Below are 56568 nucleotides of genomic sequence, written 5' to 3'. Positions count from 1 at the left end.
CGATGGCGATGCCGAGCCCGAGCGCGGCCTCGTAGAGGATGATCGCCGACCCGGTGCCGCCCGAGGCGGCGCCGACGATCGTCGCGAGCGCGGTCGAGATGAACAGCGCGTTGCCGAGGCCCCAGCCGGCGCGGAAGCCGATGATCTCCTCGACGTTCTGCGAGAGCCCGGCCGCTGCGGCGAACACGACGATGATCGCGAGCCCGATGAGCAGCGTCTTCTTCGCGCCGATGCGGCTCGAGACCCAGCTCGTGCCGAGCATCGCCAGGCCGGTGACCAGCAGGTAGCTCGTGAAGAGCATCTCGGTCTCGGTCGGCGTTGCCTGCAGGCTCGCGGCGATCGCGGGCAGGATCGGGTCGACGAGCCCGATGCCCATGAACGCGATGACGCTGGCGAACGCGACGGCCCAGACGGCCTTCGGCTGCTTCAGGATCGAGCCGGTCGAGCCGTGACCGGAGCCGTGGGAGCCGTGGGAGCCGTGGCCCGAGCCGTGCGCGGCGACGGGTGCGACGGGGATGGAGGCGGTCTGCGCGCTCATGCCGACTTGCCCTCGCGGAGCGCCTCGCGGGCGCGCTCGAGGCGCGATCGCACGATCTCGACGGATGCCGCGAGCGTCGCGACCTCGTCGTCGGTGAGGTCGTCGAACGTGGGCTCGAGCGCCTCGGTGATCTCGTCGCGCCAGGCCGTGAGCGCCGCGATGCCGGAGGGGTCGGCCGAGATGAGCCAGGCCCTGGCGTCGCCCGAGTCGGCGATGCGCCGGATCCACCCGCGCTCGTCGAGCGTGTGCACGAGCTTGGTCATCGTGGGCTGGCTGACGCGGCTCACCAGGGCGAGCTCGCCGAGGCGCATCGGGCCGAGGTCGCGCAGCACGCTGATGGTGCGCCAGATCGCGGGCGACTCGGCATTGCCGCTGACGGATGCCGCGAGTCGCGTGAGGCGGTTGTTCACCGAGATGAGGTCGCCGAGCACGGCGCGGAGTTCTGAGGTCACGAACCGATTATACATAGCCAAGCTAAGTAATCTCGTGAAGCGCTTTCTCGGATTCGCATCTCCAGCGGGATGAGTTTCGGGAAAGCGCTTGCGGATGCCCGGATTCCTCGTGTAGAACTACTGGACGAAGGCGAGATAGCGCTTTCTGAGAAGTGATCGACGTCGATGACTGGAGACACCGTGGTTTCCCCCACCCGAGCCGATGTCCGCCATGCGGGCTGCGGCGCACCAGAGGCCCCCCGATGAGCGCGCTCGGCGAACTCCGCCGCGTGAAGGGCCAGCCCGTGGCGCGGCAGCGAAAGCAGAACAAGGTCGCGTTCCTGTTCCTCCTGCCGTGGTTCATCGGGCTCGCGCTCATCACCGTGGGGCCGATGATCGCGTCGTTCGCCCTCTCATTCACCAGGTACAACCTGCTGAGCCCGCCCCGCTTCAACGGCCTCGACAACTACGTGCGCATGCTCGAGGACGAGCGGCTGCACAAGGCCCTCGCCGTCACGTTCCAGTACGTGTTCGTCTCGGTCCCGCTGCAACTCGGACTCGCGCTCCTCCTCGCGATCGTGCTCGACCGCGGACTCCGCGGCCTCTCGCTGTACCGATCGGCGTTCTACCTGCCGTCGCTGCTCGGAGCGAGCGTCGCGATCGCGATCCTCTGGCGCCAGCTCTTCGGCGTCGACGGCCTCGTCAACATCGTGCTCGGCTGGTTCGGCATCGAGGGCCAGGGCTGGATCTCCAACCCCGAGACCGCCCTCGGCACCCTCATGATCCTCAACGTCTGGACCTTCGGCGCACCGATGGTGATCTTCCTCGCCGGGCTCCGGCAGATCCCCGTCATGTACTACGAGGCGGCATCCGTCGACGGCGCGAGCCGCCGGCAGCAGTTCCGGCACATCACGCTGCCGATGCTCACGCCGATCATCTTCTTCAACCTGATCCTGCAGCTCATCGGCGCGTTCCAGTCGTTCACCCAGGCGTTCGTCGTCTCGGGCGGAACGGGCGGCCCGGTCGACTCGACGCTGTTCTACACGCTGTACCTCTACCAGCAGGGCTTCGCGAACCTCAACATGGGGTACGCCTCGGCCATGGCCTGGCTGCTCCTGGTGATCGTCGCCGCGCTCACCGCCATCAATTTCTGGGCCTCGAAGTATTGGGTGTTCTACGATGACCAAGACTGACCCCTCGACCGACCACGCGCCGATGACCGAATCGGTCGTCACCGGGCTCCCGCCCGAGCTCGTGCGCGAACAGCGCCGCCGCCGGAACCCGTTCCGGAAGCCGGTCACGAGCATCCTGCGCCACGTGTTCCTCATCGCGGCGGCCGTGCTGATGCTCTACCCGGTGATCTGGATGGTCGTCAGCTCCTTCCGGCCCAACGAACTGATCTTCCGCGAGCCCGGCCTCGTCTTCGACAGCTTCGAGATCTCGAACTACGTCGACGGATGGAACGCCCTGACGTACCCGTTCAACGTGTACCTGACGAACTCGGCACTCGTGGTGGTCGGCTCGATCGTCGGCAACCTCGTCTCATGCTCGCTCGCGGCGTACGCGTTCGCGCGGCTCGAGTTCACGGGCAAGAAGTTCTGGTTCGCGATCATGCTGCTGAGCATCATGCTGCCGATCCACGTGATCATCGTGCCGCAGTACGTCCTGTTCTCGCAGCTCGGCTGGGTCAACACGTTCCTGCCGCTCATCGTGCCGAAACTGCTCGCGACCGACGCGTTCTTCATCTTCCTGATGGTGCAGTTCATCCGCGGCATCCCGCGGGAACTCGACGAGGCCGCACGCATCGACGGGGCGGGGCATCCGCGGATCTTCCTGCAGATCATCCTGCCGCTCATGGTCCCGGCCCTCGCGACGACCACGATCTTCACGTTCATCTGGACCTGGAACGACTTCTTCAGCCAGCTGATCTTCCTGACGAAGCCGAGCCTGTACACCGTGCCGCTCGCGCTCAACGCGTTCCAGGACGCGCAGAGCTCGACCGACTTCGGCGAGCTGTTCGCGATGAGCGTGGTCTCGCTCATCCCGATCTTCCTGATCTTCCTCTTCGGCCAGCGATTCCTCATCAAGGGCATCGCCACGACGGGGATCAAGTGACCGGCCCCTCCGGTCGCACCACCAGCACCAACGGCAACACCGGCAACACCAGTACGACGCTCATCTCCCGAGCAACCCAGACAGCACCAGGAAGGATCCGACCATGCGAGGCATCACACGACGCCGTGCCGGGTTCGTCGCAGCCATCGGCGCCGCGACGCTTCTCCTCACGGCGTGCGCCGGCAACGACGCCGGCGGCGAGGGCGCAGCCCCCGAACTCGAGCTCAGCGACGAGCCAGTGACCCTCTCGTTCACGTGGTGGGGCAACGACACCCGCCACGCCATCACCGCGGAACTCATCGCGGCGTTCGAGGACGAGCACCCGAACATCACCATCGAGCCGCAGTACACCGACTGGGACGGCTACTGGGACAAGCTCTCGACCTCGGTCGCCGCCGGCGACATCCCCGACATCATCCAGATGGACGAGAAGCAGCTCTCGACGTACGCGGCCAACGGCGTGCTCTCCGACCTCGGCGGACTCTCGTCGATCCTCTCGACCGAGGACTACCCGGCCGCGGTCCTCGGCACCGGAGCACTCGACGGCACCCAGTACGGCGTGCCCGTCGGCATCAACTCATACACGATCATCGCCAACAAGGACCTGCTCGACCAGTACGGCGTCGAGGTGCCCGACGACACGACCTGGACCTGGGACGACTTCATCGCGACGGCCGAGGAAGTGGCCAAGGCCTCCGGCGGCTCGACCGTCGGCACGCAGTCGTGGGGCTTCGAGGACGGCGGCCTGAACAACTGGCTGCGCCAGCAGGGCGAATCCCTCTACTCGACCGACGGCGAGGTCGCCGCGACCGAGGAGGGCCTCGCGAGCTGGTGGCAGTTCCTGCTCGACGCGACCGAGGCGGGCGCCACGCCCGACCCCGCCGCGACGATCGAACGCGAGTCCGGCGGCCTGGCCGAGTCCTTCACGGGCACCAACGCCTCGGCGTTCGGCCCGTGGTGGTCGAACCAGGTCCAGGCGCTGCGCGACGCGAGCGGACAGGACCTCGTCGCCCTGCGCGTGCCGACCGACGCGAACGCACCTGAGGGCTGGGCCTACTACAAGCCGTCGATGTTCTGGTCTGCGTCGGCCAAGACCGAGCACCCCGCAGAGGTCGCCACGTTCCTCGAGTTCCTCTCCAACAGCGAGGAGGCGGCGGACCTGCTGCTCGCCGAGCGCGGCGTGCCCGCGAACGAGAAGATCCGCGAGTACATCACGCCCAAGCTCGACGAGGTGAACCAGACCGTCGTCGGGTTCCTCGACGACCTCGCCCCCGAGGTCGGCGATGCCCCGCCGGCCACCCCGCCGGGCGGCGGCGCCATCGAGGCCATCATCGACCAGCACACCCAGAAGGTGCTCTTCGGCGAACTGACTCCCGAGGAGGCCGCGGCGAGCTTCCTCGTTGAGCTCCAGCGGGCCCTCGACGACGCCGCGGTCTGATCCGGCGGGCCACGCCCGCCCCTGATGTGGGCGGGTCGCGAGACGGAACTCCTCGCGACCCGCCCCACCCCGACGGCCCTCCCGGACCGTCAGTCCCCGAAAGGGAACGGATGCCGCGACCTGCCTGCCGCGGCATCCGCTCCACCGGAGGAGCGGTGATCCTCTTCACCGCTCCTCCACCCCTGCTCGAGACTCGCTCGATCAGGGAACGTCCCACCCGCGCCGTCGGGTGCAGGATCGAACCAACCACCGACGGAGGTCCACGTGCCGAACCCGCCCCACCGGCAGGTCACCATCGCCCAGGTGGCCGAGTACGCGGGCGTCTCGCAGGCCTCGGTGTCGCGAGTGCTGAATCGCAACCAGACGGTCGACCCGTCGATCTCGGCCAAGGTGCTCGATGCGATCGACAAGCTCAACTACTCCCCCAGCCAGATGGCCCGCAACCTCGTGCGCGGCCGCAGCAACACCGTCGCGCTCGTCGTGCCCGACCTCGAGAACCCGATGTTCCAGGGCGTGCTCAAGGGCCTCAGCCGCGAGGCGGCCCGCGACGGCTACCGCGTACTCGTCGCCGACACCGCCGAGCGGGTCGCCGACGAGGAGGAGATCGCGATCGAGGCGAGATCGCGCTGCGACGCGCTCGTGCTCGTCTCCCCGCGCATGCCCGCCGAACGCCTCGAGGCGCTGCTCGCCAGGTCGGGCCCGATCGTGGTGGTGAACCGCCCGGTGCGGAGCGACCCGGCCGCCGAGCTGTCGATCGACTACGCCGACGCCGCGCGCACCCTCTGCGAGCACCTGCTCTCGCTCGGGCACACCCGTCTCGCGTACGTCGCCGGGCCGCCGCAGTCCCACGCCGACGCGATGCGCCGGCGCGGCCTCTCCGAACTCCTCTCGCGCAACCCCGAACTCCACGTCGAGGACATCGCGGGCGGCTCCCAGATCGAGGACGGCTACCGCGCCGCCGAATCCGTGCTCTCGTCCGGAGCCACGGCGGTCGTGGGCTTCAACGACCTGATCGCCCTCGGGCTGCTCGCCCGCCTGCGCGAACTCGGCGTCGACGTGCCGGGCGAGCTCTCGGTCACCGGCATCGACGACGTGCCGCTCGCGAAGTTCTCCGCGCCTCCGCTCACCACGATGTCGGTGCCGCGCATCGAGCTCGGAGCGCAGTCGTGGCGTCGCCTGCGCGATGCCATGGCCGGCTCGCCGGCGACGCATCCGCTCTCGTACCGCACGATCCTCCAGGTGCGCGGCAGCACCGGACCGGCGCCGGAGGCCACCGGATGGCTCTCGCCCGGCCGCCCGATCCTCCGCATCGGCGACCGCGTGGTCGCCCGCTACGAGGAGGGACGCAGCATCGACTCCGTGCTCTCGCCCCGCCCGTTCCTGCACCCGGTCGAGACGCTCGGCGGAACCCGCGTCACCGACAGCCACCCCACCGACCACCTGCACCACTTCGGCATCGGCGTCGCCCTGCCCGACGTGAACGGCACGTCGTACTGGGGCGGGCGCACCTACGTGCAGGGCGTCGGCTCGATCATGCTCGAGAACCAGGGCATCCAGCGCCGCGACGACCTCGAGATCCGGGGCGACGCCCTCGTCGAGCGCCTCACGTGGATCGACGAACGCGAGATCGCCCAGCTGAGCGAGGTCCGCCGGCTCACCGGCCGCCAGGCCAAGGTGGGCGAGCGCGACGCGTGGATGCTCGGCTGGCGATCGACGCTCGCCGCGAACTTCGGCGCGCTCACGTTCGGCTCGCCGGCCACCAACGGCCGGGCCGGTGCCGGCTACGGCGGCGTGTTCTGGCGCTTCCCGAAGTGGGACGCGACGGTCGTCACGCGCGACGGCGTCGGCGAGGCCGTCGCCCACGGCTCCCGCTCGCCGTGGCTCGCCGTCGCGGACGCCCAGCGCAAGGTGACGGTGCTCCTCGCGCAGCCGGCCGACCGCGAACCGCTGCCCTGGTTCGCCCGGGTCGCCGAGTACCTCGGCATCGGCCCGGCGCTCGCGTGGGACGACCTCGTCGCGGTGCCGGAGGGCGGGCGCCTCGAGCTCGGCCTCGACGCGCTCATGATCGACCGGATCATCACCGATCCGGCCGAGCTCGAGCAGCTCGCGACCCGACTCGGCGCCGAGGCGAACGCGGACATCCCCGGCCTCGACCTCAAGCCGGCGCTCGCGAACCCGAACGGGATCCGCAAGCACGTCGACGACGTGGACGCATGACCGAGGCGCCGCTCAGGGTCGGCATCGCCGGCATCCACGGACACGGCGCGAGCCACGTCGCCGCGGCGCTCGACCTCGTGCGCGCCGGGAGCATCGAACTCGCCGCCGTCGCCGATCCCCGGCCACCGGAGGCCGACATCGACGGCGCGGCCGCCTACCGGGACGCCCTGGAGATGATCGGGCGCGAGTCGCTCGACATCGTCGTGCTGTCGACGCCCATGCACACGCACCTCCCCCTCGCCCACGCGGCGCTGCGGGCCGGAGCCCACGTGCTGCTCGAGAAGCCGCCGACGCCGACGCTCGCGGATTTCGAACGCCTCGTCGCGGCATCCGCGGAGACCCGAAGGGCGGTGCAGATCGGCTTCCAGAGCCTCGGCTCGTCGGCGATCGCGGCCGTGCGCGACCTGGTCGCTTCCGGTGCCGTCGGCGAGCCCCTCGGCTACGGCGCGCTCGGCACGTGGGCGCGCACCGAGCAGTACTGGCGGCGCGCGCCGTGGGCCGGGCGTCGCACGCTCGAGGGTCTTCCGGTCGTCGACGGCGCGGTGACGAATCCGCTCGCCCACGGGGTCGCCACCTCGTTGGCCGTCGCCGGCGCGACGTCGACGACGGATGTCTCGGACGTGCACCTCGATCTCCACCGCGCGAACGACATCGAGGCCGACGACACGTCGTCGCTCGTCATCGACCTCGCCGAGGGGCGGCGCGTGGCCGGAGCGTTGAGCCTGACGGCCGGCGCCCGCTCGGAGCCGTGCGTCATCGTGCGCGGCTCGGAGGCCACGCTCGTGCTCTGGTACACGCAGGACCTCGTGCAGCTGTTCCGGCCGGGATCCGCGGTGCCCGCGACGACGTCGCACGCCCGCACGGGCCTGCTCGAGAACCTCGTCGACCACGTGCGGCGCGGTGACCGGCTGCTGGTGCCCGTCGCGGCGACGGGCGCCTTCATGCGGGTGCTCGAGGCGGTGCGCACCGGCGCGCCGGCGCATCCGATCGATCCGCGCTTCTTCGACCGGGTGACGGATGCCGATGGCGACCGGCGCGTGGTGCGCGACCTCGAGGCGTGGTCGGAGCGGGTCGTGCTCGAGGGGAGGACGTTCCGCGAGCTCGGCGCACCGTGGGCCGTGGACGCAGCGCCGGCCGCGTAGCGTCTCGGGACCTGCTGGCGGCCCGGGCCGCCGAGTCGTAGGATCCGGATCTGCGGCCCCCTGTCGCATGCCCCGACGAAGGAGCAGATCATGACCACCGAAGCTGCCGCGACGATCTCGTCGACCGACGGCATCACCCTCCAGCGGCTCGCCAGGGCCGGCGGGTACGACGGTCCGAACGACGGCGCCCCTGGCCCGAACACGTGGAGGGCGCTCCAGCAGACCGGCAAGGGCTACGGGTACAGCGGCAGCATCGACGGCGCACCCGGACCGGCCACGTTCAGCGCCCTCCAGCGCCTCGCGGCCGAGGGCGGGTACACCGGCCCCGTCGACGGCGTCATGGGCACGGCGTCCTGGAAGGGCGTGCAGACCGTGCTCGCCGGCTTCGGGTACGCCGGGCCGGTCGACGGTGCGCCCGGACACGACACGAACGCGGCGCTGCAGGTGCTGGGCCGCATCGGCGGCTACTTCGGGCCGTACGACGGCGTGCTCGGACCGAACTCCTGGAAGGGCGTGCAGACCGTGCTCGCCGGTGCCGGCTACACCGGCCCCATCGACGGCACCGCCGGGCCGAACACCTGGAAGGCGCTGCAGCGCATCGCGAAGCGCGGCGGGTACGCGGGGCCGATCGACGGCGTGCCCGGACCGAACACGTACGCCGGGCTCGCCGAACTGCTCGTGCGCAGCGAACACGACTGAGCATCGCGAGGAACAGCACACCGAGAACGACGGATGCCCCGTGGCTCATGACGAGCCACGGGGCATCCGTTCGGTTCAGGTGACGCAGGTCACCTCAAGCCGCAACCCTCTCGCGAGGGCGGGAATTACTTGAGGGTGACGGTGGCGCCGGCGGCCTCGAGGGCCTCCTTCGCCTTCTCGGCGGCTTCCTTGTTCGCGCCCTCGAGCACGGCCTTGGGAGCGCCGTCGACGACGGCCTTGGCCTCGCCGAGGCCGAGCGAGGTGAGCTCGCGGACGGTCTTGATGACCTGGATCTTCTTGTCGCCTGCGGCCTCGAGGATGACGTCGAAGGAGTCCTTCTCCTCAACCTCTTCAGCAGCAGCGCCAGCGCCGCCGGCAACGGCGACGGGAGCGGCAGCGGTGACCTCGAACTTCTCCTCGAACGCCTTCACGAACTCGCTGAGCTCGACAAGCGTCAGGCCGGCAAACTGCTCGAGCAGCTCTTCGGTGGTGAGCTTCGCCATGATGTATCTCCTAATAGATGGGGTTTGTAGAACGAGATCGTCGGGCGCTTACGCGGCCTCGGCGGTCTCCAGCTTTTCGCGAAGCGCGTCGATGGTGGCGGCAGCCTTGCCCATCGTCGCCTTCATCATTCCCGCTGCCTTCGCAAGCAGAACCTCACGGCTCTCGAGCGAGGCGTACTTGTCGACCTCGTCGGCGTTGAGGGTCTTGCCCTCGAAGACGCCGCCCTTGATCACAAGATTCGGGTTTGCCTTGGCGAAGTCACGAACGGCCTTGGCGGTGGCGACGAAGTCGCCGTGCACGAAGGCGACGGCGGACGGACCGGTGAGGTCGTCGTCCAGCGTCGAGATACCCGCGTTGTTCGCGGCGATCTTGGTCAGCGTGTTCTTCACCACGGCGTAGCTCGCGTCCTGACGGATGCTGTTGCGCAGCTGCTTGAGCTGTGCAACCGTCAGGCCGCGGTATTCGGTCAGCAGAACGGCTGCGGAGCTCTCGAACAGGTTCGTGAGTTCGGCAACCGAGGCTTCCTTGTTCGCCATGGCCACTCCTTGTGTACTCAACGTGCATCACTGTTGCGATGCACGGCTTCGGATCACGGCTGGCGACGAGGTCTCGCGGACAAACAAAAAGGCTCCGGCGCAGTTGCGCGGAGCCTGGCCCGATTCGCATCGGAAAGTCTTCGTCACACCTGCGCGGGCCCTTGCTTTCGCAAGACTTCGGTCGGCTCTTCGGGTGTGGAACCCGAGCGGCGCGACAACCAGCGGTCTTCGGCTTCGGACAACATTACCGGATGTCGCGTGCTCGGCCAAATCGACGCCGGTCGGGTCGTCTCCGGGGAGCCCGGCGCCCTATGGGGCGTCCGGCGCCGTCGGCGGTTGCAGGCACACCGCACGAACGAGGTCGCGATCGCCCCATGGCGCGGCGATCATGCGCGAAGAGTCGTCGCCGACGACGTCGAAGACGTACGGATCGCCGGCGACTGGCGTCGCCACGGCCTGAGACGCGGTGAGCTCCGTCCGGCCGGCGAGTTCGGCATCGGTGTAATAGTCGAGCATGTCGACCCGCGTGCTCCAGACGATCGCCCACGGGAAGGTCGTCGCCACGTGGATCGACACGCAGGACTGGACGCCGAGTGGCGCCCTCGAGACCTCGACCTCGTAGAGGGCTGGATCGTCTGGCAGTTGCGGCCCACTGGTCGTCGTGCAGTACCCGATGCCTCCGATACTGGCCCCCGGCTGCACGATCTGCGTGTCCGCCTCGATTCCGCCGATCCGCCAGACGCCTGTTCCCGCATCGAACGAGATCGTGCGGATACGGTCGAACGAGAACGCACCCGGCACCGTCGGGTCGAGTCCCCACAGCGGCGGGAGGTCGACGTCGAACTCCACCCACCACTCGAGCGGCTCCGCGGTGGTGTTCGTCACGGACATCCGCTGCACGCAGACGTCCGCGTCGTTCGGCGCCTGCGTCGGCTGCTGCAGCACCGAGAACTCGAGGCCAGGCGACATCGCGATCGGGTCGTGCGAGGTCTCGGCCGCGGGCGTGAACGTCTCGAGCGAACTCGCCTCGGCGTGGAACGTCGTGCGGTCGACCCACGCCGCCGTCGTCGTCGAGATCGACGCGGCGCCGCCGACCATCGCCGCCATCGCCGCGAACGCGGCGAGCGCCCGCCACCGACGTACCCGGGCGCTCATGCGCCGCCCCCGCTCACCGATGGCGCATGCTCGACGGATGCCGCGGCATCCGTCGGGGAGTCCGCACCGTCATCCGCCTCGTCGTCGCGCGGCCGCCCAGACGGCAGCATCGCGAGCCCCACGAGCGCGGCGAGGGCGATCAGCAGCGGGATCGCCACGGGCGGTCGGCTGATGGTCTCCACGACGAAGCCGCCGCCCGGGACGACGAACAGGGGTGTCGGCACTCGGGAACCCGCCGGGACCGCGTATGCCTCGGCATCCGCTGCGTCGTTCGCGTCGCCCTTCATCGTGACCGCGAACCCGCCGGCGCTCGGCTCGATCGCGACCACCCGGTGCGTCACGAGCTTCCGCGTCTGCGTGCTCGTCAGGGTGATCACGTCGCCGGGCGTCACCTCCTCGATCGCTCGAGGCACGCCGACGACGAGGTCGCCCGTTCGGATGCCGGGCTGCATCGAGCCCGAGACGACGATGAGCGGGTGCAGGAGGCCGAGCGCACTCGCGCCCCACATCAGCCCCGACAGCACGCCGAGTCCCGCGAGCACCCAGAGCATGGTGCTCCCGATCGCGCGCAGCACCCTCATGGCGTCCCCTCCGAGGCGCGCGCGCGACCTCTGGCGGCTGCGACACCGGCCAGCAGCGCGCCGGTCGCGAGCAGCGCGACCCCCCAGACGAACGCGGCGAGCGAGGCACCGGTCGGGGCGAGCCCGTCGTCGTCGGCGACGAACGTGAGCCGTCCGAGCGCCGTGCCGTCGTCGTCGGGCGATACGTCCGCAGCGGCGACGACCGTCACCGACACGTCGAGCGCACCTGCCGACATGGGCGTCTCGACGAAGCCGGCGAGCGCGGTGCACACGTCGTCGCGGCAGACCGTGACGTCGAGCGAGCCGTCGGCCAGCAGGCCCGTGCGCTCCACCCATGCGATCGAGGTGAGGGTCGCGTCGCGCTCGAGGGTGGCGACGGCGGACTCGGTGCGGGTCTCGCCCGGCGAGAGGTCGTCGAACACGAGGGTGAACTCCACCGGCTCGACGGCGCGAGAGGTGGTTGCGGCTCCGACGGCGAGCAGGAGGGCACCGGCGAGCACGGCGAGCATCGCGGCGGCCCACGTGAGGGCCCCGCGACGCACGTGCGTGCTCGTGCTCGACATGCGAACTCGTCTCAGCCTGCCGCGGCATCCGTCACCGGATGCGCGGGAAGGATTCCGCCCTGCTACGGGGTGGGAACCGTCGAACCGATGAACTGCAGCGGCACAGCGGGTGACGTGACGTCCTGCATGGCATCGTCGGCGGGCGAGACCCAGTCGGGCGTCTGCACCACGACCCACAGGCCGAGCGTGTCACCCGCCGGGATGACCGTCGTCGTATAGGCGGTCGTCCCGGCCTCGTCCGTGAACACGCCGATCGCCGCGGGCGACGACGGAGTGGTCAGCGACGGGTCGAAGAGCGGGTTGCCGGTCAGGTCGAGGGTGGCCAGCTCCACGCTCAGGTCGACGGTCGAGTCGTTCCAGAGCCAGATCTGCACCGCACGGGTCTCCTCCGGCACGAGATCGGCGAACGACGCTGCAGGGATCACGACGGCCGTGCTCTCCTCGTCGGCCTCTTCCCATGCCGCGTCGCCGGGAGCGGGTTCGGTCTCGCCGACGGCGCCGAGCAACTCGATGGACGACGTGTTCGCGGTCGCGCTGAACCAGACGTTGTCGGTCCAGGCCGCGGTGGTGATCGCGGCCCCGACGCCGAGCACGGCGACGGCCGCGAGCGAGATTCCGGTGATGAGCCGACGCTTGCGCGCCTGCTCGGGAGTACGAGTTGACATGTCATTTCCCTTCGTCTGCGACCGCCAGGCCGAGGTTCGCGGCCGCCTCCCCCGGGTGGCCGCCTGTGGTTGTCGAGTTGTGGAGGTTTCGAGGTCGGTCAGTCGGTCGTCACGCCTTCGGTGGTCGCCTCGAGGACGAGGGCGAGCTGCCCGGCCCTGCCGGCGTTCTCCTGAGCCCAGTCCTCCGGCGTCGTCACGGTGACCGTGATCGTCAGCCAGTCGCCGCCGCGGAGCACCCACCCGTCGATCGACGGGACGACCGTGCCGTTCCGGTCGATCGCCGAGACCGCGACGGTCGGCGGATCGGGGAACAGGTTCGCCCCCGTCCAGGACACGTCGGCCGCGTCGGCCGCGTCGAAGAGCATGCCGAGCGGCAGCGAACCCGCGTTGCGGACCCAGATCGTCGCGCTCCTCGATTGCCCGGGGCCGAGGTTCTGGAAGTCGATGGCGGGCGGCACGAAGCGCTCGATCTCGCCGCTGTTCGCGGGGTCGGGCCCGGGGAACTGCTGCCAGTCGAGACCGTCGGGCACCGGTCCCGGGTTCGCGGGATCGAGGTAGTCGACCGCCCCCTGAAGGTCGATCGTGCCGGAGGAGACGGTGGTGGTGAAGAACGTGCTGTCGGTCCAGGCCGCCATGGTGGCCGCGGCGCCGGCGCCGGTGACGACGAGGGCGGCGAGCGCGAGTCGGATGAGCCGCAGGCGCCGACCGACGACCGGACTGCTGCGGTGCCGCACCGACTCATGTCCCGACATGCCGACCCACCCCCCCAGGCGTTCTGCGACGAGCCTAACGCCGGGTGCGACGTGCGCACCAGACCGGTCGGCAGCCTTCGGTGGCGGCCGAGCGGGCAGCGACCCGCGGCATCCGTGCATTCGACCGGTGCCGGAGGGAATAGTTGACCGAGGTCCAAAGTTGACTCAATGCAACCATTTATATATAGTTGTTGAATATCAACTATGTGGAACACGCAAGACGTAAGGAATCGCACGTGACTTCAGTGGCAGAACAGCCCACGACCGGCACCACGCCGGTCGTGCCGGACGCGCCGGCGCAACGCACCCCCCGCGAGGTGATCATCGCCATCTCCGGCCTGGTCGTGGCGATGTTCGTCGCGGTCATCTCCGGCACGGTCGTCTCGACCTCGATGCCGCTCATCATCGCCGACCTCGGCGGCGACCAGACCGCCTACACCTGGGTCATCACCGCGAGCCTGCTCGCCATGGCCGTCTCCACCCCGATCTGGGGCAAGCTCGCCGACCTGGTGAACCGCAAGGCGCTGCTCATGGCGGCGATCGGCCTGTTCGTCGTCGGCACCGCGATCGCGGGCTTCGCCCAGGACACCTCGACCCTCATCGCCGTGCGCGTGATCCAGGGCCTCGGCGCGGGCGGCCTCATGTCGCTCGTCATGATCCTCATCGCCGTCATCATCTCGCCGCGCGAGCGCGGCAAGTACATGGGCTTCGTCGGCGGCATCATGGCCGTCGCGACCATCGGCGGCCCGCTGCTCGGCGGCGTCATCACCGACGCCTGGGGCTGGCGCGCCAACTTCTTCCTGCCCGTGCCGCTCGCGATCATCGCGCTCATCGTCATCTCGCGCACCCTGCACCTGCCGCCCATGCCGAAGCGCGCCGTGAAGATCGACTACCTCGGCATCGTGCTGCTCGCCGTCGGCGTCTCGCTGCTGCTCGTCTGGGTGTCGCTCGGCGGCAGCGAGTTCGAGTGGGACTCGATGACGAGCTACGTGATGATCGGCGTCTCGGCGCTCGCGATCATCGGCTTCATCATCACCGAGTTCTTCGTTCCCGAGCCCATCGTGCCGATGACGCTCTTCAAGAACCGCACCTTCACGCTCGCCGTGATCGCCTCGGTCGCGATCGGCGTCTCGATGTTCGCCACGAGCGTGTTCCTCGCCCAGTACTTCCAGCTGGCGCGCGGCGCGACCCCCACCGAGTCGGGGCTCATGACGATCCCGATGATCGTCGGCCAGATGGGCGCCTCGATCGTCATCGGCGCACTCATCAGCAAGTTCGGCAAGTGGAAGCGCTTCATGCTCCTCGGTTCGGTGCTGGTCGTCGCCGGCTCCTACCTCATGACGACGCTCAGCTACGACACCGACTACCTCTGGGTCAGCGTCTACATGGTCGTGCTCGGCGCCGGCCTCGGCATGGTCATGCAGAACCTCACGCTCGTCGTGCAGAACGACACCCCCGCCTCGCAGCTGGGTGCCGCGAGCTCGAACGTGAACTTCTTCCGTACGATCGCCGGCACCATCGGCGTCACGATCATGGGCTCGCTGCTGGCCACGCAGGTCACGACGCACATCACGTCCGGCCTGAAGAGCTACACGCCCACCTCTCCTGAAGACGTCGACGCCCTGAAGGGCCTCGCCGGCGGCGGCATCCCCCACGTCTCCGAGCTGCCCGACGGCATCCGCGTCATCATCGAGAACGCCTACGGCAACGGCATCGCCGACGTGTTCTGGGTGGCCGTGCCGCTCGCGGTGCTCAGCGTGATCGCCATCGCCTTCCTGCCGAACAAGGCGCTCTCGACCAAGACCTCGGCCGAGCAGCTGAAGGAGGAGTTCGAGCAGGTCGCGATCGACCTGGCCGAAGCCGAGATCGGCTCGCCGGTGACCTCGTCGATCCAGCTCGTCGAGACGGATGCCGCGGCAGACGCCCCGACGAAGGCGACCGCCGGCGCGGGCAACCGCCCGACGACGCCCGGCTCCGACACGGCCGACACCACGACCGCCCGATAGCATGACGCTCGTGACCGAGGCATCCGACCACACCGCGAAGATCGAGTCGATCGAGCTGATCGACACGATCGACACGGAGGTCGACGAGGCCATGGCCGGCGCCGTCGCCGAGGTGGAAGACCAGTTGAGCATGCTGTTCAGCCGCATCCGAACGGTCTGGAAGGAGGCGGCGCTGCAGGTCCACCCCGATCTGCAGCCCGCCGGCTACAAGCTGCTCTCGGCGATCACGCGGCTCGGCACCACGAACGCGCATGTGCTCGCCGAGATGTTCGAGATGGACAAGTCGGTCGTGAGCCGGCAGATCCGCATGCTCGAGGAGCTGGGTCTCGTCGAGACCCGCGCCGACGAGCGCGACGGGCGCGTGCGCGTGCTGGTCGCGACGCCCGTGGCGATCGAGCGGGTGCAGCACGTGCGCGATGCCAACCAGCAGCGCCTGCGCGATGTGCTCGCGGGCCGGCCCGAGGCGGAGCTCCGCCGCTTCGCCGACCTGTTGCGGAGCATCGGCAACGCCTGACCCCGGTCACGGCGAACGTCAGAAGGCCCGCCCTCCGATCGGAGGGCGGGCCTTCTGCATGTCACGCGATGCCGCCGTCGCGGGCGGGGAGTCCCCGACCCGCGACGGCCGCCATGCGGCGACGATCACATGAGCGTGAGCGTCAGCACTCCCGCGTAGGTGCCCAGCCGGGTCGAACCCGGGATGCCGAGCACGAGGTCGGCGCCGCAGCTGAACGCGCCGGCGCTGTGACCGCGCGCGGCCGTGCAGAGCGCCGCGGACTCGCCGATGCCCGCTCCGGGCTCGGCCGAGGCTCCCGGCGTGACCACGCCCGCCTGTCCGTCGGGCGTCGGCAGTCCGCCCGTCGCGGCGGCCGCCTTCGGCGACCAGCCCAGGTTGTCGGCGATGATCGTGCCCGTGCCGCTCGTGAAGTCCGAGACCTGGGCGGTGAGGTCCCAGCCCGCCGCCGTGCCTCGGGAATCGAGGACCTCGACGTCGTGCAGGGCTCCGGTCGTGCGCTGGTCGACGCCCGTGAGGGCGACCGGCTCGAGCGCGACCGGCTCATCGCTCGAGATCGAGAGCGACAGCGCGCCGCCCGAGATCTGCGTCGTGATCACCTGGTGGTCGGTTCCGGGACCGCTCGCACCGAGCACCGAGACGAGCGTCGCCGCGCCGCCCACGATCGGCAGCGAGACCGACGACTTCGCCGGGTTCACCGTGAGGCGCGTTCCCGCAGCGGGGCGCACCGTGTACTCGTTGTCGGAGGACATGACCACGATGCCGAGCTTCGACCCGGCCGCGAAGACGTAGTCCTTCGGCTCGAACTCGAAGTCGAACGTCGCGAAGGCGCCGGGCTCGATCGGGTCGGTCACCGCGTCGGAGACGCGGTTCTCGACATCCATCCAGCCGCGCGAGACGATCGTCGCCGTGCCGTTCGACTTGTAGTCGACGAGCAGCGCCGTGAGGTTCGCCTTCTCGCGGTCGACCGCCAGCTCGAGCGAGACGCTCGGCGTGCCGGACAGGCGCACGGCCTCCGAGACGGCACGCGTCTGGTAGGCGAGGCGGTTCTCGGACTGCGCCGCCGTGGCGAGCGCGGCGGCCTTCTTCGAGGCGTCGTCGATCAGGAACTCGGTGCGGCCGGAACGGTCCGCGCCGAAGTCGAGCGCGCCGACGGTGTTGGCCGTCGTCGCCGAGCCGAGGTCGAGCGAGACATCCGCCGCAGCGGGGTCCGGCCACTCGGGGTACTCGGTGAGCACCTTGTTCTCGCGGACCACGTAGGCCTTCGGCAGGTCCTCGACGCCGTTGGCCACCTTGTAGAGGTACCGGGTGAACCAGCGGTTCAGCAGCGTGTCGGTCGGGTTGCCGCCGTGACCGCCCTGGTGCAGGTAGATCTGGTGCGGCACGCCGCGCTCCTTGAGCGCCTCGTAGAGGTCGGAGGCGTTCTTGGTCATGACGTTCCAGTCATTGAGACCGTGCGCCACGAGCGTCGCCGCGTGGATGTCGTCGGCGTTCGCGAGGTAGTCGCGCTCCTCCCAGAACTCGGTGCGGTCACCGGTCGCCCGGTCCTGCTCCGCACGAAGTTCGTCGATCACCGGCTGGCAGATCGCTTGGTCGGCCCGCGTGTACACGTAGTCGGCCAGGACGTCGAGGTCCTCGCCCTGGTACCCGCCCGGCGCACGCACCGCACCGTTGGCGCGGTAGTAGTTGTACCAGTCGGAGATCGCCGACACCGGGACGATCGCGTCGAGGCCCTCGACGCCCGTGCTCGCCACGCCGATCGGCAGCGTGCCGTTGTACGAGGTGCCGATCATGCCGACGCTTCCCGTCGTCCAGTCGGCCGAGACCTCCTGCGAGCGCGCGGTGCTCGTGTACGCCTTCGCGCGGCCGTTCAGCCAGTCGACGACCGCCTTGCCGCCGAGCGACTCGTTCGTGCCGCCCGAGGTCGGGCAGCCCTCCGAGAAGCCCGAGCCGAGGGACTCGGCGTGCACGACCGCGAAGCCGCGCGGCACCCAGGTCGACTCGAACGAGCTCGAGATCTTCGGGCTCGTGCGCGGGGCCGCCGGAGCCGGGAAGCCCGGCTTCGACGTCGGGGGCTCGCCGATCTCGTGGTCGACGTTCCAGTTGCCGACGCTGCTGCCGCCGGCGTAGTACGGGCTCATCTCCATGATGACCGGCACGTCGAGGCCGGCGTTGGTCTCCGGCGTGCGGGTCACGTCGATGTGCACGAGGTCGGGCTTGCCGTCGCGGTCGGAGTCGACCTCGCTCTCGACCCAGGCCTCCTGGCGGATCCAGGCGTTGCGATCGGTCGTGAAGACCGCCTGCGAGAGGCCGTCCTGGAAGGTGGGTTCGGCCGGCGACGGGGCCGCGACCGCGGGTGCCGCGGACGCGAGCAGCCCGCAGGCGATGATCGGGACGACGACGAGCGCCGTGGCGGCGCCGCGCCGCCTGCGCCTCGTCGTGTCGGGTTTCGTGGTGTGCATGGTCGTGATGTCCTCCTGCTTGGTTGGTGCGGTGGTCTGGAGGTGCGGGGCGACTCGCGTCGCCCCGCACGCCGCGCGTCCGACGGATCGGATCGCGGATCGGATCAGATGAGGGTGAGCGTCAGGACGCCGGCGTAGAAGCCGGCGGGCGTCGACCCGGGCACGCCGAGCCGGAGCCCGCCGCCGCACGAGAACGCGCCGGCGCTGTGACCGGACGGCGCCGAGCAGAGGCTCGCCGGCGAGCCGAGGCCGGTACCCGGCGTCTCGGGCGAGCCGGGCTTCACCTTCGGAGCCTGCCCATCCGTCGTCGGCAGCGAGCCGGTGACGGATTCCGCGTTCGGCTCCCACCCGAGGTTGTCGGCGAGGATCGAGCCCGATCCGCTCGTCAGGTCGGACACCTGCCCGGTGAGGTCCCAGCCCGCGGCGGTGCCGCGAGCGTCGACGACGCCGAACGGTGCGAGCACCCCGGAGGTCTCGTCGTCGACGCCCGAGAGCACGACGCGCTCGAGCTCGACGCCCTCGACATCCGGTGCTTGCAGCGTCAGGCCGCCAGCAACCTCCACCGGCGCGGTGATGATCTGCCGCGGATCGGCGTCGTCGCCGCCGAGCACGGTGACCGTGAACGCCTGGACGGGACCGATGTTGCCAGCGGCATCCGTCGCCCGGTACTCCACGCGGTGCGTGCCGTAGCCGGGTTCGCGCTCGACGAACGGCGAGAGCGACATGCCCTGCGGGCCGAGGTTGCCGTAGACGAGGTCGTCGATGTTCGTGCCGGTGGGCGTGAACAGGAACGGCGCGTCGGGGTCGGTCGGCCAACCGTAGTAGTTGTGCCAGCCGTCGCCGTCGAGCCGGAACTCGCTCACGAGGGCGCCCTCGTGATCGTCGGACGCCACGAGCTTCATCGAGAACGACTCGTTGACCAGGTAGTGCGGCTCGCCGTTCGCGCCGACGCTCGTCGAGACCGGGGCCGAGACGGTCGCCTCGACGGTCGGTCCGCCGTTGTCGACGGTCCAGCCGACCGTCGCCGCGGGTGCTCCGGCGTCGCCCGGGTCGGTGACCTTCGCCTCGACGGTGTGCGAACCGGCGGCCAGGTCGAGTCGGCCGAGATCGAGGGCGGCCTTGCCGTAGGGGTCGGCGACGGGCTGGCCGTCGACGGTCCACGACACGGCGAACTCGCGGTCCGCGCGGTGGGTCGTGTTGACGTAGAGCACGTCGTCCGAGCCGGCGGCGCGATCGGTCGGGCTCGACTCGGTGACCGCGGGAGCGACCTCGACGGTGCTCGCCGCTGCGTCGCCCACCGTCCAGGTGCGCTCCTGCGTCATCGACGACTTCGCGCGCAGCGCCGGGTCGCGCACGAAGTCGGTGTTGTCGACGACGGTCGCGGTGACCTTGTCACCGGGCTTCGCACCCTGCGCGGCGAGGTCGAGCGTGCGCAGGTTGCCCGGGTTGGCGAGCTGGGCGCCGTTGATCGCCCAGGTCACGTCGACCTCGTGGTAGACGGGGTGGGCCGTCTCGAGCCAGAGCACCTGATCGGCGGCCACGGCGGCCGTCGTCGGTGTCGAGTCGGGCACCAGGGGCGCACGGGATGCCACGCGCTCGGTCACGATCTCACGGCCGACCTGGTCGTACTGGTAGCCGAGCGTCTTCATCATCGAGTGGCGGCTCGGCCGGAAGATGCCGGTCGAGTAGTACTGACCGCCCTCGTAGGCGCCGATGGTGCCGCCTGACTCGCTCGGCTCCCCGAGCCAGCGCCACCACTTCGACTTCGTGGCGGCCATCTGCTCGGTCGTCATGATCGTGTGGTGCTTCGAGCTCGGCTCGCCGCCCGTGTAGTCGCCGGTCGTGACGCCTCGCGAGTAGTAGTCGTACTCGTCCTGCAGTGAACCGAGCGAGTGCCCGATCTCGTGGGGCGAGATGAGCGCCGAGAGCGCGTTGCCGCCGCTCGCCGTCGCGTAGCTTCCGCCCGCGCCGCCGTAGGTGTCGCTGTTGGCGAGTGCGAGGATCTGGTCGACCTTGGGAGCCTTCGCGGCGAACTGGCGGGCGAGGGTGTTGTTGACCGTGAGCAGGCGTTCGACGCTGTTCGCGTTGCAGCCTCCCCAGAAGGCCATCTTCAGGGGCGTGTTGCGACGCGGGGCGTCGAGGGTGCGATCGCAGCTCACACCGGACTCGCCGGAGACGATGCCGATCGCGTAGACGTTGAAGTTGTTGCGGTAGCTCTTGTAGGGCTCGATGCTCCACATGGTCTCGAGGTGCGTCTCGACCTGGTCGTAGAACTTGTCCTGCTCGGCGGCGGTGTAGCCGTCGCCGAGGATGACGAGCGAGAAGCGCTCCTGCGGGTCGCCCGTGACCTGCATGGGCACGAGCGTCGAGCTGCCGACCTCGTCGGCCGCGTGCGCCGGCGCGCTCGTCACGACGGCCAACGAGACCGCCATCAGTGGGACCACGAGCGCTGCCGCTGCTCTTCGCGCTCGAAGACGCGCGTGCATTCGGGATGCTGCCATTCTCTCTTCCTTCCGGTTCGGTGCTTCTGGGGCTCCGGACGGTGCGGACGCATGGCGAAGCATCCTCGAGCCGTCAGGTCGTCGCCCGAGGCGACGACCGACGCGGGCGGGGAGAATCGGGAGTTCGGGTGGTGCGGGTCGCCGGGGCGAGCGGCCTGGCGGTCAGCTGGTTCCGACGCCGGCCGGCTCGCGCGGGCTCTCGGATGCCTCGTCGGCCCGGTTCGCGGCACCCGCGGCACCCGCGGCACCCGCGACGGCCGCGGCGGCCACGGCGGCCTCGGCCTCGCGGAGGCGACGGCGCAGGCGGCGTCCCCGACGCACGAGGAGCACGATGACGGCGATGACCACGAGGAGCCCTGCGACGATCAGCCACGGAACGGCCCATGCGGTTCCGCTGGCGTGGTGCACACCCGCGACATCCCCTTCGCGGCCCTCGCGCTGGCGCGGTTCGACGTCGACCGAACCGGTCAGCAGCATGGCGGGCGGGACCTCGGCGAACTCCTGCGAGAGCCGCACCTCGCCGCCGGGGATGAGCTCGGGCAGCTCCTGCGGTTCCGCCGACGAGAGCAGCCATCCGAACGGCCCGGACATGTCGACGCGCACGTCGCCGCCGAGGCGCTGGTTGCCGGGGTTGGACACCGTGTAGCTGACGACCACCGGGCCGCCCGTGACGCCGAGCCCGCCCCGGTAGTCGACCTCGACGTCGGAGACCACGAGCTGCGGCGCCGCCTCTCCGGGCACGTCGACGTAGACGCGCACGCCGACGCGGCGGTCGACGGCGACCTGCTGGCCACCCTCGCCCGCGGGGGCGAGCTCGGCCAGCGAGGCGACGATGCCGCCCGCGTGATCGCCGGGTTCCGCGTTCGGCGGCAGGGTGAGGCGGAACGGGATGTCGGTGCGGGTTCCGGGCTCGATCGTGAAGACCCCGTCGCCGTCGATGCCGACCCAGGTTCCGACGTCCTCGGAGGCGGTGCCGGCCGGTGGAAGGGAGAATGCGCCGTCGGCGGTCATCAGCGCGTCCATCGCGTAGACGCGCACCGTGACGGGCTCGGCGCCGAGGTTGGACACCCCGACGTAGTCGGTGGTCGTCTCACCCGGGCCGAGGGAGTACTGCAGCGCGTCGCGGCCGTCGGGCCCGTTCGCCGATGAGGGCTGCACCGCCCAGGTGATCTGCACGTCGTCCGCCGGTTCCTCGGCGAACGCGGCTCCGGCGTCGACGGTCAGGCCGAGCGCCGCGAGCGTGAGCCCGAGCGACAGGAGAGCCCCTCCGGATCGCCTGGCGATCCGCCCCCTGACCGCCATCTGCGCCTCCCGGTCTGCGGCGAGTCGACCTCCGCCGCGTTGATTGGTCACAGCCTATGGAGCAGCTGTGAACAGGCGCATCGCGCGGTTGTCGCATCGTTCGTCGCACCCGTGCGACGTTCGTCGAACGACGGTTCAGCGATCGAGCGCGGTCGGCGGGGGTCCGTCGAGCTTGGCGAGCAGGATGCCGAGATGCAGGCCGAGCCGTTGCACGCCGTCCTGGAGGTCGAGGTCGAGGATGCGCTCGACCCTGGCGAGTCGATGGTAGAGCGAGCTGCGGTGCACGCTGAGGAGCGCCGCCGCCTCTTGCGCACGCCCGCCCACCCGCAGGTAGACCTCGAGCGTCTCGACCAGCACGGGTCCGTCGCGCTCTTCGAGGAGGCGATCGAGGTCCATGCGGAAGTCGGCCGCGCGCAGGCCGCGGGCGGCGGCCGCGTGCAGGCCCCGATAGGCGCGGAGGTCGTCCCAGCGCTGCACCCCGGGCTCGAGGCCGAAGGCGCCCGCGATCTGCACCGCCCGTCGTGCCTGCCCGTAGCTGCCGCGCGCCTCATGGAGTCCGGCGCCCGCGCCGCCGACCCCGACGTCGACGCGCAGCACGCCGGGGACCCGGCCGAGGGAGCTCGTCGCCTCCTCGAACAGGATCAGCGCAGCAGGGTCGACCCCGGCGGAGCGCACCGGGCCGTCGGCCGGCGCGACCAGCACGAGGTGGTCCTTGCGCACGAGCGCGAGACCGCTCTTGAAGCCGAGGTTCTTGGCCGCCTGCCGGCCGGTGCGTTCGAGCCCGTCGCGCACGAGCGTCGGATCCGGCGTCGTCGCGCCCGCGGTCGGTCGCACGATGAACGCGCGCACGCCGTCACCGGCGAAGAATCCCCCGCCGCCGACGATGCTCTCGGCGGCGCGGAACCTGCGCTTCTCGGTGCCGAGCAGGAGTTGGCGGGTGTGGTCGTTCGAGCGGGAGGCCTCGAGCTCGAGCAGTTGCTTCGCCCTCGCCCACTCCTCGGCGATGCGCTCGGCGAACTCGTCGGCCTGGGCGACCGCCTCGTCGTCGATCGTGTCGGGGGCCTCGATGAACCACAGGTGACCCATGGAGGCGTCGGCGCGCCGGATCGGCACGACGAGCCGAGGCAGCATGCCGAGCATGCGGTTGCCCGGCACGTGCACGGCGCGCTCGGCACGGTAGACCCCGGTGCGGTCGAGCCACGATCGCACGTCGGGATCGGCCAGGTGCCGCAGGATCGAATTGCGCCGGACCTCGTCGATGACGCCGTGCTGCGGACTGTACGCGACCATGCGACGACGACCGTCTTCGAGCAGGGCTGGACGCCCCACGATCTGCGCGACGTGGTTGACGAGCTGGGGGACGCTCATGGGACTCGCTCGGTCGGGAACACCGGGCAGCGGGTGCCTGCCCGGGCTTCCGATTGTATGACGTCAGCTCGTTCGGTGTCGGCGCCCTCCGGCGAATCCGGCAGGATCACCCCCGTTCGGGGGTACTCCCCTTCGCCGCCGGCAGTCGCACCGTGAACACCGTGGATCCGGGCTCGCTGGCCACGTCGACCTCGCCGTGGTGCGCCTCGACGACCGCGCGCACGATCGCGAGCCCGAGGCCGGTGCTGCCGGCGCGGCGCGAGCGCGAGGAGTCCCCACGGGCGAACCGCTCGAACAGCGAGCCGAGCAGCTCGGGCGGGAGGCCCGGGCCGTCGTCGCCGACGCGCAGCACCACGTCGTCGCCATCGCGGTCGAGCGAGGCCACCACGTGCGTGCCCTCCGGCGTGTGCACGCGGGCGTTCGCCAGCAGGTTCGTGACGACCTGGCGCAGGCGGGGTTCGTCGCCGACGACGGCCGTCGCGGCATCCGTCACCCGTACCTCCCAGTCGTGACCGGGGCCCGCGGCCTGCGCGTCGCCGACGGCCTCGCCGAGCATGCGCTCGAGGTCGACGGGCAGGGCCGCGAGCTCGCGCCCCTCGTCGAGCCGCGCGAGCAGCAGCAGGTCTTCGACGAGCTCGGTCATGCGCACCGACTCGGACTCGATGCGCGAGATCGCGTGCGTGACGTCGGGCGGCAGGTCGCCGCCGTGCAGGCGCGTCAACTCGGCGTAGCCGCGGATCGAGGCGAGCGGCGTGCGCAGCTCGTGCGAGGCGTCGGCGACGAAGCGACGCACCTTGCGCTCGCTGTGCTCGCGGGCGGTGAGGGCGGATGCCACGTGGCCGAGCATGCGGTTGAAGGCCGTTCCGAGACGGCCGACCTCGGTGCGCTCGTCGTCGACGGGCACGCGTTCGGCGAGGTCGACGTCGCCGCGGTCGAGCGGACGCTGCGACACGGCCTGCGCGGTCTCGGTGACCCGCTCGAGCGGGGCGAGGGCGCGACGCACGACGAGCCCGCCGATCACGAGCGCGACGGCCAGCCCGAGCAGCGCGACGACCGCGACCGTGATCGCGAGCTGGGCGGTCAGGGCGGTCACCTCGGCGAGTGGCAGGGCGAGCACGATGCGCACCTCGGGAGCCGTCTCGACGGCGAGCGCACGGTACTCGCCGAGCGCGCCGGCGGTGATGGTGTGCACGTCCCGGTCGGTCGGCACGGCCGAGAGAGCATCAAGCACGTCGGGGTCGGCGGGTACGAGCTCCCCGTCGGAGATGTACGCGGAATCCGACTGCTGGCCGACGAAGATGCCGCCGAGCGTGCCGTCGGGCTGGCCGGGAACGCTGAGGAAGTCGCGCACCGTCAGAGCGGGATTGCTCGGGATGCCGGGTCCGGTCGCGCCGTCGGCGCGTTCCGCGGTTGCGCGGAGGCTTGCGTCGAGCCGGTCGACGCTCGTCGCGTGGAAGAGGAAGACCGTCGAGACGCCGACCGCGGCGCACATGGCGACGAGCAGGCCGGCGACGAGCGTGAGCAGGCGACGGCGGAGGGTCCAGGGCGCACGGCCCCGTGGCGCGTGGTCGTCGGAGGCCGCCGCATCGGCCGTGCGTGGCGCCTGTTCGGCGTCGGCGCGCGCGGCGGCCGCGTGGCCGGGGTCGCCGGGCTTCGTCATCCGGCGGCCTTGATCATGTAGCCCGCACCGCGCACGGTGTGGATCATCGGCTCGCGCCCGGCGTCGATCTTCTTGCGCAGGTACGAGATGTAGAGCTCGACGACCGACTCCTTGCCGCCGAAGTCGTACGACCACACGCGGTCGAGGATCTGCGCCTTGCTGAGCACGCGCCGGGGGTTGCGCATGAGGAAGCGCAGCAGCTCGAACTCGGTCGCGGTCAGCTCGATCTGCGTTCCGTCGCGCTCGACCTCGTAGCTGTCCTCATCGAGGCTGAGGTCGCCGACGACGAGCACGGGGTCCTTCGCGTTCGCGAGGGTGAGTGACGAGCGGCGGATGAGCCCGCGCAGGCGCGCGACGACCTCCTCGAGGCTGAACGGCTTGGTCACGTAGTCGTCGCCGCCGGCGGTGAGCCCCGCGATGCGGTCGTCGAGCGAGTCCTTCGCGGTGAGGAACAGCACGGGCGTCTCGGTGCCGTCGGCGCGCACGCGCTGCAGCACCTCGAGTCCGTCGATGTCGGGCAGCATGATGTCGAGCACGATCGCGTCGGGGCGGAACTCGCGGGCGATCTTCACGGCACTGAGGCCGTCGGCCGCGGTGCGCACGTCCCAGCCCTCGTAGCGCAGGGCCATCTTCAGCAGGTCGGTGAGCGAGTGCTCGTCGTCGACCACGAGCACGCGGACCATGGATCCGTCGCCCTTGGCGATCTGGGGGGCGCGATGCGGGGTCGTGGTGGTCATGTCTCCAGTATCCGCTTCGATCTATGCGTTTCCTATGAACCTCTTGAGCGGATGCCGCGACCTCGCGCTCATGGCCGATCCATAGGGTGCGGCAAGGGCGGCCAAAGCACGCGTCCCTACCGTCGACGTCGGCGCCCCGCCCGGAGCGCTCCTCCCGACCCAGAGGATTGCCATGTTCTTCACGTATCTCCGGCGCGAGCTCGCCGGTCGCCGCAGACAGACGGCGATCATCGCCATCGGCATGGCGCTCGCGATCGCGCTCGTCATCATCGTCAACTCCGTCGCCTCGGGCGTGAAGGCCGCGCAGGCCTCGGTGCTCGAGTCCGTCTACGGCGTCGGCACCGACATCACGGTGTCGCAGTCGCCGACGCCGCCGGAGGAGGGCGAGGGCGGCGGGGGTCCGCGCTTCGAGTTCGATGCCGACGCCGGCACCACGACCGACGGCACCACCGAGCTCAGCCAGTCCCGCCTGATGGTCGGGTTCGGCGCGAGCACCTTCGACGCCGGCGCGCTCGACACGGTGCTCGGCGTCGACAACGTGGCCGCCGCATCCGCGACGCTGTCGCTGACGAACACCACGTTCAACGGCGAGATGCCGCAGATGCAGCAGAACAGCGACGGCACGGCGCAGGCCGGCCCCGGCACCGACGCGCAGGCGGCGCCGCCGCAGGGCGGACCGGACGGCGCCGGCGGAAGCGCGTTCGACGTCGACTCGTTCAGCGTGCTCGGCCTCGACCCGTCGGCCGACGCCATCGGTCCGCTCTCGGCCGTCACCCTCGCCGAGGGCCGCACGCTCGACGCCGACGACGCGGGCGCGAACGTCGCCGTGCTCGACGCCGACTACGCCACGGGCGCCGAACTCGCCGTGGGCGACACCATCGACCTCGGCGGCACCGACTTCGAGGTCGTCGGCACGGTGACCTCGAACGCGGCCGACTCGGCGAGCGCGTCGAACGTCTACATCCCCCTCGACGTCGCCCAGGCCCTCTCCGGCGAAGACGGCATGATCTCGAACATCTACGTCAAGGCCGCGTCGTCGACCGACATCTCGCAGGTGCAGGCCGACATCGAGGCCGCACTGCCCGACGCGACCGTGTCGACGCAGGAGGACCTCGCGTCGAGCGTCTCGGGCTCGCTGAGCACGGCCTCCGACCTCGTCTCGAACCTCGGCCTCTGGCTCTCGCTCGCCGTGCTCGTCGCCGCGTTCCTCATCGCGATCCTCTTCACCATCTCGGGCGTCACCCGACGCACCCGCGAGTTCGGCACGCTCAAGGCGATCGGCTGGTCGAACCGCCGCATCACCGGCCAGGTCGCGGGCGAGTCGCTCGTGACGGGCCTCATCGGCGGCGCGGCCGGCATCGCGATCGGCCTCATCGGCATCCTCGTGATCAACCTGATCGCCCCGACGCTCTCGGGCAGCGCCTCGAGCGGCGGCTTCGACCTGGCCGGCGGCCAGGGCGGACCCGGCGGCGCCTCCGGCGGCGACGCGAGCGGCGCTCAGGCGACGCGCAGCTTCGGCGGCCCCATGGGCCAGGCCGCGGCGGCCACGACCGAGGTGGCGCTGAACGCCCCCGTCACGGTCTCGGTCATCGCGATCGCCGTCGGCATCGCGATCCTCGGCGGCCTGCTCGCCGGCGCGATCGGCGGATGGCGCGCCTCGCGCCTTCGCCCCGCGGAAGCCCTGCGGAGTGTCGGCTGACGCCGGAGCACCGGCATCCGCTCGCGCTCGAATCGCCGTTCGCACTCGAATCGAAGGACACCATGTACACGCTCACGAACCTCACCAAGACGTACCGGCAGGGCAACCGCACGGTGCACGCGCTGAAGAACGTCGACCTCGCGATCGGCGCCGGCCAGCACGTCGCCATCCAGGGGCCGACGGGCGGCGGCAAGTCGACCCTGCTGCAGATGCTCGGCGGGCTCGACCGCCCGACGTCGGGCACGATCACCATCGGCGCCGAGGACATCTCGAACATGCCGGACGGCCGGCTCGCGAAGATCCGCGCGAAGGAGATCGGGTTCGTCTTCCAGAACTTCAACCTGATCCCGACGCTCACGGCGCAGGAGAACGTCGAGACCGCGCTCGAACCGCTCGGCGTCTCGGGCGAGGTGCGGGCCAAGCGGGCCGCCGAGGCGCTGGCCTCCGTCGGGCTCGCCGACCGCGCAGGCCACCTGCCGACCGAACTCTCCGGCGGCCAGCAGCAGCGCGTCGCGATCGCCCGCGCGCTCGTGAAGGAGCCCGACGTGCTGCTCGCCGACGAGCCGACGGGCGCCCTCGACGAGGAGACCCGCGACGAGATCCTCGACATCCTCGAGGGCCTCTGGCGCGACCGCGGACTCACGCTCATCGTCGTCACGCACGACTCCGCGGTCGCCAGGCGCGCCGAGCGCCGCCTGCACATCAAGGCCGGGACCGTCACCGAGCGCTGACCCCGCTCCCGCCGACGCCGGGCACCGCAGATCGGATGCCGCAGCCGCCACGTGCGGCTGCGGCATCCGTCGTCTCAGCGGCGATTCATGCCGGAACCCGGGCCGATCCACAGGATCCGCGCCTACCGTGGAGGAGATGTCCCACCCCGAAACGCCACCAGGGCCCAGCGCAGAATCCCAGCCCGCCGAGCTCGCGGGTGCCGAGGAGATGACGGATGCCGACCGCCGCCGCATGTTCCGCCGGCGCCGCACGCTCGCCGTCGCCGCCGTCGTGACCGTGCTCGCGGTCGGGTGCGGCTTCGTCGCCATCGGCTGGGCGTCGGCGACGCAGGGCGCCCCGGCGCCGACCGACACCGCGCGCGACTCCGTCGAGGTGCAGGAGGCGGCCGCGGCCGACGACGCCTCCGCAGCCCCCGACTCCGGGCTCGAACTCGACTGGGCTTCGCTGAGCCCCGGGGTCTCGGCGCAGATGGAGTACGTGCAGCAGCACTGGGACTCGACGTCGAGCGACGAGTTCGGCTTCCTCGACGAGAACGACTGCATGGCCTTCACGAGCCAGTCGCTGCTCGCGCGCGGCTGGGTCGAAGACGACGAGTGGTGGTACGCCGTGGGCGATCCGTACTCGAGCTCGCCGGCGTGGCGCAGCTCGACCGCGTTCATGGAGTACCTCGAGGCCCGCCCCGAGCTGGCGACCATGCTCACCGACGATCAGCGCGACCAGGTGAAGGTCGGTGACGTCGTGCAGTTCGACTGGGACGACTCGGGCGACCGCGACCACACCGGCATCGTCACCGCCGTCGTGGCGAACGACGACGGCACGATCGACATCCTCTACGCCGGGCACACGGATGCCACGTGGGACCGCTCGGTCGACTACTCGATCACCGAGATGCACCCCGGCGGCGTCGCGACGTACTGGAGCATCGCGGGCTGAGGCCGGCTGCGCCTCCGAGGTCTGCTGCGACTCCCGGGGTCTGCTGCGCGGGCTGCGGTCGGCAGGGCCGCCCGATCAGCGGGTCAGCGGATGGCGGCGAGCTCGCGCTCGAGCGCCTGCGAGAAGGTGTTCACGACGCTCGAACCACGGGCACCGAGCCAGATGACGATCTCCTCGCCGCCCTCGGGCCGCATCCACTCGTCGAGCCAGGCGTCGACGGCGGTGACGAGCGCCTCGCCGCGCGACACGACGGCACGCTGACGGCCTTGGCGGAACACCCAGTGCACGGCGATGCCGGTCGGCGCCTCGAGGTGCACGATCTGCATGGCGTTGTAGACCTCGACGAAGACGATGCCGGTCGCGTTCGCCGGGCATTCGGCCAGACGCGACCGGATCGCCGCGACATCACCGGCGTCGCCGGCGAAGAGCATGGCCGGACCGGGCTGGGCGCGGGGTCGCATGCGACTCACCATCGTGCCCTCCTCGTCGTGCAGACGGAGGCATCCGCGGTTCGCGGCGAGGGATGGGGAAGCAGCACGCGTTCAGTTTAGGTAAGGCTTACCTGAACGGCAAGCCCATCCAGCAGCATGCCAGGTTCACGCAGACGACCGGCTGGCGGATGTCGGTGGGCCGGCGTAGACCGGAGGCATGGAGATCACGCACCTCAATCCGGAATCGATGCACTCCAGCCCGGCCTTCAGCCAGGGAGTGCTCGTCAGCGGCCCGCACAGCACGCTCTACGTCGGCGGGCAGAACGGCCGCAACGCCGACGGCAGCGTCGTCGAGGGCGGCCTCGGCCCGCAGACCGTCAGGGCGCTCGAGAACGTACTCGCCGTGCTCGCCGAAGCCGGCGCCGACCAGACCAACGTCGTCTCGATGACCATCACCCTCGCGGGCGGTGCCGACGCGAACGAGGGGTTCGCGGCCTCGGCCGCCGTCTGGGGTCGGCATCGCACCGCCGTGCAGGTCAACCAGGTCGAGGGGCTCGCCAACCCCGAGTTCCTCGTCGAGGTGAGCGCGATCGCCGTCATTCCGGCCTGATCGAAGCTGCGCGGTGATCTCGCTCGTCTCGGCGCCGAGCAACCTCGGACTCCGGCCACCCGTCGCCGGCGGCGTGCCGGGCGCTGCGAAGGCGCCCGAGGCGCTGCGAGAGGCCGGCCTGTTCCGCCGCTTCGCACGCCTCGGAGCGGCCGACGCGGGCGTCGTCCTGCCGGGCCGATACGTCGACGACGACGCGACTCGTGCCGCAGACCGGGTCCGCAACGAGGCGGCACTGGTCTCGCATGCGCTCCGCCTGGCGGATCGCATCGGGGGCGTCCTCGACGACGGGGCGACTCCGCTGGTGCTCGGCGGCGACTGCAGCATCCTCCTCGGCGTCGGGGTCGCACTGGCACGACGGGGGCGCACCGGCCTCGTGCACGTCGACGGGCACACCGACTTCCGCCACCCCGGCAACAGCGACGACTGCGCGAGCGTCGCCGGCGAAGACCTCGCCGCCGCGGTGGGGCTGCATCGGCCGACCTTGACCGACCTCGACGGGCTCTCGCCGTACTTCGCGCCGAGCCGAACGGTGCACGTCGGGCACCGCGACGACGACGACGAAGCTGACGAGACCCGTCGGGTGCTCGGCCTCGTGCTCTCGGCTCGGCAGGCGATGGCCATGCGGCCCGCTGATGCGGCATCCGCCATCCGGTCGGTCGCCGGCAGCGCCGGCTACTGGTTGCAACTCGACGTCGACGTGCTCGATCCCGCCGTCATGCCGGCCGTCGACAGCCCCGATCCGGGCGGCTTCCCGATCGACGACCTGGCCGCACTGCTGTCGGAGCTCGCCCCCGGCGCCGTCGGCGCCTCGGTGACGGTCTTCGACCCCGACCTCGACCCCGACGGCCGATACGCACGCGTGATCGCCGACCTGCTCGTCGGCGCCTTCGAACGGCTGGGCGCAGGCGCCTGAGGCGAGCGGAGCCGATCCGCCTGCCCTCCCGCGACGACCGGTCTCCCAATCCGCGAGCGACCCCGCGTCGAACCACCTCCGACGGGCGATCGTGCCCGAACGATGGAGGCCGACATGGATCACCCCGCGCACCAGCCCGAGCGTCGGAGCCGAGCCCGGCTGCGCTGGTGGTCGCTCGCCGCGCTCGCCGGCGTGATCAGCGCGGGCGTGTTCCTCGCGGCGGCCGAGCTCGTCGCGTTCCTCGTCGCCCGCGACGGCAGCCCGATCCTCGCCGTCGGCGCGTTCGTCATCGACATCGTGCCGCAGTGGGCCAAGGAACTCGCGATCGAGCTCTTCGGGGCGAACGACAAGCTCGCCCTGCTCGGCGGCCTCGGGCTCGCCGTGCTCGTCGCGGCGTGCGTCTCGGGCATTCTGCAGTTCGTGCGCCCTCCCCTCGGCGCCGCGGCCCTCGGCCTGGCCGGCGCGCTCTCGCTCGCGGCGATCGTCACCCGCACCGGCGCGACCGCGTTCGCCTGGCTGCCGCCGCTCGTCGGCACCGCCGCCGGCATCGTGGTGCTGGTGCTCCTCGTGCGCCGGCTGCGGGCGTGGCACGACCACGCGACGGAGGTCGCCACGGCAGCGGCCACGGAGGTTCCCGCCGACCCCGGCGAGCGCGCGAAGGCCGGTGCGCCCGCGGCATCCGTCGATCGTCGCGGGTTCTTCGTGCTCGCGGGTATCGCCGCGGCATCCGCCTTGGTCGTCGGCGTCGGCTCGCGCGTGGCCGGTGCCGCGACGAGCTCGATCGCCGCGATCCGGAGGGCGCTGAAGCTGCCGGCGCCGAACTCGACGATCACGGTTCCGGATGGCGCCGAGCTCGACATCCCGGGCGTGACGCCGCTGTACACGCCGAATGCCGACTTCTACCGCGTCGACACCGCGCTGACCGTGCCCTCGGTCGACCCGTCGACCTGGCGCCTGGTCGTCGACGGCATGGTCGGCGAGCGGGTGGAGCTCACGTTCGACGACCTCCTGGCGATGGGCCTCGACGAGTACTCGATCACCCTGACGTGCGTGTCGAACGAGGTCGGCGGCGACCTGCTCGGCACCGCGAGGTGGCTCGGCGTGCCGGTGCGCGACGTGCTCGCGAAGGCGGCTCCGAACGGCGACGCCGACATGGTGCTCTCCCGCAGCATCGACGGCTTCACGGCGTCGACGCCGCTCGCCTCGCTCACCGACGACGGGCTCGACGCGATCCTCGCGGTCGCCATGAACGGCGAGCCGCTGCCGCTCGAACACGGGTTCCCCGTGCGCATGGTCGTGCCCGGGCTCTACGGCTACGTCTCGGCGACGAAGTGGCTGACCGAGCTCAAGGTCACCCGCTTCGACGCCGAGGAGGCGTACTGGACCCCGCGCGGCTACAGCGCGAAGGCGCCGATCAAGCTCTCGTCGCGCATCGACACCCCGCGCCTCGACAAGGCCGTCGAACCTGGCACGCGCATGATCGCCGGCGTCGCGTGGGCGCAGACCGTGGGCATCGACTCGGTCGAGGTCAAGATCGACGACGCCGACTGGCAGCGGGCGACCCTCTCGAACCCCGTCAACGCCGACACCTGGGTGCAGTGGTTCCTCGAGTGGGAGGCCACGAGCGGCAGCCACAACGTGACCGTGCGCGCCACCGACCGTGACGGCAACCGGCAGGTCGAGGAGCGCGCGCCCATCGCCCCCGACGGGTCGACCGGGTGGCAGCGGCGGCTCGTGCGCGTGAGTTGACGCCGCGGCGCGGGTCGCGGCATCCGCCCGCTCCTGACACCATCGGATGATGAGCAAGCGGATCCTCTTCATCGGCGGCAGCGGCGTGATCAGCTCGGCGTGCGTCGCCAGGGCGGTCGACCTCGGGCACGACGTGACCGTGCTGAATCGGGGCACCTCATCGGCCCTGCGACCGTTGCCGGCCGAGGTTCGCACGATCGCGGCCGACATCCGCGAACCGGACTCGGTGCGCGCCGCCCTCCGCCACGACACGGCGAACCCGCTGGAGTTCGACGTCGTGTGCGAGTTCCTCGCGTTCACGCCCGAGCACATCCGCACCGACCTCGACCTCTTCGAGGGCCGCATCGGCCAGTACGTGTTCATCAGCAGCGCCTCGGCGTACCAGACGCCGCCGAGCCGCCTGCCGGTGACCGAGTCGACGCCGCTCGTGAACCCCGAATGGCAGTACTCGCGCGACAAGATCGCGTGCGAGGACCTGCTCGTCGAGGCCGTGCGCGAGCGCGGCTTCCCGGCGACGATCGTGCGGCCCTCGCACACCTACGACCGCACGCTGCTGCCGACGATCGGCGGCTACACCGACATCGCCCGCATGCGCGCCGGCCGCCCGGTGCTCGTGCACGGCGACGGCACGAGCCTCTGGACCATCACCCACCACCGCGACTTCGCCGTCGCGTTCGCCGGCCTCCTCGGCAACCCGCTCGCGATCGGCGACGCGTTCCACATCACCGGCGACCACGCCCCGACCTGGAACCAGATCTACACCTGGCTCGCCGACGCGGCGGGAGTGCCGACGCCCGAACTCGTGCACGTGGCATCCGAGACCATCGCCGCACTCAACCCCGCGTGGGGCCCCGGCCTGCTCGGCGACAAGGCGCACTCGATGGTGTTCGACAACGCGAAGGTGAAGGCCCTCGTGCCCGAGTTCGCGACGACGATCACGTTCGATCGCGGCGCGCGGGAGATCATCGACTTCATCGACGCGACGCCCGAACTGCAGCGCATCGACCCCGAAGCGGATGCCGCGTTCGACCGCATCGTCGAACGCGCGTCGCGCTGACACACCGAACAGGCCGTTCGCAGGTGGGCGGCCCGCGATACCCTCTGGGTGTGCCCGACTCCCCCTTCGCGCTCTTCGATCTCACGCCAGACGGCGATCTGCGTGAGACCCGCGAACCCCGCGACTCCATCGCGCCTCCCGCGAAGCTGCCGCACGAGACCCGGGTCGTCGCCGACTCGACCGACCGCGTCGCCTGGCTGCGCGCCAGATCGCAGGGCATCACCGCGACCGACGCCGCGAAGCTCGCCACCCGCACCTCGGTGAAGTCGGCCGCCTGGGAGAAGCTCCACGGCGCCCCGCGCAGCTTCGGCGGCAGCCGCTACACCGACCACGGCCGCGAGCGCGAGCCCGTCATCGCGGCGTGGGCGGCACGCGCGCACGGCATGAGCCATTCGTCGCTGCTGTTCCACGCGGCATCCGATCGCCGCCACCTCGCGACACCTGACGGCCTGCGAGTGACCGAACGCGGCGTGCTCGAACTCTGCGAGATCAAGACCACGTCGAAGCCCTGGCGCGCGGTGCCGCGCCACTACCTTCGGCAGGTGTGGTGGCAGCAGTACGTGCTGGGCGCCGAGCGCACCCTCATCGTCTGGGAGCAGCACGAGGACTTCGTGCCGGTCGGCGCCGAACCCGAGTGCCGATGGATCGACCGCGACGACGACCAGATCGCGATCCTCGTGCAGCTGGCCGACGAGCTGTTGGAGGCGATCAGGCCGAAGCAGGCGCCCGCGCAGGAGGCGCGCGCCTACTACCGGCCGAGCGTGCTCGCATGACGGTGGTGCTGCTGCACGGCCTCGGAGCCGATCGCCGCCAACCGCTGACCCTGCTCGAGCCGATGGTGCACGAGATCCTCGGCGCCGACGAAGTCGTCATCGCGCCCGACGTGCGAGCCCACGGCGGATTCCTCGAGGTCGGCGGTGCGTCCGACTTCGCGATCGACCGGCTCGCGGCCGAGGTCGCCGAGGCGGTGCGCACCTCGTGCGCCGCGGGCTCGGTCACCGCCGCCTCCGGATCCGACGGCGGCATCCGCGTCGACCCCGACGAGCCGATCACGATCATGGGCATCTCGATGGGCGCAGCGATCGCGCTGCGCATCGCGCTCGACGGCCTCCTGCCGGTCGAACGCGCGGTGTTCATCCGGCCGTCGTTCGACGACCACCCCGTGCCGGAGAACCTCCGCCCGTTCCCCGTGATCGGACAGGTGCTCGCCGACGCCGGCGTCTCGGGCGCGGCCGAGTTCCAGGAGCGCGAGGTCTACCAGAAGGTCGCCGAGGTCTCCCCGTTCGGCGCACGTGCGCTGCTCGCCCAGTTCACCGCGCCGGATGCTGCTCGGCGGGCCATGCGCCTCGTCGAGATCCCGCGCAACCGGGCGTTCCGCGACGACGCCGAGCTCGCCGAGTTCGAGAGCCGCGGCATCCGCTCACTCGTCGTCGCCGCGCTGCGCGACCCGGTGCACCCGCTCTCGATCGCCGAGCGCTGGGCCGCCGGACTCGCCGGCCCCATGCTCGTGCTGCCCGCCCGCGACGACGGGCCCGCCGCACAGGCGCACGTGCTCACCGAGCAGGTCGGGCGCTGGTTGCGGGACTTCTAGCGACGATCGGCGTGTCGCCGGATTTCCCCGACGACTCGGCGCCCACCGCGGGAGGATGGTCGCATGACCGACACGATGCGCGCCCTGGTGATCGACCGCACCGGCGACGCCGACGAACTCCACCTCGCCGACGTCGACCGGCCGACCCGCATCAGCGACGAGGTGGTCGTGCGCGTGATCGCCGCCGGCGTCAACCCGATCGATGTGAAGACCCGGGCCGGACGCGGCACCTCCTCGGCCATCACCGGATACCCGGCGGTGCTCGGCAACGACTTCGCCGGCGTCGTCGAGCACGTGCCGTATGCGGCGCATCCGCTGCACGTCGGCGACCGGGTCTACGGCAGCGCACGCCCCCCGCGCACGCCGGGCAGCTTCGCCGAGTTCGTCACCGTGTCGTCGATGAGCGTGGCGCCGATGCCCGCCTCGCTCGGCTTCGTCGAGGCCGCCGCGCTGCCGATCGCGGCGCTCACCGCGTGGGGCGCGATCGTCGACGTCGCCCGAGTGCACGACGGGCAACGCGTGCTCGTGCACGCCGGCGCCGGCGGCGTCGGCCACCTCGCGGTGCAGCTCGCCGCCTACTTCGGCGCGCACGTCACGGCCACGTGCGGCACCGACAACGTCGGGTTCGTGCAGGGCCTCGGCGCCCAGCACGTCATCGACTACCGCACCGAGCGCTTCGAAGAGGTCGCCGGCGAGCAGGACGTCGTCATCGACCTCATCGGCAACGTGAAGGATGACACGGGCACCCGATCCCTCGACGTGATCCGCCACGGCGGGCTCATCGTCAACGTGCCCACCGGGTCGTGGCCGTCCATGCCCGACGAGGCGGCCGCCCGCGGCATCCGCGCCACCGGGTACTCGTGCTCCCCCGACGCCCGCACGCTCGCCGTGCTCACCCGCCTCGTCGACGACGGCGCCCTGCGCGTGCACGTCGACCGCGAGCTGCCGCTCGAACGCGGCGCCGAGGCGCACCGCCTCGTCGAAGGCGGGCACGTGCGCGGCAAGGTCGTGCTGCGCGTCGCGCCCGACCCCGAGTAGGGCTTCGGTTCGAGCGAGCGGATGCCGCGGCATCCGACGTGCGCTCCGGTTCACCTTTTCAGGACCACATCGGTCATGGCTGCATATTGCACGTATGACCGGTGTGGTCCTGAAAAGGGAAGGGTGGGTGGGTGTCGGTGGCGCTGCGTATGCTCGCCCTCGTGGCCACCCTCGACGACCTGCGCCGCACGGCCGAGACGCTCCCAGGCAGTGAGGAGCGCGCGACCACCGGCGGCGCCGCGTGGTTCGTGCGCAACAAGCTCTACGTGTGGGAGTGCCACCCCTGGCCGAGCATCCCCGACGACGTGCGCGCGATCGTCGCGGCCGAGCTCGTCGTCGGTGTCAAGGTCGCCGACCCGGTCGACGCGCTCGCGCTCGTGCAGATGGCGCCCGACGTGTTCCTGCGCACGACGACCCCGTGGGGCGAGCCGAAGATCGCGTTCCGCATGGCCGACGTCGACCTCGACCACCTCGCCGAACTCGTGACCGAGGGATGGCGCCTGCAGGCGCCGAAGTACCTGCGGCGCGAGTTCGACGAGCGCTAGCATCGCCGCATGCCCACGCGATTCGAAACGGTCGACGGGTTTCTCGCCGCCCAGTCGCCCGAGCGCCGAGCCGACATCGACGCGCTGCGGGCGCTCGTGCGCGAGGCTGAGCCCGGTCTCGTCGAGATCGTGAAGTGGAACTCGCCCAGCTACACGCTCGGCGGCATCGATCGGCTGACGATCAACGCCGCAGGCAGGGGCCCGGTTCGGCTGATCCTGCATTTCGGCACCGAGCGTGCAGAAGACAAGGGCGCCGTGTCGACCTTCGGGGGCGACCCGGCGGGGCTGCTGACCTGGCACTCCGACATCCGGGCCAGCCTCACGCTGCCGCCCGCCGACGAACTCGCCGGCGGGCGCGATGCGATCGTCACCGTCATCCGCGCCTGGTTGGCGGAGGGCGGCTCGAACCGATGAACGACGAGGAGTCAGCACGATGACGAAGTACCTGATCTCGTTCCCGAGCAGCGCCATGATCGTCTCCGCCGGCGAGCTGCCGGCTGTGGCGGACGCCGCGCACGCGGTCGTGCAGCACGCGAAGGACGCCGGCGTCTGGGTGTTCGGGGGCGCCATCGACGAGGGCGTTGCGCCGGTCATGGTCGACGGCGATGGAACGGTCACCGAGGGCACGTATCCGCAGACCAGGCAGTTCGACGGCGGCTTCACCGTGCTGGACCTCCCCACCCGCGAGGCCGCCCTCGAGTGGGCCGCCAGGATCGCGACCGCCTGCCGCTGCGCGCAGGAGGTGCGGGAGTTCATGTACGACCCCGAGAGCTGACGACCGCGCGGGTCGGCGCGGCCGATTCCACGACCTCCGGCGACGAGGTGTCGGGCAGGAGCATCGGCCCGACACCGGCCTCAGCCCGAGCGCGACTCGAGCAGGGCCGAGCCGAGTTCGCTGCGCAGGTAGAGCACGCTGCGGCCGTAGCGGGTGCTGACGAGCAGGCCCGCGTCGCGGAGCACGCGCAGGTGCTGGTTCACGGCAGAGGCGCTGACGCCGAAGCGCACGCCGAGCTCGGTGGATGACGCGGGGTCGCCGAGGGCGGCGAGCAGACTCGCGCGCGCCTCGCCGAGCACGGCGGCCACGGCTGCGGGATTGGCGACCGGCTCGGCCTCCCAGAGGGCGCCCTGTCCCCTGGCGGAGTAGAGGATCATCGGCGGGCCGTCTCCGACGGGCGCCGAGGCGCGGCGCGTGAACATCGTGGGCATGAGGGTGAGGCCGTTGCCGTCGATCGCGATCGTGCGGTCGTTCGGGTCGGCCAGCCGCACCGAGACCACGCCGTGGTCGTAGGCGATGCGCGGCGAGAGGCCGTTCAGCATGCTCGCGACGCCGGCCTGCGCGATCTGGCGCCCGCGGTAGACGACGTCGGCCTCGAGCACCGCCCGCATGCGCGGCCAGTACGGCTCGAAGCAGGTCTCCCAGAGCTGTCGCAGCGCGCGGATGATGCGGCGCAGCGCCTGGCTCGTCGACCCGGCGAGCACGTCGGGCACGAACCCGTGCACGGCGACGAGATCGCTGCGGAACACGTCGGGCGGCGTCGCGGCGAGCACGCGGAACTCGTCTTCGAGGCGGGTGAGCGGCGAGGCGGGGCGGGGGTTCAGGAAGTCGGGCGTCCACATGCGCTCGTCGATGAGCGCCCCGAGCACGCGCATGTCGAGCCGGTCGCGGGCCTCCTCGGTGCGGCGCAGCCAGCCGAGCTGCAACGGGAACCTCGCCGGCTCCCGGATGGCGCGCAACGACAGCCCGAGTTCGCACAGCGGCGACAGCGCGAAGCGCACGGCCCCGACGTCGTCCTCGTTCAGCACGTACCGCAACATGTAGCACTACGCTACATCGATTTCACGAGGCCACCGCAGTCTGCAGGATCGTTCCTGTGAGCCCTACCTCCAGTCCAGACACCTCGTCACTCCCTGTCATCGAACCCGACCTCGAGGCCGCCGCCACGAGCGTCGACGAGGCGGATGCCGCGGCGAAGGCGGGGCCGGCGGGGCGATCCGGCGGCACGGGCAAGCCGGGGCTCGCCACGCGCATCGCGGCATCCGTCTCCGACCCGGTGCTCGGGATCCTCGTGACGGCGACCCTCATCAGCCGCGTCGGACGCGGCATCTTCATCACCATCACGGTGCTCTACTTCACGCTCATCGTGGGGCTGCCCGCACACGAGATCGCGATCGTGCTCGGCGCGGCCAGCGCGGCCGGCATCGTCGCGTCGCTCGCGGGCGGATGGCTGGCCGACCGCATGAGCGCACGTCGCGTGCTGCTCGTGTTCACCACGCTCGAGGGCCTCGGACTGCTCTGCTACGCCGCGACCGGCGACTTCGTGTCGGCACTCGTGGTCGCGGTGGTCGTCGGGGCCTTCGGCCAGGGTGCGAACTCCACGCGCATGGCGATCCTCGCGCGGGCCTTCGAGCCCGAGCAGCGCGTGCACGCCCGGGCGGTGCTGCGCACGGTCACGAACGTGTCGATCGCCGTCGGCTCGGGGCTCGGGGCGCTGGCCCTCGCGATCGGCACAGCGGAGGCCTATCGGATCCTGCTCGTCGCCGCGGGCGCACTCTACCTGCTCGCCCTGGTGCGGCTCGTGAAGCTTCCCGCGAGCGTCGACGCGCCACGCGCTGCGCCGCCGGTCACCGGTGCCGTCGAAGCGGCGGCGACGGGCGACGGGGTCGGCGACGAGGGCGACGACGCCGAGGGCGACGGCGATGCTGCAGGTCGGGCGGATGCCGCGGACGGCCGCGGTTCGAACGCCGCCCGCCCGGCGGCATCCGCTCGCGCTGCTCGTCGTCGTGGCGGCCGCTTCGCGCACTCGCCGTGGCGCGACCCCCGGTACCTCGCCCTCACCGGACTCAGTGCGATCTTCGGCATGCAGTTCGGCGTCGCCGAGATCGGCGTGCCGTTGTGGATCGCGCACGAGACGGACGCCTCGGCCGTGCTCGTGTCTGCGGTGCTGATCATCAACACGACCATCGTCGTACTGTTCCAGGTGCCGCTCTCGCGCGGCACCCACGACCTGCGCCGGGCGGGACGCGTGTCGGCGATCGCCGCGTGGCTCATGGCGGCGACCTGCCTCGTCTACGCCGCGGCCGCGGGCCTCCCGGTGTGGTTCTCGGTCGTGTTCATCGTGCTCGCCTCGATCACGCACGCGTTCGCCGAGGTGCTCTCGCAGGCCGGCGGCTGGGGGCTCAGCTTCGAGCTCGCCGACCCCGTGCAGGCGGGCACCTACCAGGGCGTGTACTCGATGGGCTACTCGATCGGCGCGACGCTCGCGCCCGCCGTGGTCACGGCCACGGCGATCAACATGGGCCTGGCCGGGTGGGCGATCCTGGCGGTGGTCTTCCTCGCGTCGGGACTCGGCACCTGGGCGCTCGCGCGGTCGGCGGCGAGTCGGGCCGAACGTGTGACCGCCTGACCCGGGCGCCCGCTCGAGCAGACGGGATTCGGCGGTGCGGGCCGCGCACGCACGGCCGAATCCCGTCCTCTCGGCGCCGTGCGCAGGCGCGCCCGGTATCGTCGGGCGCATGCCCGCTGCCCCGACGATCGTGTGGTTCCGCGACGACCTGCGGGTCGGAGACCACCCGGCGCTCGCGGCGGCCGCCGAACGCGGCGCGCCCGTCGTCTGCGTGTTCGTGCTCGACGAGGAGTCCCCGGGCATCCGCCCGCTCGGCGGGGCCGCCCGGTGGTGGCTGCACGGCTCGCTCGAGGCCCTGCGCGCCGACCTCGACGCCCTCGACGCCACGCTCGTGCTGCGCCGCGGGCCGGCCGGCCGCGTCATCCGCTCGCTCGTCGACGAGACCGGCGCCGATGCCGTCTTCTGGAACCGCCGCTACGGCGGCCCCGAGCGCGAACTCGACACCGAGCTGAAGAGCGCCCTCACCGACGACGGACTCGAGGTGCGCAGCTTCAACGCGAACCTCCTGTTCGAGCCGTGGACGATCCGCACCGGGCAGGGCACGCCCTACTCGGTGTTCACCCCGTTCTGGCGCGCCTGCCTCGCGGCGCCCGAGCCGCGGCATCCGCTGCCCGCTCCTGAGCGCCTCGACGCCCGGGGCCGCGAAAGCGGAGGTCGCCAACGAGCGGATGTCGCGACCGACGACCTCGCGTCATGGCAGCTGTTGCCGACCGGCCCCGACTGGGCGGCGGGCCTCCGCGAGACCTGGACCCCGGGCTCGGCCGCCGCGCACGACCGGCTCGCGACGTTCCTCGACGAGCGGCTCGGCGACTACGACGACGATCGCGACCGCCCGGCGATCGATGCGACCTCTCGCCTCTCGCCGCACCTGCGCTGGGGCGAGATCAGCCCGTTCGAGGTCTGGAACGCGGTGCGCGAGCGCCGTTCCGCCGACCCTCGGGGCGAGGCGAGCAGCCGCGGGCGGTTCCTCGCCGAGCTCGGCTGGCGCGAGTTCGCCTGGCACGTGCTGTTCCACGCCCCCGACCTCGCGACCCGCAACTGGCGATCCGAGTTCGACGCGTTCCCGTGGCCGCGGCTGCACCCCTCGGCACTGCGGGCGTGGGAGCAGGGTCGCACGGGCGTGCCGCTCGTCGACGCGGGCATGCGCGAGCTCTGGCGCACCGGCAGCATGCACAACCGGGCGCGCATGGTCACGGCGTCGTTCCTCACGAAGAACCTGCTCATCGACTGGCGCAGGGGCGAGCAGTGGTTCTGGGACACGCTCGTCGACGCCGACGCCGCCTCGAACCCGTTCAACTGGCAGTGGGTCGCCGGTTCAGGGGCGGATGCCGCGCCCTACTTCCGCGTGTTCAATCCACTGCTGCAGGCGACGAAGTTCGACCGCGACGGGGCGTACGTGCGGCGGTGGGTGCCAGAGGTCGACTCCGAGGAGTACCCCGAGCCGATCGTGGATCTCGGCGAGTCCCGCGAGGCCGCCCTGGCGGCGTACCGGGTCGTGCGCGGTGCCCGCGCCGAGGGCTAGGCGGGGGTCGCGGCCGCCGGGCGCACGAGCACCCAGTCGTCCTCGTCGCGGTCGCCGAGCCGGAAGTGCTTGCGGCCCGACTTCACGAACCCGTGCTTCTCGTAGAAGCGGATCGCCCGCTCGTTCTCCTCGTTGACGCCCAGCCAGACGGCGGCGACACCGGTCGCCTCGGCGGCCTCGAGCGTGCCGGTCATGAGCGGCCCGGCGACCGAGCCCGTTCCGTGCAGCACCTTGCGTGTGTAGAACTTGCTGAGCTCGATGGTGGGCCGCGTCGTGACGGCGGCCGCGACATCCGCATCGGTCGGATCGCCCGCGATGAGCATCGTGTAGCCGACGAGTTCGCCCGTGCCCGAGTCGTCGTCGACGATGCCGGCCTCGGCGACGACGAGGATCCGGTCCGCGTCGGCCAGGTATTCAGTGAAGCGCTCGACCGTGAAGTTCGCGGCGATGAACTCGGCGATCGCCTCGGCGGTGGTCGAGGGCGGGCAGGCGAGCGGGAACGTCTCGGCTGCGAGCTCGGCGAGCGCCGCGGCATCCGTCGGCCTGGCCTGGCGAATCGTGGTTCGGGTCACGATTCGCCATTCTCGCAGGCGGCCGACGGATGTCGCCACGCTCGTGTGACGGCGCGGGGCTCTCCGAGCATCTCGCGCGATGCGCCGGTCAGCTGCAGACGTCGCCGATCGCCGAGAAGGCCTGGCCGATGGACTGCGCCTGCTCCTGCGCCACCCCCGCGACATCCGCGTTGAGCGGGTCGGCGATGATCGCGTCGAGGGCATCGGCGTACGAGTCCAGTGCGGCACTCGCGGTGGTGGCGACCGGTAGGACCTCGGGGTTCGTCACCTGATCCACGCTCGCCGAGAACGTGTCGGCGACGCCCCGGATCTTGGCGATCGTTCCCTGCGGATCCTGCGCCGCCTTCGCCGTCGCGTCCTGGCCGTCGGACGACATCTCCACGAAGGGCTGCACCCCCGTCGCGAGCAACGCGCACGCCTCCTCGACGCTCTGCTCGGTCGCGCCCTCCGCCGGCGCGGTCGCCGGCGCCTCGGCCGCCTCGGTCGGCTTCGGCGCGGGCTCGCCGGTCTCGGCCGCCGTCGTCGCCCCGGCGGCGCAACCCGACAGGAGGAGGACCGCGAGGACTGCGGGGGCGAAGGCGGTGGAACGCAGCGATGGCATGGGACTCCAGGGGTGTGGGGACGAGTAGCCGACGCTACCGCGGTCTGAGCGGGCGTCAGCATAACAGCCGGTTGCGACACGGCCGGAACCCGACTGAACCCGCCCCCTGACCGGTGCCGAGAGAGGGCCGCGCCGACCGTTGCACCTTCCGGGATCGCCGGATGCGGTCGACGCGGCCCATCGAGACTCGGGCTGCCGGTGTCAGAGGAACCTGGCGTACGCCCCCACCGTGAGGAACGTCGGGAACTCGGGCTCGAGCGCCACGGTGCGGAACACCGAGATCGCGTCGTCGAACCGGTCGCCCTCGAACCGCGGCAGGGCCGCGACGGCCTCGGCCATGAGGCGCACGATCGACGTCTGGTCGATGCGCGTGCCCTCGGCGGTGACGGTGTTGTTGTCGAGCCACTGCCAGATCTGCGAGCGCGAGATCTCTGCCGTCGCGGCATCCTCCATGAGGTTGTCGATGGCCGCGGCACCCGTGCCGCGCAGCCACGACTCGATGTAGCGGATGGCGATCGAGACGTTGTCGCGCACGCCGGCCTCGGTCACCTCTCCGCCGATCGAGGGGATGTCGAGCAGGTCGGCTGCCGTCACCTCGACGTCGTCGCGCAGGCGGTCGACCTGGTTCGGCCGGTCGCCGAGCACGGCGTCGAACTCCGCACGGGCGGTGGGGATCAGGTCGGGGTGCGCGACCCAGGTGCCGTCGAAGCCGTCGCCGGCCTCACGCCGCTTGTCGGCCGTCACGGCGGCGAGTGCCCGCTCGGTGACCTCGGGGTCGCGGCGGTTCGGGATGAACGCGCTCATGCCGCCGATCGCATGTGCCCCGCGCTTGTGGCACGTCTGCACGAGCAGTTCGGTGTAGGCCCGCATGAACGGCACCGTCATGGTGATCGCCTTGCGGTCGGGGAAGACCCAGCGGCGGCCGCGCGAGCGGAACGTTTTCACGATCGAGAAGATGTAGTCCCAGCGGCCGGCGTTGAGGCCCGCGCAGTGCTCGCGCAGCTCGTAGAGGATCTCGTCCATCTGGAACGCGGCCTGGATCGTCTCGATGAGCACGGTCGCGCGGATCGTGCCCTGCGGGATGCCGAGCTCGCGCTGCGCGAAGACGAAGATGTCGTTCCAGAGCTTCGCCTCGCGGTGCGACTCGAGCTTCGGCAGGTAGAAGTACGGCCCGCGACCGGCCGCGATGAGCGCCTGCGCGTTGTGGAAGAAGTACAGCCCGAAGTCCACGAGCGACCCCGACGCGGCCATGGCGCGCCCCGCCCGGTCGTGGAACGTCAGGTGCTTCTCGACGAGGTGCCAGCCGCGCGGGCGCATCACGATCGTCGGGGTCTGCTCGGCCGTGACCCGGTACGCCTTGCCCTCGGGGCTCGTGTACTCGAGGTCGCCGCGCAGGAAGTCGAACAGGGTCAGCTGGCCCTCGATGACGTTCGTCCAGGTGGGGCTCGTGGCATCCTCCTGGTCGGCGAGCCAGACCTTCGCGCCCGAGTTCAACGCGTTGATCGCCATCTTGCGATCGGTCGGGCCGGTGATCTCGACACGACGGTCCTCGAGGCCGGGGCCGGGGCCCGCGACGCGCCATGCCGAGTCGTCGCGGATCCATGCCGTCTCGGGCATGAAGCGCGGGTCGCGTCCGTTCGCGGCATCGACGCGGGTCTGCAGGCGCTCGGCGAGCAGCTCGTGACGCGTTCCGGCGAACCGATCGTGCAGCGCGGCGAGGAACGCGAGCGCCTCCGGCGTGAGGATCTCGCCGTAGCGGGCGACGAGCTCGCCGCCGGTCGCGCCGGCCGGCGCGACCTCGAGGCGGGGCTCGACGGTCTGGAAGCTGCCGGTCGCGGGCTTCGGTTCGGGGCGACGTGCGGATGCGGCATCCGCTCGCTCGCGCTCGAGGGTCATGGTCGGGGTCGTGTTCATGATGATGTCTCCTTCGGTTCGGCGGTCGAGTAGCGCGGAGCGCGTATCGAGACCCTGCGTGTGGTCTCGATACGGCGCGGGCGCCTACTCGACCGGCGAGAGGGTCAGTGAGCGAACTGGTCTTCCTCGGTCGATCCGACGAGGGCGAGCGTCGCGCTGTTGGGGTTCAGCGCCGTGGCGATCTGGTCGAAGTAGCCGGTGCCGACCTCGCGCTGGTGGCGCGTGGCGGTGTACCCGGATGCCTCCGAGGCGAATTCCGCCTCCTGGAGTTCGACGTATGCGCTCATGTGCCGCTCGTTGTAGTCCTTCGCGAGCGTGAACATGGAGTGGTTGAGGGCGTGGAAGCCCGCGAGGGTGATGAACTGGAACGCGTAGCCCATCGAGGCGAGCTCGCGCTGGAACTTCGCGATCTGGTCGTCGTCGAGGTGGCGTTTCCAGTTGAACGAGGGCGAGCAGTTGTAGCTCAGGCGCTTGCCCGGGAACTTCGCGTGCACGGCCTCGGCGAATCGACGCGCGAGGTCGAGGTCGGGCTCGGCCGACTCGACCCAGAGCAGGTCGGCGTACTCGGCGTACGCGAGGCCACGGGCGATGACCGGCTCGATGCCGTTCTGCACCTCGTAGAAGCCCTCCGCGGTGCGCTCACCCGTCACGAACGGCTTGTCGCGCTCGTCGTGGTCGCTCGTGAGCAGGGTCGCGGCGAGCGCGTCGGTGCGGGCGATGATGATCGACGGCACGCCCGCGACATCCGCCGCCAGACGGGCCGCGTTGATCGTGCGGATGTGCTGGCTCGTCGGGATCAGCACCTTGCCGCCCATGTGGCCGCACTTCTTCTCGCTGGCGAGCTGGTCCTCCCAGTGCACGCCCGCGGCGCCGGCCTCGATCATCTGGTGCATGAGCTCGTAGGCGTTCAGCGGGCCGCCGAAGCCGGCCTCGGCGTCGGCGACGATCGGCGCCATCCAGTCGGTGATGCCGGTCTGGGCCTCGGTGCCCTGCTCGATCTGGCCGGTGCGCAGCAGCGCGTTGTTGATGCGGCGCACGACGGCCGGCACCGAGTTCGCGGGGTAGAGCGACTGGTCGGGGTAGGTCTGGCCGCTGAGGTTCGCGTCGGCCGCGACCTGCCAGCCGCTCAGGTAGATCGCCTTGAGGCCGGCGCGCACCTGCTGCACGGCCTGGTTGCCGGTGAGGGCGCCGAGCGCGGCCGACCACTCGGGCTGCTCCATGGGTGCGAAGGCGGTGCCGGTGTTCTTCCGGATGTCGTCCCACAGGCGCTCGGCGCCGCGCTTGGCGAGCGTGCGCTCCTCGCGCACCGGGCCGCGCAGGGCGACGACGTCCTCGGCGGTGTAGTCGCGGCTGACGCCCTCCCAACGCGGGTTCGCGTCCCACTCGAGCTGCAGCTCGGCTGCGGTCTGGATCTGGTCGCCGGGTCGGTTGGTGCTCATCGTCGTGCTCCTTCGGTGCTGCTTCGGTGCGGCTCGGTACCGCTCGGTACCGCTTCGGTGAAGCGGGCGGATGTCTCGTGGTGCTCCGTTCGGCGTCTGCTTCGGCGCCGTCCGGGGTGGCTGTGCATCCACTCTGCGGTCGGTCGGGCCACCCCGACCGTCGATTCGGGGGGTGAACTTCCGCGGAAGTTCTGCGCCGCGGAATGTTCGCCGCCCGGTCGGGTGGCGATACCTCGCACTGCGAGGTATATTGCTGATCCAGATACCTTGAGCTGCAAGGTATGAAGCGAGATGAGTCACCCATGCGCATCGGCAAAGACCTCGTCGCGGCGGCCGCGACCCCGGTCGTGCTCGGCATCCTGGCCGAGGGCGAGTCGTACGGCTACGCGATCCTCCAACGCATCACCGCGCTCTCGGGCGGCGAGCTCGAATGGAGCGACGGCATGCTCTACCCCCTGCTGCACCGCCTCGAGCGGCTCGGCCATGTGCACGCCGAGTGGCGCCAGTCCGACACCGGCCGCCCCCGCAAGCACTACCGTCTGACCGAGCAGGGCGCCGGCGTGCTCACCGAGCAGCGCCGTCAGTGGTCGGTCGTCGGCGAGGTGCTGAGCAAGGTCTGGCCCGACGACGGCGGCCCGCGCATGCGCCTGGCCTTCGGGGAGGTCTGACATGGCGCCCGAGACCCCGCGCCCGGCGGCCCCGACTCCGGCCGGCGGCCACGGGCCAGGCGCCCCCGACGAGCTCGGCGCACTCGTCGCCTCCTGGCGCGCGTGGATGCAGCGTCACGACGCCGTGAACCGCGCCGACCTCGACGAGCTCGAGAGCCACCTGCTCGACCGCGTCGACGCGCTGCGCGAGGTCGGACTCCACGACGACGAGGCCTTCCTCGTTGCGGTGAAGCGCCTCGGCGCGGTCGACGAACTCTCGCACGAGTACGCCCGCGTGCACTCCGAACGGCTGTGGAAGCAGCTCGTGCTCGACGGCGAGGCCGAGCCCGGCGCAGCGGACCCCGGCGCGCGCGCGGCGACATCCGACGCCCTCGACCGAGCGGATGCCGCAGGCGGGCGCGCGCCGTTCTGGAAGCGCGCGAACGGGCTCGCCGTCGCGCTCGCGCTGGGCGTCGGTGCCGGCCTCGTCGTCACGTCGGCGACGCTCGTCGGAGCCGACCCCGCGTTCTTCCTGCGGAACGCCACGCTGCTCGTGCTGCCGTTCCTCGCCGCGTGGTTCGTGTGGCGTCACCGTCCGCCGATGGCCGCGGTGCTGGCCGTCGCGGGCACGTTCGTGCTCGTGGGCGTGGTGCTGAACGTCTTCCCGTGGGCCTCCCTGAGCGCTGTGCAGGCGTTCGGCGGCGCGGTCGCCGACACCGAACTGCTCGCGTCCCTCGGCGCCGCCGTCGCCCTCTGGCTCATGACGGGCGTGGTCTACTCGGCCGGCCGGTGGCGCAGCAGTGATGCCCGCATGGACTTCGTGCGGTTCAGCGGCGAGTGGCTCGTGTACTACGTGCTCATCGCCCTCGTCGGCGGGGCCCTGTCGGCGCTCACGATCGGCGTGTTCTCGACGATCGACGTCGACGTCGCGTGGTTCTTCGGCCAATGGGTGCTGCCGTGCGCGATCCCGGGGGCCGTGCTCGTCGCAGCCTGGCTCGTCGACGCCAAGCAGCGCGTGATCGAGAACATCGCGCCCGTGCTCACGAAGGTCTTCACCCCGCTCTTCACGATCATGCTGATCGCCCTCGTCGTGGCCGCGGTGCTGCAGTGGAACATCGTCGACGCCGACCGCGAGCTCCTCATCGCGTTCGACCTCGTGCTCGTCGTGGTGCTCGGGCTGCTCGTCTACTCGTACTCGTCGCGCGATCCGCTGCAACGGCCCGGATGGTTCGACCGCATCCAGCTCGTGATGCTCGTCGCGGCGCTCGTGGTCGACGTGTTCGTGCTCGTCGCGATGGTCGGGCGCACGGGTGAGTTCGGCTTCAGCCCGAACAAGACCGCATCGCTCGGGCTCAACCTGATCCTGCTCGTGAACCTCGCCTGGGCCGCCTGGCTGCAGCTCGGATTCCTTCGCGGGCGCGAGCCGTTCGACCGACTCGAGCGCTGGCAGACGGGGTACCTTCCGGTCTACCTCGCCTGGGCGGCCGTGCTGGTGCTGGTGTTCCCGCCCGTCTTCGACTTCGCCTGAGCGACGGCGTCACGCGGGAACCGCACGGCGACGCGGAGCCCGCCGTCCGCTCGGGGCACCAGGTGCAGGCCGGCCCCGTGGCGCTCGGCGATCGCCGCGACGATCGACAGGCCGAGACCCCGGCCTCGCTGGGCGGCGGCACTGGTGCGCCCGCGTCCGCGATGGAACGGCGCGGTGAGCTCGGCGACGGTCGCGGCATCGAGCTCGGCCCCGCTGTTCGCGACCTCGAGGATCGGCAGCGGCCCCGCGGCATCCGTCGTCACGGTCACGAAACCGCCCGGCTCGTTGTGGCGGATCGCGTTCTGCACGAGGTTCACGACGAGCTGGCGCAGCAGCACCTCATCGCCCTCGACGAGCACCGGCGCAGCCGACGCCGACGCCGTCAGGCGCACCCCCGCCTCCTCGGCCTCGACACGCGACTCATCGACGACGGAGGCCGCGAGCGCGGCGAGATCCACGGGGCCGAACACGCCGGCGTCGGTCGACTCGAGCTCCGAGAGGTCGAGCAGCGCCTCGACGGTCGCGATGCTGCGCTCGTTCATCTCCCGCAGCCGTTCGAGCAGTTGCACGTCGCCGGCGGCCTGCGAGCTCAAGGCCACGTCGAGCATCGTGCGCGTCGTGGCGAGCGGCGTTCGCAACTCGTGCGAGGCGTTCGCGGCGAAGCGGCGATCGGCGTTCGCCGAGCGCTCGAGCGAGTCGAGCATGCCGTCGAAGGTGTCGGCGAGGTCGGTGATCTCGTCACGCGGTCCGGCGAGCGCGATGCGGTGGTCGAGGTGGCCGCGCGCAGCTCGATGCGCTGCCTCGTTGACCTCCTGCAGCGGCCGGAGCATGCGACCGGCGACGAACCAGCCCGCCCATGCGCCGCCCGCGGCGAGCAGCACGAGCGCCCCGACGGACACCCAGAGCAGCAGCTGCAGGATGTCGGAACGCGAACTCACGACCACCGCCGCCTCGCTCGCCGTCGAGGCGAGCAGCCCGGGGTCGTAGGCGACCTCCGGCGAGTCGGACGGGGGCGTCGACTGGGCGGGGATCGCATCGGTGGGCGTCACCTCGGTCGCCGTCGTCGTCGTGGCGGCCGGTTCGGCGAACTCGTAGCTCGGCACGAGGCCGATGACGAACGCGACGATCGCGAGCAGCACGGCGCCGGCGACGGTCAGCAGCACCGCGTACGTCACCGCGAGACGCGCTCGCACGGTCAGCCGGTAGGTGCGGGGAACGGATGTCCCGGGCTCAGTCATCGGCAGCATCGATCGCGTAGCCCGCGCCCGGCACGGTGCGAATCATCCACGGCTCGCCGAGCTTGCGCCGGAGCGTCGAGATCGTCACCTTCACCGAGTTCGTGAACGGGTTGGCATTCTCGTCCCACGCCTTCTCGAGCAGCGTCTCGGCGCTCACGACTCCCCCGCCGGCGCGCATGAGCACCTCGAGCACCGAGAACTCCTTCCGGGTCAGGTGCACGAACCTCCCGTCGCGGAGGACCTCGCGGCGGAACGGATCGAGCACGACGCCGGCGGCCTCGAGCTGCGGCGGCAATGCGGTGAACCGGCGCCGGCCGAGCGCCCGCACGCGTGCCACGAGCTCGGGGAACTCGAACGGCTTCGCGAGGTAGTCGTCGGCACCGAGCTCGAAGCCGCCGACCTTGTCTCCGAGCCTGCGGGCGGCGGTGAGCATGAGGACGGCGGGCCGTTCCTCGCGGGCGGCGAGGATGCGGCAGACCTCGTCGCCGTGCATGCCCGGCAGGTCTCGGTCGAGCAGCACGACGTCGTAGTCGTTGACATCGATGCTGAAGAGGGCGGCTTCGCCGTCGGCGGCGACATCCGCTGCGATGGCCTCGAGTGCCAGCCCGGCGCGCACGGCCTCGGCGAGGTACGGCTCGTCCTCGACGATCAGCACGCGCATGTCCCACTCCGTTCGATTGCAGCATCCGAGTCTCCCAGTCAATCCCGTCGACCATAAGGAAATCGTCAAGTCTCCGCTTTACCCCGCGGCAACCGCGCCGGGAGTGAGCTGGGTCCTGCGCCCATCGCGGCGCGATCGAAAGGACTCACCCATGACCTCACGAACCTCCCGCGGCGCCCGCACCGGGCTCGCCATCGCCGGCATCGGCCTGCTCCTGGCACTGACCGCCTGCGCCCCGAACGGAGCGGACTCCGCCGAACTGAAGTCGGGCGACTCGGATGCCGCCTACGAGGAGTGGTCGGCCGAATTCACCTCCTGCATGAAGGACGAGGGCATCGACATCGGGATGGCGACCGGCGCCGACGGCTCCTCGAGCAGCGGCGGCACGAGCGACTCGAGCGACGCCGTCGACCCCGACGAGATCGACCTCGATGCGATGGCGGCAGCCGAGCGCACCTGCTTCGACAAGGTGGGCGATCCGCCCCCGGTGCCGGGCCAGCCCGACCAGGAGGCGATGAACGAGGCCTCGCTTCGCTTCTCCGCGTGCCTGCGCGAACGCGGCTACGACTTCGACGACCCGGAGATCTCGCCCGACGGCGCGGCCGGCATGACGGAGGCGATGTCGGCTGACGAGATCGATCCGGTCGACGCCGACGAGTGCGGCAAGCAGGCCGACTTCCCGACGATGGACGAGGAATGACCGAGCACTCGCCGACCGAGGACCAGATGACGGATGCCGCGGCGCCCCAGCCCGCCCGTCGGCGCCGCCGCACCCCGTGGCTGATCGCCGGCGCCTGCATCGCCGTGCTCGGCATCGCCGGCGCGGTGCTCGCGGTGACGCTGCCGGCATCCTCGAAGGACGACCGCGACGCGGCGAACGCGGCTGCAGACGTCGCGACGACCCCGGTCGCCCGCGGCGACCTCACCGAGCGGGTGCGCCTGAACGGGCGGCTCGGCTACGGTTCCCCGCAGGAGCTCGGCACGAGCCTCGGCGGCACGATCACCTGGCTGCCCGACACCGGCGCCGTGCTCGACCGCGGCGCGACGCTGTTCCGCGTCGACGACGACCCGGTGGTGCTCCTCATCGGTGCGCTGCCGATGTGGCGCGGGTTCGCCGAGGGCATGGACGACGGCCCCGACGTGCTGCAGCTCGAGCAGAACCTCGCCGCGCTCGGCTTCTTCGAACGAGAGCCCGACGAGGAGTTCGCCGGCTCGACGGCCTCCGCGATCGAGCGCTGGCAGGAATCGCTCGGCCTCGAGGAGACCGGCGCGATCGAGCCCGGCCGCATCGTGTTCGCTCCTGCCGCGGTGCGCGTCGCCCAGCACAAGGCGCAGATCGGCGGCGGTGCCGGGGCCTCCGTCATCGCGGTCTCGGACACGGTGAAGCGCGTGACCGCGTTCATCGCACCGAACCTCGAGCCGATCGCCCCGGTCGGCACGCCGGTGCAGCTGACGCTGCCCGGCGGCGCCACGGTGCCGGGAGAGGTGAGTGCCGTCGGAGCACCGGTCGAGCAGGACGACGATCAGGGCGGGAAGAAGCTGAAGCTCCCCCTCACGATCACGATCGACGACCCGGCAGCAGCCGATGGACTCGACGACGTCGCCGTGAACGGCGAGCTCACCGCCGTGCGTCGCGAGGACGCCCTGCTCGTTCCGGTCACCGCGCTGCTCGCACGCACGGGCGGCGGATTCGCCGTCGAGGTCGTGGCGAAGGGCGTCGTGGAGACCGTTCCGGTCGAGCTCGGCCTGTTCGCCGACGGACTCGTCGAGGTCACGGGCGGCGAGCTCGAGGCGGGCGACGAGGTCGTGGTGCCCGAATGAGCGCCCCGCTGATCCGGATGCGCGGAGTGTCGCGGACCTACGGCTCGCCGCCCACCGTCGCCCTCTCGCACGCCGACCTCGACGTCGACCGCGGCGAGATGCTCGCGATCGTCGGGCCGAGCGGCTCGGGCAAGTCGACGCTGTTGAACCTCATGGGCACGCTCGACCGGCCGAGCTCGGGCGAGATCGAGATCGACGGATACGACACCGGCACGATGGACGACGCCGAGCTCTCCGGACTCCGCGCGCACACCATCGGGTTCGTCTTCCAGCAGTACCACCTCGCCGAGGGCGTCACCGCGCTCGACAACGTCGCCACCGGTCTGCTGTACGCCGGGGTGCCGAAGGCGGAGCGCCGGGCGCGAGCGGCCGTCGCCCTCGAGCGCGTGGGCCTCGCCGCCCGCGCCCGCCACCGCCCGAACGAGCTGTCGGGCGGCGAGCGCCAGCGCGTCGCGATCGCACGTGCCGTCGTGGGCGAACCGGCGCTGCTCCTCGCCGACGAGCCGACGGGCGCGCTCGACACGCGCTCGGGCGAGGCGATCGTCTCGATCCTCGCCGAGCTCAACGCCGCGGGCACCACGGTCGTCGTGATCACCCACGACTCGCAGGTGGCCGAGCGGATGCCTCGGCGCGTCGGCATCCGCGACGGCGTGCTGTCGAGCGGGACCGGAGGCGCTTCGGGCGCCGCGTCCGGTGTCATGGCCGGAGCCCGCTCGTGAACGGCCTGCGCTCCCGTCTCCGCGCCACGGACCTGCTCGGGCTCGGCCTGCACGGGCTGCGCGCGAGGCCGATGCGGGCGGTGCTCTCGGCCCTCGGCATCGCGATCGGCATCGCCGCGATGATCGCCGTCGTCGGCATCTCGACGTCGAGCGAGGCGCTCGTCAAGCAGAGGCTCGCCGCGCTCGGCACGAACCTGCTCACCGCGTCGGCGGGCTCGGACTTCTTCGGCGCGGAATCGGAGCTGCCCGCCGATGCGATCGATCGCGTGCGGCGCATCGACGGCGTCGAGCAGGCGAGCTGGCACGCGACGCTCGCCGACGTGAACGTGTACCGCAACGCCCTCATCGATCCGGGCGCCACGGGCGGGCTGTCCGCCGTCGCGGCCGATCTCGACCTGCTGACCACGACGGGCACCGAGCTCGCCTCCGGCGTGTGGCTCAACGGCGCCACCGAGCGGTTCCCGGTCGTCGTGCTCGGCGACACGGCCGCCGAGCGGCTCGGCATCGTCACGATCGGCAGCACCGTCGAGATCGGCGGAACGCCGTTCACGGTCGCCGGGATCCTCGAGCGTTCGCCGCTCGCCCCCGAACTCGATTCCGTCGCCATGATGGGCGGGCCGATCGCCGCCGAGCTCTTCGGGTTCAACGGGTCGCCGACGGTGATCTACGAGCGCTCGGCCGACGACCTCGTCGGACAGGTGCGCGATCTCCTGCCGGCCACGATCAACCCGGAGTCGCCGAACCAGGTGAAGGTGAGCCGTCCGTCCGACGCGCTCGCGGCGAAGAACACGATCGACCAGGCGTTCACGGGCCTCCTCGTGGGCGTCGGCTCCATCGCCCTGCTCGTCGGCGGCATCGGCGTGGCGAACACGATGGTGATCACGGTGCTCGAGCGCCGGCAGGAGATCGGCCTGCGACGATCGCTCGGGGCGACCAGGGGCCACATCCGGTCGCAGTTCCTGATCGAGGCGATGCTGCTCGCGCTCTCGGGCGGGGTCGCCGGCACCGCGATCGGATACGCGATCACGGCGGTCATCGCCGCGGCCAACGGCTGGCTGGTCTCGGTGCCGGCCGGGGTGCTCGTCGCGGGCGTGGCCGCGACCGTCGTCGTCGGTGCGGTCGCGGGGGCCCTTCCTGCGGCGCGAGCCGCGCGCACCTCGCCGACGGCGGCGCTCAGCGCCTGAGGCCGCGGGGCGCCGGGGGTTCGGTCGCCGGGGGCCCGGTCGCCGCGGGATCGCTCCGCGGCGACCGAGCCCCGGCCCCCTGATCGACCCGACCGACCGACCGAACCGACCGACCAGACGGACTGTCGGGGCGCGGCATCCGCACCCGATGGAATGTCTCATTCCGTGCCGCAGCGTTGCACGGCGGCGACCGCGGAGATTGAATGGCCCTCCGGCGCGATGCTGCGCGGGTGAACAGGAGGCGTCATCAGATGACCACGGCAACCACGATCGAGGCCGGCGGCGGAACGGCTCCCGGCGTCGGAGCACCTCACGGCGAAGCACCCGGAACCGTCGTCATCGACTCGGTCACGAAACAGTACGGCGACGCCACCGCGGTCGACCGCCTCTCGCTCACGATCCAGCCGGGCGAGTTCATCTCGCTGCTCGGCCCCTCCGGCTGCGGCAAGACCACGACCCTGCGCATGATCGCGGGTTTCGAGCATCCGGATGCCGGTGACATCCGCGTCTCCGGTCGGTCGGTGCTCGGCGTTCCGCCGTATCGGCGCGATGTGAACACGGTGTTCCAGGCGTACGCGCTGTTCCCGCACCTGTCGGTCGCCGAGAACGTCGCGTACGGGCTGCAGCAGCGCCGAACGCCGAAGTCGGAGATCCGCCAGCGCGTCGTCGACGCCCTCGACCTCGCGCAGATGCGCGGCTTCGCCGACCGCAGGCCGACGCAGCTCTCCGGCGGCCAGCAGCAGCGCGTCGCGCTCGCACGGGCGCTGGTGAACCGCCCCTCGGTCCTGCTGCTCGACGAGCCCCTCGGCGCACTCGACCGGCAACTGCGCGAGGAGATGCAGCTCGAGCTGAAGCTGCTGCAGTCCCGCCTCGGCATCACGTTCGTGTTCGTCACCCACGACCAGGGCGAGGCGCTGTCGATGAGCGACCGCATCGCGATCATGCGCAGCGGGCGCATCGAGCAGCTCGCCGACGCCGACACGGTCTACGCACGGCCTGCCTCGGCCTACGTCGCCGCCTTCGTCGGCCAGCAGAACTTCTTCCGGGGCGAGGTCGTCGACGGCGGCTCGTCGATCGACGCGCCGCACGCCAAGGTGAGCGCCTCGACGGCCGCGCTGCCCGAAGGCGGTAGCGGGCAGGCGGCGGTGCGCCCGGAGTTCGTCGAGATCTCCGCAATCGACCCGGCCGCGGCATCCGGTGCCGTGAACACCGCTCGCGGCACCTTGATCGGCGTCTCGCACCAGGGCGAGACGATGCAGTACCTCGTGCAGCTCGGCGACGACCAGAGCCTGATCGTGCGCAGGCCATCGCCCGACGCGCCGCAGCTCTCGGTCGGCGACCCGGTGGAGTGCTCGTGGCGGGCCGAGAGCGTGCTGCTCTTCCCGTCCGACGATGCGGCGAGCGCGGGCGGCTACGTCGCGCCCCCGACGGCCTGAGCACGAGCAGGAGCAGGAGCACCGAATGGCACCCGAACCCGACATCCGCATCCTCGCGCCGGCCGGCGCGGCGAAGACGATCCGCCGCGAGCTCACGCGTCGCCGCTTCCTGAGCTTCGCCGCAGCGGCGGGCACGACCGCGGCCCTCGCCGCGTGCGCCCCGACCGGCTCGCCGACGACGACCCGCGCATCCGGCGCCCCACTCGAGGACCGCCTCTCGATCTACACGTGGGGCGACTACGACGCCCCCGACGTGCTCGACGCCTTCACGGCCGACCTCGGTCCGAAGGTGTCGCTCTCCGCGTTCAACTCGAACGAGGAGATGGTCGCCAAGCTCGTCGGCGCGCGCGGCACGAGCGGCTACGACATCGTCGTGCCCACCGGCACGTTCGTCGCGCAGATGGCCGAGCACGGACTCCTGTCCAAGCTCAATCGCGACCTGATCCCGAACATCGAGTACGTCGACCCCGCGTTCCTCGGCCGCGTATGGGACCCCGACAACGAGTACTCGATCTGCAAGGCGTGGGGCACGACCGGGTTCGTCTACGACGTGACCCTGATCGACCGCGAGCTGAAGGACTGGAACGACTTCATCGACGCGGCGCAGAACGAGGCGAGCGGCAAGACCTCGGTGCTCGACGACCCCGCCGTGCTCACGGGGCTGTACTTCTGGGCCAACGGCATTCCGTGGACCACGACCG

Annotated in this window: 54 protein-coding genes (2 of these 54 only partly in view); 31 read left to right on the top strand and 23 right to left on the bottom strand. The window is 71.2% G+C overall.

Translation table 11 applies throughout. The features are described 5' to 3' along the window. Together ASE68_RS19620 and ASE68_RS19615 are read right to left on the bottom strand one after the other, a co-directional pair. Positions 1 to 538: the start of an MFS transporter gene (locus ASE68_RS19620; RefSeq protein WP_082462549.1), read on the bottom strand. Its footprint begins 776 nt before the window's first position; the window shows 538 of its 1314 coding nt (coding positions 1-538); its start codon is at positions 536 to 538; its stop codon lies beyond the left edge, outside the window. Further along, positions 535 to 990, bottom strand: a complete 456-nt coding sequence (locus tag ASE68_RS19615; RefSeq protein WP_235481342.1) for a MarR family winged helix-turn-helix transcriptional regulator — start codon at positions 988 to 990, stop codon at positions 535 to 537. Before ASE68_RS19615 ends, ASE68_RS19620 begins: the two co-directional genes overlap by 4 nt. A gap of 242 nt (positions 991 to 1232) precedes the next feature. Between ASE68_RS19615 and ASE68_RS19610 the strand changes: the two genes are divergently transcribed. From ASE68_RS19610 to ASE68_RS19585, 6 genes are all read left to right on the top strand, one after another. After that, complete coding sequence (locus ASE68_RS19610) at positions 1233 to 2162, top strand: carbohydrate ABC transporter permease (protein ID WP_055863366.1); 930 nt, start codon at positions 1233 to 1235, stop codon at positions 2160 to 2162. Next, positions 2149 to 3084 carry a carbohydrate ABC transporter permease gene (locus ASE68_RS19605; protein ID WP_235481325.1) on the top strand — a complete coding sequence of 312 codons (936 nt, stop codon included), beginning with the start codon at positions 2149 to 2151 and terminating at the stop codon, positions 3082 to 3084. Before ASE68_RS19610 ends, ASE68_RS19605 begins: the two co-directional genes overlap by 14 nt. Before the next feature lie 103 nt (positions 3085 to 3187). Then, complete coding sequence (locus tag ASE68_RS19600) at positions 3188 to 4522, top strand: ABC transporter substrate-binding protein (protein WP_055863364.1); 1335 nt, start codon at positions 3188 to 3190, stop codon at positions 4520 to 4522. A gap of 264 nt (positions 4523 to 4786) precedes the next feature. Then, entirely contained in the window at positions 4787 to 6739 is a 1953-nt protein-coding gene (locus tag ASE68_RS20005; protein ID WP_082462548.1) for a DUF6807 family protein, read from the top strand. After that, positions 6736 to 7881, top strand: coding sequence for a Gfo/Idh/MocA family protein (locus ASE68_RS19590; protein WP_055863362.1), 1146 nt, complete (start codon positions 6736 to 6738; stop codon positions 7879 to 7881). The genes ASE68_RS20005 and ASE68_RS19590 overlap by 4 nt, the downstream gene beginning before the upstream one ends. A 90-nt stretch (positions 7882 to 7971) precedes the next feature. After that, a complete protein-coding gene (locus ASE68_RS19585) occupies positions 7972 to 8580 on the top strand; it encodes a peptidoglycan-binding domain-containing protein (protein ID WP_055863360.1) in 609 nt (202 codons plus the stop codon). Positions 8581 to 8705: 125 nt separating this feature from the next. On the opposite strand, the gene rplL is transcribed toward ASE68_RS19585, so the two are convergent. The 7 genes from rplL to ASE68_RS19550 all read right to left on the bottom strand — a co-directional run bounded on the left by rplL (position 8706) and on the right by ASE68_RS19550 (position 13336). Next, positions 8706 to 9083 carry a 50S ribosomal protein L7/L12 gene (gene rplL / locus ASE68_RS19580; RefSeq protein ID WP_055863358.1) on the bottom strand — a complete coding sequence of 126 codons (378 nt, stop codon included), beginning with the start codon at positions 9081 to 9083 and terminating at the stop codon, positions 8706 to 8708. A 48-nt stretch (positions 9084 to 9131) separates the two neighbouring features. Further along, a complete protein-coding gene (rplJ, locus tag ASE68_RS19575) occupies positions 9132 to 9620 on the bottom strand; it encodes a 50S ribosomal protein L10 (RefSeq protein WP_055863357.1) in 489 nt (162 codons plus the stop codon). 309 nt (positions 9621 to 9929) lie between these two features. Next, entirely contained in the window at positions 9930 to 10775 is an 846-nt protein-coding gene (locus tag ASE68_RS19570) for a hypothetical protein (RefSeq protein ID WP_055863354.1), read from the bottom strand. Then, the gene (locus ASE68_RS19565; protein ID WP_235481322.1) at positions 10772 to 11356 is read right to left on the bottom strand and encodes a signal peptidase I; all 585 of its coding nucleotides are present in this window, start codon (positions 11354 to 11356) and stop codon (positions 10772 to 10774) included. Before ASE68_RS19565 ends, ASE68_RS19570 begins: the two co-directional genes overlap by 4 nt. Continuing rightward, positions 11353 to 11919 (bottom strand): hypothetical protein, encoded by a 567-nt coding sequence (locus ASE68_RS19560; RefSeq protein ID WP_055863352.1) that lies wholly within the window; start codon positions 11917 to 11919, stop codon positions 11353 to 11355. The genes ASE68_RS19565 and ASE68_RS19560 overlap by 4 nt, the downstream gene beginning before the upstream one ends. Positions 11920 to 11981: 62 nt before the next feature. Further along, positions 11982 to 12584 carry a hypothetical protein gene (locus ASE68_RS19555; protein WP_055863349.1) on the bottom strand — a complete coding sequence of 201 codons (603 nt, stop codon included), beginning with the start codon at positions 12582 to 12584 and terminating at the stop codon, positions 11982 to 11984. A 98-nt stretch (positions 12585 to 12682) separates the two neighbouring features. Next, complete coding sequence (locus tag ASE68_RS19550; protein ID WP_055863347.1) at positions 12683 to 13336, bottom strand: hypothetical protein; 654 nt, start codon at positions 13334 to 13336, stop codon at positions 12683 to 12685. 245 nt (positions 13337 to 13581) lie between these two features. Between ASE68_RS19550 and ASE68_RS19545 the strand changes: the two genes are divergently transcribed. Beyond that, complete coding sequence (locus tag ASE68_RS19545; RefSeq protein ID WP_369800128.1) at positions 13582 to 15342, top strand: MDR family MFS transporter; 1761 nt, start codon at positions 13582 to 13584, stop codon at positions 15340 to 15342. A 10-nt stretch (positions 15343 to 15352) separates the two neighbouring features. Further along, the gene (locus ASE68_RS19540) at positions 15353 to 15856 is read left to right on the top strand and encodes a MarR family winged helix-turn-helix transcriptional regulator (RefSeq protein ID WP_235481317.1); all 504 of its coding nucleotides are present in this window, start codon (positions 15353 to 15355) and stop codon (positions 15854 to 15856) included. A 125-nt stretch (positions 15857 to 15981) separates the two neighbouring features. On the opposite strand, the gene ASE68_RS19535 is transcribed toward ASE68_RS19540, so the two are convergent. The 6 genes from ASE68_RS19535 to ASE68_RS19510 form a co-directional block, all read right to left on the bottom strand. Next, positions 15982 to 18315, bottom strand: a complete 2334-nt coding sequence (locus ASE68_RS19535) for a Xaa-Pro dipeptidyl-peptidase (RefSeq protein WP_082462547.1) — start codon at positions 18313 to 18315, stop codon at positions 15982 to 15984. Positions 18316 to 18419: 104 nt separating this feature from the next. Next, a complete protein-coding gene (locus tag ASE68_RS19530; RefSeq protein ID WP_235481314.1) occupies positions 18420 to 20816 on the bottom strand; it encodes a M64 family metallopeptidase in 2397 nt (798 codons plus the stop codon). Positions 20817 to 20978: 162 nt separating this feature from the next. Then, positions 20979 to 22118 carry a hypothetical protein gene (locus ASE68_RS19525; protein ID WP_055863343.1) on the bottom strand — a complete coding sequence of 380 codons (1140 nt, stop codon included), beginning with the start codon at positions 22116 to 22118 and terminating at the stop codon, positions 20979 to 20981. A gap of 135 nt (positions 22119 to 22253) precedes the next feature. Further along, positions 22254 to 23486: a CdaR family transcriptional regulator gene (locus tag ASE68_RS19520; RefSeq protein WP_055863341.1), complete on the bottom strand. Its 1233-nt coding sequence runs from the start codon at positions 23484 to 23486 to the stop codon at positions 22254 to 22256. 106 nt (positions 23487 to 23592) lie between these two features. Continuing rightward, the gene (locus tag ASE68_RS19515) at positions 23593 to 25146 is read right to left on the bottom strand and encodes a cell wall metabolism sensor histidine kinase WalK (protein ID WP_082462545.1); all 1554 of its coding nucleotides are present in this window, start codon (positions 25144 to 25146) and stop codon (positions 23593 to 23595) included. Then, complete coding sequence (locus ASE68_RS19510) at positions 25143 to 25883, bottom strand: response regulator transcription factor (protein WP_055863338.1); 741 nt, start codon at positions 25881 to 25883, stop codon at positions 25143 to 25145. Before ASE68_RS19510 ends, ASE68_RS19515 begins: the two co-directional genes overlap by 4 nt. A 172-nt stretch (positions 25884 to 26055) precedes the next feature. Between ASE68_RS19510 and ASE68_RS19505 the strand changes: the two genes are divergently transcribed. The 3 genes from ASE68_RS19505 to ASE68_RS19495 all read left to right on the top strand — a co-directional run bounded on the left by ASE68_RS19505 (position 26056) and on the right by ASE68_RS19495 (position 29247). After that, positions 26056 to 27582, top strand: a complete 1527-nt coding sequence (locus ASE68_RS19505; protein ID WP_055863336.1) for an ABC transporter permease — start codon at positions 26056 to 26058, stop codon at positions 27580 to 27582. Between the two features lie 62 nt (positions 27583 to 27644). Beyond that, positions 27645 to 28313 (top strand): ABC transporter ATP-binding protein, encoded by a 669-nt coding sequence (locus ASE68_RS19500; protein ID WP_055863334.1) that lies wholly within the window; start codon positions 27645 to 27647, stop codon positions 28311 to 28313. Positions 28314 to 28449: 136 nt separating this feature from the next. Further along, positions 28450 to 29247 carry an amidase domain-containing protein gene (locus ASE68_RS19495; protein WP_157421775.1) on the top strand — a complete coding sequence of 266 codons (798 nt, stop codon included), beginning with the start codon at positions 28450 to 28452 and terminating at the stop codon, positions 29245 to 29247. A gap of 83 nt (positions 29248 to 29330) precedes the next feature. On the opposite strand, the gene ASE68_RS19490 is transcribed toward ASE68_RS19495, so the two are convergent. Continuing rightward, a complete protein-coding gene (locus ASE68_RS19490) occupies positions 29331 to 29720 on the bottom strand; it encodes an SIP domain-containing protein (protein ID WP_082462543.1) in 390 nt (129 codons plus the stop codon). Positions 29721 to 29895: 175 nt separating this feature from the next. Here ASE68_RS19490 and ASE68_RS19485 point away from each other — a divergent pair, with 175 nt between their 5' ends. The 10 genes from ASE68_RS19485 (at position 29896) to ASE68_RS19440 (ending at position 37956) form a co-directional block, all read left to right on the top strand. After that, positions 29896 to 30288: a RidA family protein gene (locus ASE68_RS19485; protein WP_055863328.1), complete on the top strand. Its 393-nt coding sequence runs from the start codon at positions 29896 to 29898 to the stop codon at positions 30286 to 30288. Between the two features lie 13 nt (positions 30289 to 30301). Continuing rightward, positions 30302 to 31201, top strand: a complete 900-nt coding sequence (locus ASE68_RS19480; protein WP_082462542.1) for an arginase family protein — start codon at positions 30302 to 30304, stop codon at positions 31199 to 31201. A gap of 114 nt (positions 31202 to 31315) precedes the next feature. Continuing rightward, positions 31316 to 32950 carry a molybdopterin-dependent oxidoreductase gene (locus tag ASE68_RS19475; RefSeq protein ID WP_055863465.1) on the top strand — a complete coding sequence of 545 codons (1635 nt, stop codon included), beginning with the start codon at positions 31316 to 31318 and terminating at the stop codon, positions 32948 to 32950. Positions 32951 to 32996: 46 nt separating this feature from the next. Continuing rightward, on the top strand, positions 32997 to 34007 hold the full coding sequence (locus tag ASE68_RS19470; RefSeq protein WP_055863326.1) for an SDR family oxidoreductase: 1011 nt from the start codon (positions 32997 to 32999) through the stop codon (positions 34005 to 34007). A gap of 50 nt (positions 34008 to 34057) precedes the next feature. Continuing rightward, entirely contained in the window at positions 34058 to 34780 is a 723-nt protein-coding gene (locus ASE68_RS19465) for a YqaJ viral recombinase family protein (protein WP_369800127.1), read from the top strand. After that, positions 34777 to 35598 (top strand): alpha/beta hydrolase, encoded by an 822-nt coding sequence (locus ASE68_RS19460; RefSeq protein WP_055863324.1) that lies wholly within the window; start codon positions 34777 to 34779, stop codon positions 35596 to 35598. Before ASE68_RS19465 ends, ASE68_RS19460 begins: the two co-directional genes overlap by 4 nt. Positions 35599 to 35661: 63 nt before the next feature. After that, positions 35662 to 36636 carry an NADP-dependent oxidoreductase gene (locus ASE68_RS19455; protein ID WP_055863322.1) on the top strand — a complete coding sequence of 325 codons (975 nt, stop codon included), beginning with the start codon at positions 35662 to 35664 and terminating at the stop codon, positions 36634 to 36636. 131 nt (positions 36637 to 36767) lie between these two features. Beyond that, positions 36768 to 37181: a hypothetical protein gene (locus ASE68_RS19450; protein WP_235481311.1), complete on the top strand. Its 414-nt coding sequence runs from the start codon at positions 36768 to 36770 to the stop codon at positions 37179 to 37181. A 9-nt stretch (positions 37182 to 37190) separates the two neighbouring features. Then, positions 37191 to 37595 carry a DUF1801 domain-containing protein gene (locus ASE68_RS19445; RefSeq protein WP_055863320.1) on the top strand — a complete coding sequence of 135 codons (405 nt, stop codon included), beginning with the start codon at positions 37191 to 37193 and terminating at the stop codon, positions 37593 to 37595. A 19-nt stretch (positions 37596 to 37614) separates the two neighbouring features. Continuing rightward, the gene (locus ASE68_RS19440; RefSeq protein ID WP_055863318.1) at positions 37615 to 37956 is read left to right on the top strand and encodes a YciI family protein; all 342 of its coding nucleotides are present in this window, start codon (positions 37615 to 37617) and stop codon (positions 37954 to 37956) included. 80 nt (positions 37957 to 38036) lie between these two features. Here the strand turns inward: ASE68_RS19440 and ASE68_RS19435 are convergent, their stop codons facing one another. Then, positions 38037 to 38996, bottom strand: a complete 960-nt coding sequence (locus ASE68_RS19435; RefSeq protein WP_055863316.1) for a DUF5937 family protein — start codon at positions 38994 to 38996, stop codon at positions 38037 to 38039. A 56-nt stretch (positions 38997 to 39052) separates the two neighbouring features. On the opposite strand from ASE68_RS19435, the gene ASE68_RS19430 reads away from it, so the two are divergent. After that, positions 39053 to 40585 carry an MFS transporter gene (locus ASE68_RS19430; protein ID WP_055863314.1) on the top strand — a complete coding sequence of 511 codons (1533 nt, stop codon included), beginning with the start codon at positions 39053 to 39055 and terminating at the stop codon, positions 40583 to 40585. Positions 40586 to 40694: 109 nt separating this feature from the next. Further along, positions 40695 to 42107, top strand: a complete 1413-nt coding sequence (locus ASE68_RS19425) for a deoxyribodipyrimidine photo-lyase (protein ID WP_055863312.1) — start codon at positions 40695 to 40697, stop codon at positions 42105 to 42107. On the opposite strand, the gene ASE68_RS19420 is transcribed toward ASE68_RS19425, so the two are convergent. From ASE68_RS19420 to aceA, 4 genes are all read right to left on the bottom strand, one after another. Further along, positions 42104 to 42679, bottom strand: coding sequence for a GNAT family N-acetyltransferase (locus tag ASE68_RS19420; RefSeq protein ID WP_055863460.1), 576 nt, complete (start codon positions 42677 to 42679; stop codon positions 42104 to 42106). The genes ASE68_RS19425 and ASE68_RS19420 overlap by 4 nt on opposite strands. A gap of 88 nt (positions 42680 to 42767) precedes the next feature. Beyond that, positions 42768 to 43280, bottom strand: a complete 513-nt coding sequence (locus ASE68_RS19415) for a hypothetical protein (protein ID WP_055863310.1) — start codon at positions 43278 to 43280, stop codon at positions 42768 to 42770. Positions 43281 to 43481: 201 nt separating this feature from the next. After that, complete coding sequence (gene aceB / locus ASE68_RS19410) at positions 43482 to 45194, bottom strand: malate synthase A (RefSeq protein WP_235481309.1); 1713 nt, start codon at positions 45192 to 45194, stop codon at positions 43482 to 43484. Between the two features lie 104 nt (positions 45195 to 45298). Continuing rightward, on the bottom strand, positions 45299 to 46633 hold the full coding sequence (gene aceA, locus ASE68_RS19405) for an isocitrate lyase (protein WP_055863308.1): 1335 nt from the start codon (positions 46631 to 46633) through the stop codon (positions 45299 to 45301). A 302-nt stretch (positions 46634 to 46935) separates the two neighbouring features. On the opposite strand from aceA, the gene ASE68_RS19400 reads away from it, so the two are divergent. Together ASE68_RS19400 and ASE68_RS19395 are read left to right on the top strand one after the other, a co-directional pair. Then, positions 46936 to 47301: a PadR family transcriptional regulator gene (locus ASE68_RS19400; RefSeq protein WP_055863306.1), complete on the top strand. Its 366-nt coding sequence runs from the start codon at positions 46936 to 46938 to the stop codon at positions 47299 to 47301. Position 47302: 1 nt separating this feature from the next. Continuing rightward, positions 47303 to 48808 (top strand): permease prefix domain 1-containing protein, encoded by a 1506-nt coding sequence (locus ASE68_RS19395; RefSeq protein ID WP_235481307.1) that lies wholly within the window; start codon positions 47303 to 47305, stop codon positions 48806 to 48808. On the opposite strand, the gene ASE68_RS19390 is transcribed toward ASE68_RS19395, so the two are convergent. Both ASE68_RS19390 and ASE68_RS19385 read right to left on the bottom strand, forming a co-directional pair. After that, the gene (locus tag ASE68_RS19390; protein ID WP_055863304.1) at positions 48748 to 50046 is read right to left on the bottom strand and encodes a HAMP domain-containing sensor histidine kinase; all 1299 of its coding nucleotides are present in this window, start codon (positions 50044 to 50046) and stop codon (positions 48748 to 48750) included. The genes ASE68_RS19395 and ASE68_RS19390 overlap by 61 nt on opposite strands. Next, positions 50039 to 50707 carry a response regulator transcription factor gene (locus tag ASE68_RS19385; RefSeq protein ID WP_055863303.1) on the bottom strand — a complete coding sequence of 223 codons (669 nt, stop codon included), beginning with the start codon at positions 50705 to 50707 and terminating at the stop codon, positions 50039 to 50041. The genes ASE68_RS19390 and ASE68_RS19385 overlap by 8 nt, the downstream gene beginning before the upstream one ends. 151 nt (positions 50708 to 50858) lie before the next feature. Between ASE68_RS19385 and ASE68_RS19380 the strand changes: the two genes are divergently transcribed. The 6 genes from ASE68_RS19380 to ASE68_RS19355 all read left to right on the top strand — a co-directional run. Then, positions 50859 to 51407 (top strand): hypothetical protein, encoded by a 549-nt coding sequence (locus ASE68_RS19380; RefSeq protein ID WP_055863300.1) that lies wholly within the window; start codon positions 50859 to 50861, stop codon positions 51405 to 51407. Beyond that, complete coding sequence (locus ASE68_RS19375) at positions 51404 to 52528, top strand: efflux RND transporter periplasmic adaptor subunit (protein ID WP_055863298.1); 1125 nt, start codon at positions 51404 to 51406, stop codon at positions 52526 to 52528. Before ASE68_RS19380 ends, ASE68_RS19375 begins: the two co-directional genes overlap by 4 nt. Then, positions 52525 to 53247 (top strand): ABC transporter ATP-binding protein, encoded by a 723-nt coding sequence (locus ASE68_RS19370; RefSeq protein WP_055863296.1) that lies wholly within the window; start codon positions 52525 to 52527, stop codon positions 53245 to 53247. Before ASE68_RS19375 ends, ASE68_RS19370 begins: the two co-directional genes overlap by 4 nt. Beyond that, complete coding sequence (locus tag ASE68_RS19365; protein ID WP_055863294.1) at positions 53244 to 54431, top strand: ABC transporter permease; 1188 nt, start codon at positions 53244 to 53246, stop codon at positions 54429 to 54431. The genes ASE68_RS19370 and ASE68_RS19365 overlap by 4 nt, the downstream gene beginning before the upstream one ends. Positions 54432 to 54682: 251 nt before the next feature. After that, positions 54683 to 55867, top strand: coding sequence for an ABC transporter ATP-binding protein (locus tag ASE68_RS19360; RefSeq protein ID WP_055863293.1), 1185 nt, complete (start codon positions 54683 to 54685; stop codon positions 55865 to 55867). Between the two features lie 25 nt (positions 55868 to 55892). Continuing rightward, positions 55893 to 56568, top strand: the 5' portion of a protein-coding gene (locus tag ASE68_RS19355; protein ID WP_055863291.1) for a spermidine/putrescine ABC transporter substrate-binding protein. It continues 503 nt past the right edge of the window; only the first 676 of its 1179 coding nucleotides appear in the window; it begins with the start codon at positions 55893 to 55895; the stop codon falls past the right edge of the window.

It is taken from the genome of Agromyces sp. Leaf222, from assembly GCF_001421565.1.
In the GTDB taxonomy this organism is placed as follows: domain Bacteria; phylum Actinomycetota; class Actinomycetes; order Actinomycetales; family Microbacteriaceae; genus Agromyces.
The sequence above is the reverse complement of the archived record's forward strand: the minus strand, read 5'-3'. Positions and strand labels throughout refer to the sequence as shown.

Bases quoted from the DNA above. Each gene is read 5' to 3' on its own strand.
- ASE68_RS19610 (WP_055863366.1), top strand. From the start codon at position 1,233: ATGAGCGCGCTCGGCGAACTCCGCCGCGTGAAGGGCCAGCCCGTGGCG.
- ASE68_RS19605 (WP_235481325.1), top strand. From the start codon at position 2,149: ATGACCAAGACTGACCCCTCGACCGACCACGCGCCGATGACCGAATCG.
- ASE68_RS19600 (WP_055863364.1), top strand. From the start codon at position 3,188: ATGCGAGGCATCACACGACGCCGTGCCGGGTTCGTCGCAGCCATCGGC.
- ASE68_RS19590 (WP_055863362.1), top strand. From the start codon at position 6,736: ATGACCGAGGCGCCGCTCAGGGTCGGCATCGCCGGCATCCACGGACAC.
- ASE68_RS19585 (WP_055863360.1), top strand. From the start codon at position 7,972: ATGACCACCGAAGCTGCCGCGACGATCTCGTCGACCGACGGCATCACC.
- rplL (WP_055863358.1), bottom strand. From the start codon at position 9,083: ATGGCGAAGCTCACCACCGAAGAGCTGCTCGAGCAGTTTGCCGGCCTG.
- rplJ (WP_055863357.1), bottom strand. From the start codon at position 9,620: ATGGCGAACAAGGAAGCCTCGGTTGCCGAACTCACGAACCTGTTCGAG.
- ASE68_RS19570 (WP_055863354.1), bottom strand. From the start codon at position 10,775: ATGAGCGCCCGGGTACGTCGGTGGCGGGCGCTCGCCGCGTTCGCGGCG.
- ASE68_RS19565 (WP_235481322.1), bottom strand. From the start codon at position 11,356: ATGAGGGTGCTGCGCGCGATCGGGAGCACCATGCTCTGGGTGCTCGCG.
- ASE68_RS19560 (WP_055863352.1), bottom strand. From the start codon at position 11,919: ATGTCGAGCACGAGCACGCACGTGCGTCGCGGGGCCCTCACGTGGGCC.
- ASE68_RS19555 (WP_055863349.1), bottom strand. From the start codon at position 12,584: ATGTCAACTCGTACTCCCGAGCAGGCGCGCAAGCGTCGGCTCATCACC.
- ASE68_RS19550 (WP_055863347.1), bottom strand. From the start codon at position 13,336: ATGTCGGGACATGAGTCGGTGCGGCACCGCAGCAGTCCGGTCGTCGGT.
- ASE68_RS19535 (WP_082462547.1), bottom strand. From the start codon at position 18,315: ATGCACACCACGAAACCCGACACGACGAGGCGCAGGCGGCGCGGCGCC.
- ASE68_RS19530 (WP_235481314.1), bottom strand. From the start codon at position 20,816: ATGGCAGCATCCCGAATGCACGCGCGTCTTCGAGCGCGAAGAGCAGCG.
- ASE68_RS19525 (WP_055863343.1), bottom strand. From the start codon at position 22,118: ATGGCGGTCAGGGGGCGGATCGCCAGGCGATCCGGAGGGGCTCTCCTG.
- ASE68_RS19520 (WP_055863341.1), bottom strand. From the start codon at position 23,486: ATGAGCGTCCCCCAGCTCGTCAACCACGTCGCGCAGATCGTGGGGCGT.
- ASE68_RS19515 (WP_082462545.1), bottom strand. From the start codon at position 25,146: ATGACGAAGCCCGGCGACCCCGGCCACGCGGCCGCCGCGCGCGCCGAC.
- ASE68_RS19510 (WP_055863338.1), bottom strand. From the start codon at position 25,883: ATGACCACCACGACCCCGCATCGCGCCCCCCAGATCGCCAAGGGCGAC.
- ASE68_RS19505 (WP_055863336.1), top strand. From the start codon at position 26,056: ATGTTCTTCACGTATCTCCGGCGCGAGCTCGCCGGTCGCCGCAGACAG.
- ASE68_RS19500 (WP_055863334.1), top strand. From the start codon at position 27,645: ATGTACACGCTCACGAACCTCACCAAGACGTACCGGCAGGGCAACCGC.
- ASE68_RS19495 (WP_157421775.1), top strand. From the start codon at position 28,450: ATGTCCCACCCCGAAACGCCACCAGGGCCCAGCGCAGAATCCCAGCCC.
- ASE68_RS19490 (WP_082462543.1), bottom strand. From the start codon at position 29,720: ATGGTGAGTCGCATGCGACCCCGCGCCCAGCCCGGTCCGGCCATGCTC.
- ASE68_RS19485 (WP_055863328.1), top strand. From the start codon at position 29,896: ATGGAGATCACGCACCTCAATCCGGAATCGATGCACTCCAGCCCGGCC.
- ASE68_RS19475 (WP_055863465.1), top strand. From the start codon at position 31,316: ATGGATCACCCCGCGCACCAGCCCGAGCGTCGGAGCCGAGCCCGGCTG.
- ASE68_RS19470 (WP_055863326.1), top strand. From the start codon at position 32,997: ATGATGAGCAAGCGGATCCTCTTCATCGGCGGCAGCGGCGTGATCAGC.
- ASE68_RS19460 (WP_055863324.1), top strand. From the start codon at position 34,777: ATGACGGTGGTGCTGCTGCACGGCCTCGGAGCCGATCGCCGCCAACCG.
- ASE68_RS19455 (WP_055863322.1), top strand. From the start codon at position 35,662: ATGACCGACACGATGCGCGCCCTGGTGATCGACCGCACCGGCGACGCC.
- ASE68_RS19445 (WP_055863320.1), top strand. From the start codon at position 37,191: ATGCCCACGCGATTCGAAACGGTCGACGGGTTTCTCGCCGCCCAGTCG.
- ASE68_RS19440 (WP_055863318.1), top strand. From the start codon at position 37,615: ATGACGAAGTACCTGATCTCGTTCCCGAGCAGCGCCATGATCGTCTCC.
- ASE68_RS19435 (WP_055863316.1), bottom strand. From the start codon at position 38,996: ATGTTGCGGTACGTGCTGAACGAGGACGACGTCGGGGCCGTGCGCTTC.
- ASE68_RS19425 (WP_055863312.1), top strand. From the start codon at position 40,695: ATGCCCGCTGCCCCGACGATCGTGTGGTTCCGCGACGACCTGCGGGTC.
- ASE68_RS19415 (WP_055863310.1), bottom strand. From the start codon at position 43,280: ATGCCATCGCTGCGTTCCACCGCCTTCGCCCCCGCAGTCCTCGCGGTC.
- aceB (WP_235481309.1), bottom strand. From the start codon at position 45,194: ATGAACACGACCCCGACCATGACCCTCGAGCGCGAGCGAGCGGATGCC.
- aceA (WP_055863308.1), bottom strand. From the start codon at position 46,633: ATGAGCACCAACCGACCCGGCGACCAGATCCAGACCGCAGCCGAGCTG.
- ASE68_RS19400 (WP_055863306.1), top strand. From the start codon at position 46,936: ATGCGCATCGGCAAAGACCTCGTCGCGGCGGCCGCGACCCCGGTCGTG.
- ASE68_RS19395 (WP_235481307.1), top strand. From the start codon at position 47,303: ATGGCGCCCGAGACCCCGCGCCCGGCGGCCCCGACTCCGGCCGGCGGC.
- ASE68_RS19390 (WP_055863304.1), bottom strand. From the start codon at position 50,046: ATGACTGAGCCCGGGACATCCGTTCCCCGCACCTACCGGCTGACCGTG.
- ASE68_RS19385 (WP_055863303.1), bottom strand. From the start codon at position 50,707: ATGCGCGTGCTGATCGTCGAGGACGAGCCGTACCTCGCCGAGGCCGTG.
- ASE68_RS19380 (WP_055863300.1), top strand. From the start codon at position 50,859: ATGACCTCACGAACCTCCCGCGGCGCCCGCACCGGGCTCGCCATCGCC.
- ASE68_RS19375 (WP_055863298.1), top strand. From the start codon at position 51,404: ATGACCGAGCACTCGCCGACCGAGGACCAGATGACGGATGCCGCGGCG.
- ASE68_RS19370 (WP_055863296.1), top strand. From the start codon at position 52,525: ATGAGCGCCCCGCTGATCCGGATGCGCGGAGTGTCGCGGACCTACGGC.
- ASE68_RS19360 (WP_055863293.1), top strand. From the start codon at position 54,683: ATGACCACGGCAACCACGATCGAGGCCGGCGGCGGAACGGCTCCCGGC.